Below are 57,671 nucleotides of genomic sequence, written 5' to 3' on the forward strand. Positions count from 1 at the left end.
GGCCAACCCGCTGATGGTGTGGGTGGGCAAGATCAGCTATCCGCTGTATTTGTGGCACTGGGTCATCCTGGTGTACCTGCGCATATTGGCCAGTGAGACGCCTTCCGTGGCTGTGCGCACTGGCGGGCTGCTGGCAGCGGTTGTGCTGTCCTGGCTGACCTATCGCTTTATCGAAACACCCTTGCGCTTCGGCGCCCACGCCCGCCGCAAAACCGTGGGCCTGCTTCTGCTCATGCTCGCCATCGCAGGTTTTTCGTTTGCAAATTACAAGGCCAACGGCTTCCCGACACTTCGGTACTTGCAAACCCGTGAAACCAGCGCCAAAGAAATCGAAAAACTGGACGCCGCCAAACGACAGGCATTGACCGACACAGCGGTAAGTGGCGGTAAATGCTTTCAGCTACCCCCTGGCAAAGACTTCAATTTCTTTGTCAGTCACGATTGCCTCCCTACGGCGCAGACGCCTCAAACCAGCGCACCTGTGCTGATGCTCATTGGTGATTCGCACTCGGCCTCGCTTTCGCTGGGGCTACGCCCATGGGCCGCCAAAAAGGGATACACCTTTTATCAGGTGAGTTCCGGCTCCTGCTCCTTGTTCAGTGATGACGCCTCCGACCCCGACTGCCAGGCTTACAGCAAGAAATCGTTCGAAGCTGTTCCTGCCGTGAAGCCCGATGTGCTGCTCATTGACTCCCACTGGCTACATGCGTCAGAACCGGTCTTCTTCAAAAATCAGGGCAACTGGCCTTCATATTCAGAATACCTGGCAGACAAGTTCAGGTATATCGCCAGCCTGCAGGCCAAAAAAGTCGTCATCGTTGGGCAGGTGCCGACCTGGAAAGCCGACCTCCCCAATGTATTGATCCGCAGATTTATTTCGAGGGGATTTGAAGTCCCCGAAAGAACGACCCTGGAGCTCGATCCCCTGTCGCTGGAAATGGATAAAACCCTGCAGAAGATTCAGCTGCCTACCGGTTTCACCTATGCCTCATTGGTCAAAATACTTTGTGACAGCAACGGATGCCTTACGCGAGTAGGCCCAGACCTCCAGACAGACCTCGTCGTGTGGGACTACGGTCACCTCACCGCGGCAGGAGCGGCCTTTGTTGTCGACCGGGCGCTGGCACCCGTGGTCGAAAGCCTGGTCAGGCATTGACATGTTGCGCCTGTTATTAATTATTGAAAGTTGAATATGCCGTCAACCCCAAATAGCGTCGTAGTCATAGGCGGTAGTTCCGGCCTTGGCAAGGTCATTGCCAACCGTTATCGGGACGATGGATTCCAGGTCGCCATTGTTTCAAGAAACAAGCCCCTCTTTGTGGACGAGAAAGAGGGCTTCAAGCATTACAGTGCGGATCTTTCGACCATCACCGCTGAAAGTGCCGGCGCATTGGTTAACGACATCGTTCGCCAAACCGGCCGCCCGTCTTATCTGGTTTTTTGTCAACGCTACCGCGGCGCAGAAAGAAATCTGGCCAATGAGTTGTTTGTGGCGGTGTCTGCAACCGAAATACTGGTCGAGGCATTCGTTCCGCAATTCGCAGAAACCGGCGACAAAGCCATCGTGACGGTCAGTTCGGTGTATGCCGACTATGTCGGTTCGTCACAGCCCTCGTCGTACCACGTGGTGAAGGCTGGTTTGAATGCGCTTATCAGATACTATGCCGTCACGCTGGGAACCAGGGGCATACGGTCCAACGCCATTTCGCCCCTCACCTACCTGAAAGACGAATCCAAACACGTGTACCTGGGTGACGAAAAAACGCTCGCCAAGTACCGTAAATTGGTCCCGCTGGGAAGAATGCCCCTGGCCGATGAATGCGCCAATGTGCTCAGATTCCTGGGAAGCGAGCAGGCGTCTTTTGTGAATGGACAGATTATTTATGTCGACGGTGGTGTGTCCACCGTTTGGCCGGAAGAGATTGCGTAAGATTAACGTTTAAGGGATACATAAAATGGCTAACTATCACCGCAGGACAAACTGCCGGCTTTGCGATTCGACCGCACTCAAACTGGCAATCCCCATGAAACCTTCGCCGATCGGCGACGCTTTCGTCAAAGACAAGAATTCGGAGCAGGAGCTCTTCCCGCTCGACGTCTATATCTGCGAAACGTGCGCGCATCTGCAGAACCTGGATGTCGTCGACCCCAAGATCCTCTTCGGTAACTACACCTACCAGACCTCCCATTCTCTCGGCCTGGTCGAGCACTTTAAAAAATACGCGGCACATGTCGTGTCGAAGCTCGGCATCGACAAGCCTGTCTTCGTCATGGAAATCGGCAGCAACGACGGCTCACTGCTCGGCGAGTTTCAGGCCCTCGGCCACACGGTGCAGGGTATCGACGCATCTACCGCCGTTGCCGGCCACGCCAACAAACGCGGCGTACCCACGATTGGTGACTTCTTCACTTTCGACCTGTCACAAAAAATCAAGGCTGACAAAGGCCAGGCCGGGCTGGTGTGCGCCAATAACGTTTATGCCCACGCAGACAACCTGCGGGACATCACCAAAGGCATCCGCAATGTATTGAGCGACGACGGCGTCTTCGTCTTTGAAGTGTCGTACCTGCCCGACATGGTCGAAAACATGGTCTTCGACACTATCTACCACGAGCATGTTTCGTACCACACGCTCAACCCGCTCGAAAAATTCTTCAACTCCCTCGACCTGAGTCTGTTCGACGTCGAGCGCGTCCCGACCAAGGGCGGTTCGATTCGCGCTTTTGCACAGCCCAAGAGCACGGGCAAACGCCCGCGCACGGCGGCTCTTGACAAGCTGATGGCCGACGAAATTGCACAGCACTACGACCAGATCGAAACATATCACCGCTACGCACAAAAAATCGTCGATTGCAAAAACAGCACACTGGCGCTCATTCGAAAGTTGTCTGCCGACATGAGCCAGGTTGCGGGTTACGGCGCATCGACGACGACCACCACCCTGCTCTACAACTATGAGCTCGAAGGCGTCCTGGACCGCATTTACGACGATAACGCCATCAAGTACGGCACCTTCAGCCCGGGCGCGCATATTGAGGTTTCGCCTTCTGAAGAAATCCTGTCGCGAAAGCCCAAGGCTATCGTCATCCTGGCTTGGGTCTATGCAAAGCCCATCATCAAGCGCAATCGCAACTATGTCGAAGCCGGCGGTACGTTTGTGATTCCCCTGCCTGTGCCCATGACGGTCGATGCGAGCAATCTGGACCATTTCCTGAACGCCTGACGGAACCAGCGTTGCAATACTTCGATGGCCTCCATTCATTGCACCGTCTGCGGCCATGCGGACCTTGAGCGAAGCCTGAGTTTCGGCCCGCAGCCGCTCTCCACCCGGTTTGCTGCAGCGCCTGATGCCCGGTCGCCAGCAGCACGCCACGCACTGAGCCTGGGCTATTGCAAGCAGTGCCTTGCCATCCAGCTTGTCGACCGGTTTCCGGTCTCCGTGCTGCAGGGCAAGGCGCCGGCGCTGCGCTTTCGCGAGCCCAGCGCGCATTTGCCAGACGTGGTCGAAACCCTCAGGTCGCTAGGCGTGGTCAACCCGCACAGCAGGCTCGCCGGACTGTCATACATCGACCTGGATCTTCTGGACTTGCTCCAGGCCCAGGGCTGTTCAGCGCCAATACGCCTTGAACATCCCCCACCACCATCTGGCGCCGTGGAGCCCGGCCTGGAAACGCTGCAAGGCTTTTTTTCAGACATTACCCATATAGATCGCTGGACTCAACAGCATGGCCTGGCGGATCTGGTCTGCGCGCGATTCATTCTGGAGCACGCCGAATCTGCCCTGGCATTTTTGCAGGCCGTGAAGCGTGCCGTCAAACCCGGCGGCTACATCCTGGTCGAAGTGCCGGACGTCACCAAAATGCTGGCGTTTGAAAACCACGCCCTGGTCTGGGAAGACCATTTCACCTACTTCACTTCAGGCACCCTGTTCAAACTGGCGTCGCTTGCAGGTTGCAGCGTCGTCAGTTTGAACAGCTATCCCTACGCTTACGAAGACGCCATGGTCGCCATCCTGCAGGTAGGCCAGCTACCAAAGCCTGCCGCGGTCTCGACGCCGGTCAAGCAGGTAGATTCAGTCAATCCGGCCCCGGAGCTGGAAGACTTTAACCGCAGCTTCATGGCTGCCAAGGTGGCACTGCGGCACAGCTTGCTGGCCGTTCGGCAGGGGGGCCGAAAGATTGCTGTTTTTGGCGCAGGCCACCACGCGGTCAAGTACATCAATTTTTACGGTCTGGACGATTTGATCGAGTTTGTCGCCGACGACAACCCAGTCAAGGGCGGTATGTACCTTGCGGGCACCCAGCTACAGGTCAAGCCGTCATCTGAGCTTGCCGCCTCTGGCGTCACGCTATGCTTGTCAAGCCTGAACCCAGCCAGTGAAGCGGGCGTCAGGCGAGCCATGCCGGAGTATTTCGAACAAGGCGGAGAAATCCGGCCTATTTTTAAAACAAGCAGGGGATCAACATGACTACTAATGGCTTATTTGAAAAGTCTGCCGAGGTGCTGGTGTGCACCGATGAAATCATAGGTCTGGAACAGGCGGCGCTGAATGCGGTGAACCGCCTGGCAGACACCAGCCCCAAGAAGCGCGCAAGAATATGCGCGCACAAAGACAGTTCGGCCGCCATTCAGGAGATGATTATTGTCATCCGTGAAGGCTCGTACATTGCGCCACACCGCCACAAGAACAAGTGCGAATCTTTTCACCTGATTGACGGTGGTGCTGACATCGTTGTCTTCGAAGACAACGGCGATATTCGTAAAGTCATCCGGTTTGCCCGGGAACACGCCTTCTACTACCGACTGGAAGCGGAGTTATTCCACACCATCGTCGTCCGCTCAGACCGGATCACCTTCCATGAAGTGACCAACGGCCCCTTTGTAGCCAACGGAACAGAGTACGCGGCTTTTGCGCCCAAAGAAGGCGGCGACGGTATTGCCACTTACCAAGCTCGACTGGATCAGCAGATCAGCGAATGGATAGCAAGGAATGATTAAGCGGAAAATTGCCAATGCGGTATTGAAGTCCACATGGTTTCGTGATCTTGTCAGCAATCTGGTACCGCAAATACTCAAATATTATCGGCACGAGCTCCCGGTAGTAACGCTGAAACTGCGAGGCCTAGCTTTACTTTACAGCTTGGGGCTGTCAATTGCCGCGGTCTTGCTCTTACCAAGGAAAAGATTTCGCTTGTTGGTACTAGGCGTGAAACGATTCCATATAGATGGGGATCTTGCTGCAGCAATTGATTGCTTCACTAACGCATCGCGCATACGCGCGCCCTTCGTCAATGCACTTGCAATCAGCTTGTCGCGGGTTGAGTTCATCACAAACACCAGTGATTCAACACGCAATCGCCTGGTTCTTTTGAAGTTTGCGAACGACTTGTTCCTGGACGGCGACACCCGTTACCAACTGGCCTTGGCCCATCTGATGACCAACGAAGCTGACAGTGCCGGCCAAAGAATCATTGAGGCAATCCAGCTTTACCCAGCTTGCGCCATGGCGCATCAGAACATGGCGGCCAAGTACGACAGGCTGTCCTGGAAACCCGAGCCCTTGGACCTCGCTGGCGATCCGGAAATCCATTTGTATGACGCCTACCATTTGCTGGGGCAACAGCTGGTCAACATCGGCGATGCTGTGCATGGACTGAAAATGTTCGGCGCAGCAATGAGGCTCCAGGAGAAACTCTACGAGCGGTATCCATTGCCCGATGCGCTGGTTGCCTCAATTGCTGCCTATGTGGGTTACCGGCCTGGAAAACCCATACGCATCGTGCCCTATGAGTGGGTCACGCAGATCGGTCACCTGGGCATGCTGGATGCACTGATCAAGATGTCCAGATTGGGTATGCGGCCCGATGTGAACTGGGTGTTGCTGGCGCCGGACAACAAGGTTGTGAACCAGGAGTACCTTAGCTGCTGGGAACCGCATTTCCTGATTGTTCGTGATGAAGCCCTGATCAACCGTCTTTTTCCGTATCAGCGAACATGCGGTGAGCAATTCAATTGCTATGTTCAGCATGACGGCAAGGTGATTGATTGGTCGGACGCCGCAGCGCAGGCCTTCATTGAATGGGACAACCGAAAACTGGGGCCGCTGGTAGCAGCATCAGAGGAAGTGCTGCAATACGGTCGCGCCAAGTTCGATGCCATGGGTGTACCCAAAGACGCATGGTTTGTCGTGTTTCACGCCAGGTCTAGCGGCTTCTATGGCGAGGGCATTGGGTTTATCCAGAAACACCGAAATGCTCCCTTGAGCAGCTACATCCCGGCAGTCCATGCCATCGTAGAGAGTGGTGGTTGGGTTGTGCGAATGGGCGACCCCTCCATGCCAAAGCTCAAACCCATGACGCGGGTTATAGATATGGCACATAGTGACTACAGAAGCAGGAAACTGGACGTGTTCCTGTGGTCCAGCTGCCGGTTTTTTCTGGGCACGACCTCAGGCCCTACCAACGCTGTCATCTCATTTCACACGCCGACATTGCTTGTGAACTGCGTATCCAACTACGCGCAGTCGTGGAACAAGCGTGTCATGTTTGTGCTCAAGCCGTTTTGGTCCATACAACACCGGCGGTTCATGAACTACCGCGAGACCTTCGCACCGCTGGTCCGTGCCAGCATGTTCAACGCACGCAGCATGGCAGCAGAAGGCATCTATCCGCGTGCAAATGCATCTGAAGATATTCTGGTTGCGACGGAAGAAATGCTTGCGCGCGTGCAAGGTGAAACCATGACGCCAGACTCAAGCTCCAACCCCATGCATGATCTGGGCGTACCTTCCTGGCTGTGGGGAAGCGCCACGCCAAGCAGGCGCTACCTGGACCGGCATCCTGAGCTATTGCGGTCAAACTGAAGTCACAAAGTACACCCTCAAATCTGGTTGAAAACAATGAACTACAAAACCTTTGAAGCGCTTAAAACAGAAGGCAAGTCGCTGGTCTTCGTCTGGGGAGATTTCAATATCCTTCACCCTGGCCACTTGCGCCTGCTGAATTTTGCCGCCGATTGCGGCGACGTTTTGATCGTCGGTATCCGGTCTGATGCCGAGAGCAGCGTGGTCATCCCCGCAGATATCAGGCTGCAAAGCCTGCAGTCCATCTCTGTGGTCAAACATGCCTTTGTGCTCCACGAGACACCCGAGGCATTTATCGAGAAAGTCAAGCCTGCATTCGTCGTCAAGGGCCAGGAGCACAAGGGCGCCGACAACCCTGAAAAGGCCATCCTCGACCAGTACGGCGGTGAGCTGATTTTCTCGTCGGGCGAGATGCGCTTTTCGTCCATTGACCTGTTGCGCCGCGAAGGCAATGAACTGGCCTTTAAATCGATTCTGAAGCCGCGCGACTACCTCAAGCGGCATGAAATAGATTCCGCCCGATTGAGCGATACCGTCCGCGCATTCAACAAACTCAATGTGGTGGTGATCGGCGACCTGATTGTTGATGAATACATCAATTGCGACCCGCTGGGCATGTCGCAAGAAGACCCGACCATTGTGGTCACCCCCATCAGCCGTGACAAGTTCATAGGCGGCGCAGGCATTGTTGCAGCGCACGCCAAAGGCCTGGGCGCCAATGTTCGATACATCACGGTCTGCGGCAATGATGCGTCTGCGGAGTTCGCCAAAGATCGCCTCCAGCATTACGGCGTCACTGCCGAACTGATGACAGACCACAGCCGGCCGACAACCCTCAAGCAGCGCTACCGCGCCAAGGGCAAGACGCTTTTGCGGGTCAGCGAATTGAAGCAGCATGAGATTTCAGACGAGATCGGAGACGAGATGCTCGACAAGATCCGGGGCATTATCAAAAACACCAGTCTGGTCATTTTTTCTGACTTCAACTATGGCTGCCTGCCGCAGTCGCTGGTCGACCAGATTGCCGAGCTGTGCAACCAGCACGAGGTGCCCATGTTTGCCGACAGCCAGTCATCGTCGCAAGTGGGCGACATCACACGGTTCAAGGGCATGACGCTGGTCACCCCCACTGAGCATGAAGTACGCCTGGCATTGGGTGACTCAACGTCAGGCCTGGTAGTTTTGGCCGAAAAGCTTGCACAAAAAGCACGCTGCCAGTACTCATTCATCACGCTCGGTTCGGAGGGCGCTTTTGTACACAGCCCCAACGCGCCCAGCCACAAAATCATTACCGACGCACTGCCAGCCATGAACCAGAGCCCCAAAGACGTTGCCGGCGCCGGAGACTCGATGCTCACCTGCACAGCTATGGCGCTGGTCGCCGGGGCCAACATCTGGCAAGCGGCGTTCCTCGGGTCGATCGCGGCTGCCTGCCAGGTTGGTCGCGTCGGTAACCGCCCGCTGTCTGCCGCAGAAATCGTCGAAGAGCTCGAAGCGTGAAAGCGATACTTCTTTCCGCAGGCTTTGGCACGCGCCTGCGCCCGCTGACCAACACGATTCCAAAGTGTCTTGTGCCTATCCTGGGCAAACCGCTGCTGGCCATCTGGCTCGACAGGCTCTTCGCAAACGGCGATATCGAACGCGTGCTGGTCAATACACATTACCTGTCAGAGCGGGTCGTCGAGCATGTTGCCCAGTCGCCGTGGAAGGACAAGATCGACCTGGTCTATGAGCCCACCTTGCTCGGCACCGCCGGCACACTGTGGCAAAACCGCGCATGGATGGATGATGGCCCTACGCTGGTTGCGCACGCAGACAACCTGACGTTGTTCGACGTGCGGGCATTCATTGCGGCGCACCAAAATCGCCCCGCAACTTGTCCCATCACCATGATGACTTTTGACACCGATGCACCCCAGACTTGTGGCATTGTGGAAGAGAAAGACGGCGTTGTCGTCGGGTTTCACGAGAAAGTTGCCAATCCGCCAGGCAACCGCGCAAACGCTGCTGTCTATATTCTGGAGCGTAAGGTGGTGGATGACATGGCGGCCGACGACGGGGCCTTCATCGATATGAGCACAGAGATTCTTCCGAAGTACATAGGCAGAACCTGGACCTATCACAACGCGGTTTACCACCGAGACATTGGTAACTTGGAGAGCCTTAGGCTGGCAGAGTTGGAACTTCCCGCACTCGGGTACAAGTGAATTGAGTTTTCGCGACGGAACTGAAGTCACCTATTGAGGTTCCCTAGATCAATACCGTTAAGTTAAATTTGCCGGCCCGGGCCGTCGGGACCAATAAGGAGTAACGTAGTGAAAACAGGATGGCCCGCGCGTTTTGTGCTTGCAAAGAATCGCACAAAAGGCTTTGTACGGCGTATGGCAATTGAATTGCTATTTAGAGCTACCGTTATCTGCTGTGCTTTTTTGCCGTTGCGCTGTATTTTATTTTTCGCGATTCTTGTCAGAAAAAAATTTACTGCCGGTCTCGCCGATAAGCATGTCAAGTTTTTCCTGGGTGACAGGCTCCATGACAATCTTGAGAAGTGGCTTCGTGATCCTTTTATTGCCGCCCACTTCAATGAAGTTGTCTATTTCCTGTTGGTGGTAGAAAAGTCAGCGAGCCTTTTACGCCATTTTGAAAAAATCAACTGGCTTGATTCACGGCCTTTTTTCACCGCGCGCGTTGCTGGCTATTTTGATCGCATGCTGGCCGGATACCTGATGGATGCGGTTGCCCGCTTGCACAAATTCAGGTGGTCGGACGGACCAGTGGATCGACAATTCACCAAAGTCCTGATGCTCATGCTCGAGCACAGGATTTACTCGGACTATGAAGCGCGTTCTTACAGAGGGCGTCTCGAACAGGCCAACCTTGAAAAGCCGGACGATATCAATCAGTACGTTGCCTACTTTTTCCGCGACAAGGATTTGGTGAGGTCTCTGGCCCGCGAGCTGGACCTGAACGGTGTCGAAGAAATAATCGCCGAGCTTGACGCGAAGGGCCAGTATTGGGAAGGGTTTGCCGAAAACATTCCTGACCGGGCAATCTTTCAGGAGATCAGCCTCTTTTATGCGCTACGGCACCTGACATTGCATACCTACCACGGCGGTGAAGGCTACCTTGTACCGAAGCTGTGCAAGGCCACACTCGCCACGCAGGCGCGGTTAAGGCGCACACTGCCCAAGCCGTCACCCGAACTCGCCAGGGAACTCGCCAAAGCCGGCATAGAAGACCTTTCCGAAGTCAAACTTCTTTCGCCAGACTGGAGCGCACTCATAGGCCACAACGGCCACCTGAACGTGCACCTCATGATGCGCGAAATGAACTGGTGGAGAGGCAAGCCCCTCTTGCTTGCATACAAGGACCGGATAGCCAACCGACCCTTTCTTGACCTCTTTTCTGAAATTTCACCCACCCTTATCCTCGGCGATAACGTGGACGCAAATGTCTGGCGTGAACTGGCCAGCCTGACCCCCTATCTGGGGGTATCGCATCAGATTTTCGAATTCGATGATGGGCGAGCCATGTACTGGAACGACGCTGGCGGGCTGGCCGTAGAAACTTGGGACGCGCAGGACAAAGGCTTTCCGTTGCGCGATATTTATGACCAGCGCGCACTGGGCAAGCCGGCACTCGAGGAAGCATTTCAGTCACTGAGGCGCCGGTGGGGACTGGGCCCAACAGATTGGTTTGTTTGCCTGCACATGAGGGACGCCGCCACAAGGGGCGACACGCACGGCGCAGGAGAGTCCATCCGAAACACGTCCTTCGACAACTATGAATCGGCAATCCGCTACATCACCAGCCAGGGCGGCTGGGTCTTGCGAATGGGCAGCCCTAAGGTGGCTCCCCTGCCAAAAATGGAACGCGTGATCGACTATGCGCGCGACCCGGGTCAAAGCCCCGAAATGGATATCCACCTGGTACGGCACGCCAGGATGTTCATCGGTACCACTTCCGGGTTTGCCTACGTCGCCTCGAGCTTCGGCATCCCGACCGCCATGGTCAACGCCATCAGTTCGGTCGGCTTGCTGTGGTCCAAAGACACCCGATTTGCACTCAAGCCGGTGCATACACGCGAAGGTCGCCTGCTGACCCAGCGGGAAGTGACATCAGAGAAATGGCGATGGACATTCCCTACGTTTGAAACATTGGCACACGCAGGGCTTCAGGTCAGCGAAAGCAGCTCGGATGAAATTCTTGAGACCGTTAAAGAAGTACTGGGCTTGACGGCTCCGACGGGTGGCACACCACCGTTGCTCAGCGCTTCCGAGATTCAAAGCTGGAAGGCGCAGGTCGAGGTCCCGGGCTTCTATGGCAGCTCCTTGCCAAGCGCGTATTTCCTTGAAAAGTATGGAAATAGTTTTTTAGAGCACTCCTGATCATCCGCAAGCAGCTATCGTCAACCGACCACAGAGCTGACTGGATGAAGTATTCACTCACTACACTTTTAGCAGGTTGGCCTGCCCCGGCCGAGCGCGCTTTCTCACGCTCGGCATAACGCTCACTAATCAAGCTCGTGCTCTTCAACTCTTACATATTCTTATTCTTGTTTTTGCCAGTTGCAATAGCTGGCTTCGCTTTGGCTGGGCGAATTGGCCGCACTGCGCAGATCATATGGCTAGGCTTTGCAAGCTTGGCGTTCTACGCGTGGTGGAGCTTCGCGTTCACGGGTTTACTGCTCGCGTCGTTATTGTTCAACTTCGCGATGGGCCGCATTATTCAGCGGCCCCAAAGATCTGGTTTTTGGATTCTTTGCTTTGCCGTAGCGAGCAATATCGCGCTGCTAGGCTATTTCAAATACTGGGACTTCTTTGCCAGCAACCTGGTCACCTCATCAGCGCACGCGATGGATTCCGCAATCCCGCTCGGGCTCTCGTTTTATACCTTCACGCAAATTGCCTATCTAGTAGATTGTTATAGACGACAGGTTCAGCCGACGCATTTGGCCAATCATCTCCTGTTTGTGAGCTATTTCCCACACCTTATTGCGGGGCCTCTATTTCACAATCGCCAAATGATGCCGCAGTTTGAGAATCGCCAATTGATGCGACTTAATGCGGAGAACATGTCAATTGGCATAACACTCTTTACTATCGGTCTTTTCAAGAAGGTAGTAATTGCCGACGGTGTTGCACCGATGGCCGACAGGACATTCAACGCCCAACATCTAACGCTTCTTGACTCATGGGTCGGCGTTATCGCTTACGCCTTACAGATCTATTTCGATTTTTCTGGTTATTCCGATATGGCTATCGGCCTTTCAAAAATCTTCAATATAGATTTACCAATCAACTTTAACTCGCCTTATAAAGCGACCAGCATTATCGATTTTTGGCGGCGTTGGCATATGACGCTCTCGCAATTTTTGCGCGACTACCTCTACATCCCATTAGGAGGAAATCGCAAAGGATCCTCAAGACGCTATATAAATTTGCTGCTGACGATGTTGTTAGGAGGTCTTTGGCACGGCGCGAATTGGACATTCATTGCTTGGGGCGGCTTGCATGGCCTGTTCCTGATAGTCAACTCCGCATGGCAAGTATTAAGTCCCATACGGCTTCGCCCGATCATAGGTCTATGCCTCACAATGACATGTGTCGTGGTTGCTTGGGTTTTCTTCCGCGCAGATAGTGTCCATGTGGCCGTGAGCATCTTACGCGCCATGACTGGACTCAATGGCATAGAGCTACCGTCTTATTGGTTTTCGAACAATGGAGGTATTTGGTCGCTCCTTACGAAGATGCATATCGTCCCCGCCAATATGAGTGCAACCTTCAGTGGTTTCAGAGACATTCTGACTATCTTCGTATTGACGGCAGTAGTGTGGCTCGCGCCCAATAGTCAGCAGATCGTGAGACTTGCTGAAGGCAACTTTATGAAACGCATGTGGCACCCTTCTCTATTTTGGGCACTGATCATCGGCGGCGTAGCCTTTGCATGCGTTCTTCGCCTGGGTGAACCCAGCCGATTCCTCTACTATCAATTCTGATATGAATCAGCGCAGAACAATAGGCTGGCGAGCCTACCTTGTGATCGTGGTATGTTTTATCGTAGCCGGTGGAATCCCGGCTCTTCTGAAGAATGTTTCTTTTGGCCCCGACGCCATGTTTCGATGCGACCCTTTTGGTCTCGACGACAACAACTACATCTCATACTGCGACGCCCGGGCGTTCACTGAATACGATCTTGGCGCCCTATATTTCGGCCTCGAACCGCGCGCCATTGAAGCACTGAAAAAAGCTGACGTACTCTTCTTGGGTAACAGTAGAACCGGCCATACCTTTTCTTCGCAAGCCACTCAACAGGCAATGCAGACTTTGGGAGTTCAAAACTATTACGTTGCCGGATTCGGATACGAAGGTAGCTCGCACATTGCGCTACTGCTGATGAAAAAATATAACATTCGGCCAAAGGCAATCGTCATCAATGCCGATCCTTTCTTCACCAATGACTACGCGCCCATTCTTGCCACTTTAACCAGCGGCAGGCAATCAGTTTATATGGACTACCTCACAAAAAAATACTTTCAAAGAGGTCAGCGATATATCTGTTCTATCTACAATTTTGGCTGCGGTACTCGACCCACGGTTTACAGAACTCTTGATCACGGGTTGTGGCAGATTGATCGCTTTGAAAAGAAAGTTCTTGAATTTCTACCAATCCGCGCTGTCGTCGAGCCCCATGACGTACCCGCAAAACGCGAAAGCGATGCAGAGCCGCTCCTCAAAGACTTCTTGCGCGAAGTGTCGACCTCAAAAAATTGCATCATCATCACATCCGTTCCAAGTCCGCATTCAATGCGGCCTATGGCCGAATCGCTTGCCCGAAAAAACGGCTTACCCTTTTTCGCACCTGTCATGACCGACCTTAGGTCATATGATGATAGCCACCTTATGTCGGAAGATAGCGAACGATGGTCAAAGTCGATGTTGGCAGAGGCAAAATCGACTATTGAAAACTGCGTGAAATAGCGACGTTGCGCTCCACGAGAAAACATAACCGTCCCAAAGTATTGAGTGGAATAACTGCGTAGGGGAAATCTTTCAACGAAGCAGGTCGGCGTTGGCTTTAATGAAATCGCGGCCAAGCTTGGGCCGTCCTCGATCGAGCCCCGTCGCAAGCTTGAATTGACCTTGCAGAAAATCATCTTCTGAGTCGACCGGCGCAATGCCATCCAACTTGTCAAGCATCTCTCTTACAGCATCGAAAATTTCGAGTTCAGTATTTTCCTCAAGAACAATGTTGGAGCGATCCAGGAGCGCTTGGCTATCGGAACAGATAGACATCATTTCCTTGTAGGAGATCGACTCCCCCGTCTCGCGATTCAAATGCCTTTTATGTATCAAGATACCCAACGGGTTGAAAGGATAGTCACCCATGGGCATCCAGTTGGTATAGACGCAGGGAATCGAAAACAAGGGGGGGACCTGTGCCGGACCGGAGGCTACGCCGATGAGAAAACGGCAGCAAGACAGCAGAAAAACATCCATCCAGTCACTCTTGATATCGGACCGGGCGTAATCAAATAAATTCGGTCTCGCCGGCAACTCCTGCATGGTTGAATCGCCAATACGTATCACGTACCCGCCCCGAGCGATCACTTCATCTATCGCACGCTGGTATTTCGCTATTGATGCATTCCGCGGCGAGCCATTTTTGTCGCGCGTGAACGCTGACTCCCGCGCGTGAACGGTGACAAACCATGCATCCGCAGGTATGCCAACCCCGGACAAGGCAGCCCTCCCCCTTTCCGCCAGGGAATCTACCGGAGAAAAAATCGGTGGCAGGCATCTTTCTTCCCATCGGCGATAGGCTATGGCGGCAGCCTCTTTGTGATAGTAGGGCTGACTACGGTCCGCTGCATCAAAGCAATGTATATCCACCCCCAATATCTGGGCCTCCAAAGCCAGATCTCTGCTTTTCTCTTCATCAATAAAAACGTCAAGATGAGAGTTCCAGCAATTCAGGAGTGTGGGATTTGCAACCTCTGCGTAAGACGCACACAGCACAGTTAGTTTCCGTGAAGGGACTACCCCAACCTGCATGGCCTTAAAAAGAAATTCTATTTGGCCGATATGTCCAATCTTTCGAACCCAGTAGTTTGTGAGGTATCGACGTGGCGCATCAGTCAATCCCAGGCACTTCAACAAATCCTGTTGGATGTGCCATCGCTGAGTAAGAATCCTGAAAAAAGCCGCTTCATTTCCTGTCAATCCAATCACGAGTTCTGCTTTTAAACGCGCTCTGGCCATTGCGGCAAGGCTTTTTTGGATCGGCCCCAGGAATACGCCATTCAAGCGGTGAAGATTGCTAACGGCGCCATCGCTATCCAAACGCGAAGGAAATATGCGCCCCAAGGCATGCCAAAAGAAGCCAACTTTAAAAACCGGCCCCGTAATCGCGTCTTCAATGAGGTCATCCCGACCCATTTGGTGAAGTGCCTGAGCAAGATCAACGATGGCCTGATGCTCATAGGGTTGTAACCGGCACAGTTCAACTAGGTGTGGAACAGCTTCGGCAAGCTCATCTTTCTCCCAAAACCCGATGCTTAGTTTTTTATGCTTTTGGATCCGTGCAGTCAACGTCCACCCCTTAAGCCGGGCGGCACGCCTTGATATTGCGGGCGGCACCCTTCTCAAGAATCCGAGAAGCCGATTTCGTCTAGACATTGAACCCTTAATCACGTTTGTCAAATTTGATACTCATGCCACCCACAGTCGGGCACGAATCTGGAGGATTTATAAAGATGAGCATTTGCGACGCATTTTGATCGGAAGTTATCGGCCGGGATAGCATAATGGCGCGGGCTGATGTCGTCTACGACAACTCAGGCCCCCAAGAAGATGCCAACCATTGGAGCGGAAGATTTGAACATCCAGGATAAAGCGCTTTCGGATCCACGGAGCACCGAAAAATATCGGGCTGACATTGACGGACTGCGCGCCATTGCAGTTCTGCTGGTTATCGCCTATCACGCGTTCCCGGCCGCTATCAAGGGGGGGTTTATCGGTGTCGATATCTTCTTTGTAATTTCCGGGTATTTGATAACGGAGATTATTTTCGGACAGATACAGGGCGCAAGTTTTTCGCTATCTGCGTTTTACGCAAAGCGCGTACGGCGGATCTTTCCTGCCCTCATTCTGGTCATCCTGGCAACACTTGCCGCCGGGTGGTTCCTGTTTTCGGTCAAAGAGTTCAAGTCGCTGGGCCTCAATATCGCGGGCTCCGCAGCATTTGCCCAGAATCTCGTACTACTTAATGAGATAGGGTACTTTGACATCGCTGCGGTTAAAAAACCGCTGCTGCATATCTGGTCTCTTGGTATAGAGGAGCAGTACTACATTGCGTGGCCGCTAATTCTGCTGGTCGTTCATCGATTCAGATTGAATGTACTTACCGCATGTGCTTTTCTTTCAGCATTGTCTTTTGCAGTTTGTCTTTACTACATGCGTCACAACGTTGACCGTGGATTCTATTTTCCAACCTCACGCGCCTGGGAATTGCTTGCCGGATCATGGTTGGCAATCCTTACCGTTGCCTATCACAAAAGCACGCAGATGCAACAGTGGAAAGACCGCCTGGCGCGCATCCTGCATGCAGTGATTTATACCGCCGGCGAAATGCCACGCAAAGAGACACTGCAGAATCTGGGTTCTGGAGCAGCGTTTCTGTTGATCGCATTCGCTGCTTTGAAGTTCTCGCCATCGCTGCGCTATCCCGGGTACTACGCATTGTTTCCGGTGGTCGCGGCTGTCATTTTGATTAGCTGTAGCAAAGCCACCTTGAATCAGAAGGTGCTGGCTTCCAGGCCCATGGTGTTTGTCGGCCTGATCAGCTATCCGCTTTATCTCTGGCATTTTCCCATCCTGGCCTATGCCCACGTCCTGCTTCCCGAAGGTGTGTCCAGTCTGAATATGACATTGGCTATTCTTCTCAGCTTCGGTCTGGCCTGCCTTACCTATATCTGCATTGAAAGGCCGTTGCGCTTTGGGGCGGCTCGAAAATATGCAGTCCTGCCTTCTCTGCTTCTGATGGTGGTTATTTTTATCGCTGGCGTAACGATTTACAGGAACGAAGGAATGCCGAGCCGCTTGCCGAAAGCCCTGCAAGGCTTCGTACTTACCGGCGAAGAAACCAGCCAGTTCTGGCGCCACGGCAGGTGCTTGCTGGGACCAAATCAGGGAGCCGATACGTTTACCAGGGATTGCGCTGGATCTGGGCGCAGGCCGCTTTTCCTTTTGTGGGGAGACTCCCACGCTGCCGCTCAATATCCTGGACTTAAACAGCTAGGCAGCGAAGAAAACTTTGATGTGGCCCAGTTCACGTCGTCCTCGTGCCCGCCAGCCATAGGGTTCGCACATCCCGAGCGAGAATTTTGCAAAGGAAACAATGACTTTGTCTTGCGGCAGATTCGCGAGCTTCGTCCCGACGTGGTCATCCTTCACTCCAATTGGGCCTACAGCCCAGAGACGATAGAAAAAGGCTTGGCCGAAACACTAAAAGAACTTAGAGCGATTCCTATCAAGAAGGTGGTGCTTCTGGGGCCGGTGCCTCAATGGAGCGGATCCGGTCTCTCGGCAAACGTGGTCGATTACTACTACGAACACAGATTGACCCTCATTCCTGAACGATCAACGTATCGAATAAGCAATATGGGACAGGATGCTCAAATACATGCGCTAGCCACAAAACTCGGCGTTCAGTATGTGTCTCCCTGGCAAGTGATGTGTAACGAAGAAGGTTGCCTTACGAGAATTGGTGAAGGCGGAACGAAATTGACCGCATTTGATGTAGGTCATATGACCGTGGAAGGTTCGACCTATCTCGCACGGAAGTTGGTGCCCGAGCTACTGCAGGGTGTCAGATAGAACTCCCGCGCATCCCTGAAGAACCATGAGGAAAATGTGCGCCCAAGCGAAATATTTCCATTAACCTACATTGGCAAGACCGTTGAATTTCCGCGATCCTGTCGCAGCAAGTGACATAAAAGAAGGCCAATTTACGTGACCTACTTTCGCACAGGCAAATTCAAATGAACACATCAGTGGCAGTCGTCATTCCGAACTACAACGACGCGAAGTACCTTTCGCGGGCGGTCCGCTCGGTAATGAACCAGAGTGTTGCGGCCGATGAAGTCATTGTGGTGGACGACTGCTCTACCGATGACAGTATGGAAACAATCCGGGCATTGGCTGCGGAGTTTCCGGCGCTTCGTGTGATCCGGCATGAGGTCAACCAGGGAGTGTATGGCGCCATCGCCACGGGCAGGGCTGCCACGGTTTCTGACTATGTCATGTTCGTGGCGGCCAATGACTTCCTGTTGCAAGGGCTGATGGCCCGCGCCAAAGATTGCCTGGGGCAGCATCCAGGTGTGGGCTTGTGGTCGTCAATGGGATGGCTGGTGGATGAAGAGGACCAGCTGCTGGGGCCGATTGCCATCACCGTGCCGTCCATGCATGACCAGTATTTCTCGCCGGTGCAGTGCCGTGAGCTTGCGCACCGTTTCGGCAACTGGTTTGCGGGCCCTTCTGTCGTTTACAACAAGAAGCTGATGGAAAGCGTTGGCGCCTTCAATCCTGACTACCGCGGCCTGGCAGATCTGGTGTGCGCACTCATGGTCGCCGCCAAGGCCGGGGCTGTGTTTTCACCGGAGCCGCTGGCCGTCGTCAGGATGCACGCGGGCAGCTATCTCTCGTCTACCTTTGCACAGGCCAAATCCCTGATGGAGATTCTTGACAAGCTGTCGCGCAACGCGCCCGCGGTGGCGCCCGAACTGTTTGATGCGCCCTTCATTGAAAGAAGCATCCGGCGCTTTGTGTTTGCGGCCATCAACAAATCGCGCGCGCAGATGCTCACTGATTTCGCACCCATACTGCCTGCCGGACCGGCCAGCCGGCTACGTTGGATTCAAACCCTGGTCCCTGAAAAACTGGCCCGTGCCCGCATGGCACTGGCTTTCGTGGCGCTGCGCAGTTTTGACATTGGGGTCAGCCTCTGGAACCGGACGATCCTGTGCCGCATGATTTCGAGGCGGCATTCGGGCCAGTACGCCGAAGCCAGCAGCCTTATCCGCAAATAGGGCCAGGATCGCGATGCAGGTCACGCTTGCAACCCCTTTGCAGGCATCCCTCAAGCAGGCAGCTCTGCGTTCGCCAGAGAAGAACCCAGCTGGTCTTTGGCAGACAGCACTGGGCTGATGCCGGCTGGCCACGTAATGCCCAGAGCCGGGTCATTCCAGGCAATGCAGCGCTCCTGAGCCGGGGCGTAATAGTCTGTTGTCTTGTACAAAAAATCGGCGCTCTCGCTGAGCACCATGAAGCCATGGGCCAGGCCGGGAGGCACCCAAAGCTGCCGGTTCGCTTCTTCATTGAGCTCAAGGCCAAACCACTTGCCAAAGGTGGGCGACGACCGACGGATATCCACCACCACATCAAAAACCGAGCCACGTACAACGCGCACCAGCTTGCCCTGTGGCTGGCCCAGCTGATAGTGCAGGCCGCGCAAGACACCTTTGGTGGAGCGGCTGTGGTTGTCCTGCACAAAGCTGAAACTGGTGCCGGTTGCGTCATTGAAGTCGCGCTGGTTGAAGCTTTCCAGGAAGAAGCCGCGCGAATCCCCAAATACGCGGGGCTCAATCACCATGACGCCCGGGATGCCGGTCTCGGTAGCCTTCATCACGATTTGCCTTCTTCAGGCAAACGCAAAAGATACTTCCCGTAAGCATTCTTTGCCATCGGCTCGGCGAGAGCGGCAAGCTGGCTATCGCTGATGAACCCGTTGCGCCAGGCAATTTCTTCCGGGCAGGCAATCTTCAACCCCTGCCGGCGCTCCAGCGTGGCAATGAATTGCCCCGCCTCCAGCAGGCTGTCATGGGTGCCGGTGTCCAGCCAGGCATAGCCGCGCTGCATGATCTGCACGCTGAGCTGGCCGCGCTCAAGATAATGCTGGTTGACGGCGGTGATTTCGAGTTCACCGCGGGCGCTGGGCTGGATGGATTTGGCAATCTCCACCACCTGTGCATCGTAAAAATAAAGGCCTGTCACGGCATAGCTGCTTTTGGGTGCGGCCGGCTTTTCTTCAATGCTGATGGCTTTGCCTTCTGCGTTGAAAGCCACAACGCCATAGCGCGCGGGGTCCTGCACGTGATAGGCAAAGACGGTCGCGCCGGTATCGCCGGCATCGGCGCGGGTCAGCAGGCTTTGCAGGTCATGGCCATAAAAGATGTTGTCGCCGAGCACCAGCGCACTGGGCGAGCCATTGAGGAATTTCTCGCCGATGATGAAGGCCTGCGCCAGCCCGTCCGGCGTGGGCTGCACGGCGTACTCCAGTTTCATGCCCCACTGGGATCCATCACCCAGCAGTTGCTGAAAGCGCGGGGTGTCCTGTGGCGTACTGATGATCAACACCTCACGTATGCCCGCCACCATCAGCGTGCTCAGTGGGTAATACACCATGGGTTTGTCGTACACCGGGAGCAACTGCTTGCTGATGGCCAGCGTTGCCGGATGTAGCCGGCTGCCGGACCCGCCGGCCAGGACAATGCCTTTGCGTTGTGTCATGGGAGTTTTCAGGTTATTTCGGTCAACATGCGGGCCACGCCCGGCTGCCAGTCAGGAAGGGCCAATCCGAACCTTGCGCGGAGTTTAGCGGTGTTCAGCCGCGAGTTTTGCGGACGGGCAGCCAGCGTAGGGAATGCGCTGGCAGGTACCGGTTCCACCGCCATCGCCGATGCTTTCAGCGTGTGCCCGGCCTGAAGGACGGTTTCGACCACAAATTGCGCATAACCGTGCCAGGACGTTTCGCCGCCTGCAGCAACATGGTAGATGCCAGCCGCGTTTTCGACTGTGCCCGCTACAGCACTACGCACCATGTGGGCAGTCACGTCGGCAAGCAGGTCTGCGCCTGTTGGCGCCCCGAACTGGTCATTGACCACCGATAGCCTGTCGCGCTCGCCGGCCAGCCGAAGCATGGTTTTTGCAAAGTTGGCACCCCGCGCGGCGTAGACCCAACTGGTGCGCAAAACGAGGTGTTTGGCACAGCGCGATGCGATGCGTTGCTCGCCTTCGAGCTTGGTATGGCCATAGACGCTGAGTGGGCCGGTGGGGTCTGTTTCGTCCCAGGGCTTGCTGCCGCTGCCGTCAAACACGTAATCGGTTGAATAGTGCACCAGCCAGGCCCCCACACTGTTGGCAGCTTCCGCCAGCACACCCGGGGCAACCGCATTCACGGCATGCGCAGTTTCCCGGTCACTTTCGGCTTTGTCGACAGCGGTGTAGGCTGCCGCGTTGACGATGACATCGGGTTGAAACTTTTGCACGGTGCCCGCCAACCCCGTCACATCGGCCAGGTCACCGCAATACGCAGTGCTGTGGCGGTCCAGCGCAAGAAGCTCGCCCAGCGGCATCAGGCTGCGCTGCAGTTCCCAGCCGACCTGGCCATTCGCGCCAAACAGCAGAATCTTCAAGCCGATGCCTCCTGGGGCTGCCCGTAGTGCCGCGCCGTCCATTCCCGGTAGGCTCCGCTTTGCACATGGGCCACCCAGTCGGCATTGGCCAGATACCACTCCACTGTTTTGCGAATGCCGCTTTCAAAGGTTTCTGCGGGTGCCCAACCCAGCTCGGTATGGATTTTCCCGGCGTCAATGGCGTAGCGCCTGTCATGACCAGGGCGGTCCTTCACGTAGGTGACCTGCTCGGCATACGCAGCACCGCCGGCGCGCGGACGCAGTTCATCCAACAGCGCGCAGACCGTATGGACGATGTCGATGTTGCGCTTTTCGTTCCAGCCACCGACGTTGTAGGTCTCTCCGGGCTTGCCGGCCTCCAGTACACGGCGGACTGCGCTGCAGTGGTCCTTGACATACAGCCAGTCGCGCACCTGCTGGCCGTCACCATAGACCGGCAGCGGCTTGCCGGCAAGCGCATTGACGATCATCAGCGGGATCAGCTTTTCCGGGAAATGATAGGGGCCGTAATTGTTGCTGCAGTTGGTCGTGACGACCGGCAAGCCATAGGTGTGGTGGTAGGCGCGCACAAGGTGGTCGCTCGCGGCCTTGGACGCTGAATACGGGCTGTTCGGCTCGTAGCGATGGGTCTCGGTGAACGCGGCATCGGCGGGCGCGAGCGAGCCATAGACCTCGTCGGTTGAAACATGCAGCAGGCGAAACCCGGCTTTTGCAGCGCCGTCGAGCGTGTTCCAGTAAGCCCTGACGGCTTCGAGCAGGCGAAAGGTGCCGACGACATTGGTCTGGATAAATTCCTCAGGGCCGAGGATCGAACGATCGACATGAGACTCGGCCGCGAAATGGACCACCGCGCGCGGCCGGTGGGTGGCCAGCAACTGCCCGAGAAGCGCCGCATCGCCAATGTCACCCTGCACAAAATGATGGCGGCTGTCACCGTCGAGCGAAGCCAGGTTTTCCCGGTTGCCCGCGTAAGTCAGCTTGTCGAGATTGACGACAGGCTCTGCCGCGGATTGCGCCAACCAGTCCAGGACAAAGTTGGAACCGATGAAACCGGCGCCGCCAGTTACCAAAATCATGGGATTGCCTTTTTTGACGTTGCAGGCGGCCGTGCAGGCCGCTCGCCAGGACCGGAATTATCCCATGGCAATCCACGCACCGGGCCAGGCCGGCCCGGCCTGGCCAGCGTCAGAAATGAATCCCGCGCATCATCTGCTGCATCGCCACCGCTTCGGCCGACAGCGTCGGTTTGGCGCTCTTGTCGCCCTTGGCGGCCGATGAGTCGGGGAACATGCGAAAGCTGGTGTTCATGGCGATCTGGGCAATGCGCGGCACCAGCGCATGCATGAGCTGGCCGGTGATGCCCAGGCGCGTGGCCACGCGAACCGGCTTGAAGATGCAGGCCTGCGCAATCATGTCGGCGGCCTCTTCAGGCGACAGCGTGGGCACGTTGTTGTACAGGTTGGTCGGCGCGATCATGGGCGTGCGCACCAGCGGCATGTTGATGGTGGTAAAGCTGATGCCGACGTCGGCAAATTCACTGGATGCGCAGCGCGTCCAGGCGTCCAGCGCGGCTTTGGAAGCCACATAGGCCGAAAAGCGCGGTGCGTTGGTCAGCACGCCGATGGAGCTGATGTTGACCACATGGCCCTTGCGCTTGGCCGCCATGCCGGGCAACAGCCCCATGGTCACGCGCAGGCAGCCGAAGTAGTTGAGCTGCATGGTGCGCTCGTAATCGTGAAAACGGTCGTAGCTGGCCTCAATGGCGCGGCGGATGGAGCGGCCCGCGTTGTTGATGAGGAAGTCGACGCCGCCATGGTTGGCGATCAGCTCCTTGATGAAACGGTCGCAATCCACCATGTCGGCGATGTCGGCCGGGTAAGCCACGAAGTTATAGCCCTTGGCTTTGGCTTCCTTGCAGGCTTCGTCGAGCTTGTCCTGGTCGCGCCCGCAGATGATGGTGATCGCGCCGGCATCAGCAAACTTGTGCGCCGCGGCCAGGCCGATGCCTGACGAACCACCGGTGACCAGCACCACCTTGCCGTTGACGGTGCCGCGCAGCGACCGGTCGATGTGCAGGTCGGGGTCCAGGTGGCGTTCCCAGTAATCCCAGAGGCGCCAGGCGTAGTCTTTCAGGTTGGGACATTCGATGTTCGAACCCTTGAGCGCGGCCAGGGTGTCGCGGCAGTCAAAGCGGGTTGGGTAGTTGACAAACGTCAGCATGTCTTCCGGCAGGCCCAGGTCGGCCAGCACCGCATTGCGCACGCGGCGCACCGGCGCCAGCGCCATCAGGCTCTTTTTGACGCCGCGCGGAATGAAGCCCAGCAGGGCGGCATTCACGAACAGGTTCATCTTGGGCGCATGGGCCGCGCGGCTGAAGATGTCCAGCACATCACCGACGCGGTAACCCACCGGGTCCACCAGGTGAAAGCATTTTTTGGCAATGCCGGTTTTGTGGCTGAGGTGGTCCAGCGCATCGACGACAAAGTCGACCGGAACGATGTTGACCCGCCCGCCCTCCAGCCCCACCGCCGGCATCCAGGGCGGCAGCAGCTGCCGCATGCGCTGGATCAGCTTGAAGAAGTAATAAGGCCCGTCGATCTTGTCCATTTCGCCGGTGGTGCTGTCGCCGACCACCATGGCGGGGCGAAACACTGTCCAGGGCACCTTGCATTCCTTGCGCACGATTTTTTCGCTCTCGTGCTTGGTCATGAAGTACGGGTGCTCGTAGTTTTCGGCTTCCTCGAACATGTCCTCGCGGAACACGCCTTCATAGAGGCCGGCAGCGGCGATGGAGCTCACATGGTGAAAGTGGCCGGCGTCAATCGCCTTGGCAAATTCCACCGTGTTGCGGGTGCCGTCAATGTTGACCGCCACCTGGCTTTCCTCGTCGGCGCTCAGGTCATACACGGCGGCGAGGTGGTAAAAATGCCCGACCTGGCCCTTGAGTTTTTTGATGTCTTCGCTGCTGACACCGAGCTTTTTGCTGGTCAGGTCGCCGTGCACGGCCACCGCACGGGCAGCAGGCACACCCCAATACTCGCGCAGCGCCGCCACTTTGCCGGCGCTTTCCTTGCGGATCAGGAAATGAACGGTCGTTCCTTTTCGTTCCAGAAGTTTTTTTACCAGGCGCTTGCCAATGAAGCCTGTGGCCCCTGTAACGAAATAATGCATTTTGTGTTTCCTCCGCTGAACGGCCAAGTCAAAAAGTGATTCTTGCTTAAACGGCATGACTCTCTATTCAGCAGAAACCCGCGCTCAGCCCGCCCGCGCGTGCTTTTCCATAGAGCCGCATGCCTAGAACCTGTTCACGGTCTAGAACGCAACACCTAAACGCCGCCGCGTGGAGGGCTTATATTTTCCCCGTGCGTGCGGCATACTGCCCGCGAAGTTCCATAACCACAAACTGTCTGGAGTAAACCATGGTCAAGAAACTGCAAAAAATGAGCGCCGACAAGAAGTCCGGTCCACAGCTGTCCGGTGCCGTCAAGGAATCCGCCCAGCAAATCTGGCTGGCGGGCCTGGGCGCCTTCTCCAAGGCGCAGGAAGAAGGCGGCAAAGTGTTTGAGACCCTGGTCAAGGAAGGCCTGTCCATCCAGCGCAAGACCCAGGCCGTGGCCGAAGGCAAAATTTCTGAAGCCACCAACAAGATGGCCAGCATGGCCACCGACATCCAGTCCAAGGCCGGCCACCAGTGGGACAAGCTGGAAAACATCTTTGAAGACCGCGTGGCCAAGGCCCTGAACAAACTCGGTGTGCCTTCCGCCAAAGACGTGGACGCCCTGATCGCACGCATTGACGAGCTCAACCGCAATGTGCAAAAAATGGGCGGCAAGCCAGCAGCCAAAACCGCAGCGGCAAAACCCGCCGCCAAAAAGGCGGCACGCCCCGCGGCTAAACGCCCAGCTGCACGCAAGTCGGCTTAAGCACGGCGACCTCACAAAAAAAGGGACATGCCGTCCCTTTTTTTACGCCCGTGCATACCTGCCCGCTGCGCCGTTTTGCTGCAAAGCAGCAAATATTTCTTGAGCCGCCGTCTACACTTTCTTTTCATGACTTCAGCCAAGCGTTCAAAAAGCAAACCTTCATTCGATAAGCCGCGCATTGCCCTGGCACTCTCCGGCGGAGGACCGTTGGGCGCCATCTACGAAATCGGTGCGCTGTGCGCGCTTGATGAGTCCCTGCAGGGGCTTTCATTCACCGAACTGGACCACTATGTCGGCGTGTCAGCCGGCGGCTTTATTGCCGCGGGCCTTGCCAACGGCATGACACCGCGCGAACTGTGCGCCGCCTTCATTGAAAACGGCGACCAGGCGTCGGAGGTGTTTGACCCGGCCTGGCTCATGGTGCCGGCCTATGGCGAATTTTTGCGGCGCGGCATCATGCTGCCCGGCCTGCTGGCGTCGGCGGCCTGGCGCGCCACCTTCGGGCGCAAGTCGCTGGTCAATGCGCTGGAGGCGCTGGGCCCGGCCTTGCCGACCGGCGTTTTCTCCAATGACGAAATCGACAAGCGCCTGGCCGCGCTGTTTTCCAAGCCCGGCCGCACCAATGATTTCCGCCAGCTTCGCACACGGCTGACGCTGGTCGCGACGAATCTGGACAGCGGGGACGCCGCGCCCTTCGGCCGCCCCGGCTGGGACCACGTGCCCATTTCCAAAGCCGTGCAGGCCAGCTCGGCCCTGCCGGGCCTGTTTCCACCGGTGGAGATCGACAGCCACTACTACGTGGACGGCGCACTGAAGAAAACCATGCACGCCGGCGTGGCGCTGGACGACGGCGTTGACCTGATGTTTTGCCTGAACCCGCTGGTGCCTTTCAACGCAACCCGTGCTCCCGCGCTGGCCATGAACCAGCGCGTCATGCGCCGCGGCCTGCCGCTTGAGAAGCAGGCCATTCCGCGCATCGTGAACGGCGGCCTGCCCGCAGTGATGAGCCAGACCTTTCGCTCGATGATCCACTCGCGGCTGGAGCTCGGCATGAAGCACTACGCGCACGCCTATCCCGGCACCGACATCGTGCTGCTGGAGCCAGACGCCCGCGACACCGAGATGTTCCTGGCCAATACCTTCAGTTACCGGCAGCGCCGCGAACTGGCCGAGCACGCCTACCAGAACACCCGGCAGATGCTGCGCTCGCGCAAGACCACGCTGTCGGCCACGCTGGCGCGGCACGGTGTGTCGCTGAACCTGGACCTGCTGGAAGACCCCAGGCGCCACCTGGTGGCTGAAAGGCCTGCCGCCACCCGCGTGGGCCGCGCCATTGCCTCGCTCGAAGATGTGATGGAAGATCTGAGCCACGCGCTGCGGCCCGCTGCGCACAAGCTGCCCGCGTCAGCCGGGGCTTAATCCAAAGGTTTGCCAGGTGCATGCGATGCCGTTCACCTTGTTGCAAACCGCCGTGCGGATTGATGGACTTCCCTAGTGTCGCCCGGGGAGACGCTGGGTTAGAGTAAAGAACAACACAAGGTAGACAACTTATGGCGAAAAAAGCGCCGCGCCGTACAGCAGAGCGGATCCTGGAGGTCACCCTGGACCTGTTCAACCGCTTTGGCGAGCCCAATGTGTCGACCACGCTGATCTCCGCCGAGCTCAGCATCAGCCCCGGCAACCTGTACTACCACTACCCGGCCAAAGACGAGCTCATCAACTCGCTGTTTGACCGCTACGAAAAATCCCTGAGCGAGCTGCTCAATGCCAGCGACGGCGTTCGCGACGTGGAAGACGCCTGGTTTTTCATGCACACGCTGTTCGAGCTGATCTGGCAGTACCGCTTTTTGTACCGCGACCTCAATGACCTGCTGAGCAAGAACCGCCGCCTCGAAACCCACTTCCAGTGGGTGCTCAAAAACAAGACCCGGGCCGTGAAAGCGATGCTGGACGGCATGAGCCGCACCGGCGCCGTGACGATTGATTCGCGCGAGGTCGAGGCCACGGCCACCAGTATGGTGGTGGTGCTCACTTACTGGCTGAGCTTTGAATACGTGCGCGACCCGCGCAACGCGCTGGAGCCGGCCAACGCACAGGCCGCCCTGCTGCGCGGCGCGCACCACGTGCTCAACCTGCTGATTCCCTACCTGGAGCAAGGCCAGCGCGCGCACTTGCAGGCGCTGGTCGGGGCTTACAGCAACCCGGCTTGAATTCCGTCAAACTGCCGTCATTCATAACACCAACAATTTTTACCAAGGAGACAACACACATGGCCAAATGGACTGCCTTTCCCCACGCCGGCGACTACACATTTGATGCTGCCAGCCTGAAAAAGAGCTGGGCCCGACTGCACCAGGGCGACTGTGAGCCCCTGCCCAAGGATGCCGATGTGCTGCAGGCCTGGGTGCTGTTTCATAACGGCGACTTTCAGAAAGCGGCGGAAGCCGGCACCAAGGCCGGCGGCGACGGCATCACCGTGGCCAACAAGGCCACCAGCATGTACGCCACCTACCTCGAAACCAAGGAAAAAGCCAAGCTGGACATGTTCATGGAAGTGGCCGCACGCGCCGAAGCCCAGCAAAAATCCGACCCGAAAAACGCCAACGCCTGGTACTGGCAGGCCTATGCGCTGGGCCGCTACAGCCAGGGCATCAGCGTGGCCAAGGCGCTGGCCCAGGGCCTGGGAACCAAGGTGAAGAATTCGCTGGAGCAGGCGATCAAGCTGTCACCCAAACACGCAGACGCGCACATTGCGCTGGCGGCCTTCCATGCCGAAGTGATCGACAAGGTGGGTTCGCTGATCGGCGGTATGACCTACGGCGCCAAAAAAGACATCGGCCTGGCGCTCTACAAGGACGCGCTCAAGCTGCATCCGGGGTCGGCCATCGGCATGATCGAATACGCCAACGGCCTCGTCATGCTGGAAGGCGACAAAAAAATGAAGGAAGCCACCAAGCTGTACGAGCAGGCCGCAGCCAGCAAACCGCTGGACGCCACCGAACGGCTGGACGTGGAGATGGCCAAGGCCGAACTCGAAGACTGAGCCGGCGCCGCAACCTCACCTCCGCACTCCCGGCAGGGCTCGCACGTCGCAAGGTGTGCGGGCCCTGCCTGTTTTTTGCTATTGTTTTAGTAGCAATAGAGGCAAGTAAACATTGGGCCACAGGCCAAATTGATGCTCAAAAACAGCCAAAATGGCCTCTCATCGGCGTTTTGGAACCGTTTTTTGGCGATTTCTGCCTGCAGGACGGGTTTTGAGCCGTTTTTAGGTATCAAACAAGGCTGCGGCGCATGCGGAGCATGCCCGGGCAGCTATCAAAACAATAGCAACAGGAACGGCAACAGCCCTGGCCCGCATCATGCGCCGGGCCAATCCGGCTATCCGGCTTATCCCCGCCGCGCCGCATCCGCCCACGGCTTGCCCCGGTACCACGCATGCTGGGCCAGCCGCAGCATGGGCTTGTCGCCGGAGGTATCGCCATAGGCATACAGGGTGACGCCGGCCAGCGCCGTTTCCCCATAGCGCGCCAGTGCCCAGGCCTGCAGGCGCAGCACCTTCTGCTCGCCATGGCAGTTGGGGGTGCTCATGCGACCAGTGAGGCGGCCGGTGAGGTGCCCGCCCTCACCCTCGCCCACCACTTCCATTTCCGTGCAGAGCAGCGCGTCAAACCCCAGCTGACGTGCCACCACCTGCAGGTAGATGTCGGGCGACGCGCTGACCATGACGCAGCAATGCCCGGCTTCGCGGTGCCAGGCCAGGCGTGCCATGGCGTCCTCGCGCAGCTGGCCTGGAAAATCCTGGGCCAGCCAGCGGGCCGTCCAGTCCTGCATCTCGGCCAGACTGCGGCCGGCCAGCGTGGCCTGCATCAGCTTGCCTTTGGCGACATGGTTGGGCACCAGGCGCAGCGCATAACCGGCCAGCCAGGGAAGGCAGCGCAGCAAGGCCCCCAGGAACCGCGGCCAGCCCAGGCCACGCGCCAGGAACACCGTGAAGGTGTCGCGCCGGGTCAGCGTGCCGTCGAAGTCAAAGGCGGCAACGACGGGACCGGCCCCGGCAGCGATCACCTCGGGCATCGCACCTGCCCGCAGTAGCGCACACAGAACGGGCAGCCCGTCATGGGAAGCCACGAAGGAATGTTGAAGTAGCGTTTGAAAATCGTGCCCAGCACGCCTTCGCGGTAGGCCTGGTATTTGAAGCCCGTGCCTTCGACCGCGTAAAAGGGCACACCGTCCTGCTCGAAGCTCAGCACACGCACCGACTCGAAGTAAGGCGCAAACTCTTCCAGCTTCGGCTTGTCGGCAACGATGACACGCACCGTCTTGCCCTGGTAGAGCGAAAAGTCGACCAGCATGTCGTCCTGCCGCGCGTGGAACTTGCCGACGCCGAACACCGGCATGTATTCGCGGCGTTCGAAACCGAAAATCGACGCGGGCGTGTAGGCCTCACCCATCAGCACCACGCCCGGCGCAGCGACCTGCTGCAGCATTTCGGCCGTCTTGTAGCTGCGGATGATTTGCGGATACAGCTTGGTCGTTTTCCAGGTATCCAGCGACGTCATGTACAGCCCGGCCACCACCAGCACATGCAGGCCGGCAAACACGGCCAGCCCCTTGGCGCAGGCCTTGAGCCTGTCGGCCGGCAAGGCAAACGCCAAAAATGCGAAACCGAAGGGATAAAACGACAGCACCCAGTGCAGGCCGATCACCTTCTTGCCTGACAGCAGTGCAAAAAACAACAGCGGCACCACCACCAGGCAGGCCAGCAGGCGCTGGTTCCGGGCAGCGGCCATCAGCGCATCACGGTAGCGCACAGCCATCCATACCGCCACGGGCGTGATCAGGTAGACCATCATGCCGATGTAGGTCAGCGGCTTGCGCCATTCGAACACCGCGTCTTCGTTGCGGTTGTAGACATTGAACATGATGTTCGACCAGCCGTGCGACATGTTGTAGGCGATGTTGATGGACGGGCCGGGCAAGGCGCACAACACCAGCAGCGCAAAACCTGCGAGCCGTTCACGCCGGTACAACACGAAGTAGACGAGATAACTGAAGCCGAGCACCACCGAGAAGTACTTCGAAAGAAAGGCACAGCCCAGGAAGATGCCCGACAGGGCGTAGAGCCCGTAGGCGGCACGGTCCAGCGCCGCCCGTCGCTCGGCGCGCATCAAGGCGGCAACGGACAGAGCCGACCAGAAAATCAGCGGTGTGTCGGTGGTGATCAGGACGTTGAGCCAGTTCAGCGGCGCCAGCCAGAAAAACAGCACAGCCCAGGCGGCGCGCACCTTGTCGACTGGCTTGAGGGCCCACCACAGCGCCGCACCCAGCGCCAGCGGCAGCAGCACGATGGGCAGGCGTATCGACCAGAGGCTGTCGCCCAGCGTGGCGCGCATCAGCGCAATCAGCCAGCCCACCATGGGCGGGTGGTCTGAATAACCCCACGCGGGGTACACCCCCCACCAGTAAAAAAAGGCTTCATCGCCGGTGACCGGGAAGGTGACGGCGATCCAGAACCGCAGCAGCAGTGACAGGAGGCCCGCACCCAGCAGCCAGCGGCTCAGCGAAACGGGAAAAGCGGCGGTGTCTTGGTTCTGGGGCATGGAAACTGGGAGAACAGGTAATCTGGCGGCCCTGCAAGAGGGGCAAAGGCAAGAGCGAAGGCCGACAGGGCCTAACGAAAGCTGATTTCCTTGCGGATGGCCGCACTATAAAGCAAGGCCACTACGCCAATCGCAACGGCCAGCCACAGCGTGAGCAGCCGCACCAGCACGGTAATGGCCAGCGCTACGGCCCCCGTTGCGCCCTGTGCCACCAGCAAGCCGGTCAGCACGGCTTCGGTGCCGCCCAGGCCCGCCGGCAGGGCAGACAACGCCCCGGCCACCATGGCGACCGCGTAAAACCCGGTGGCCGTCAGCAGCTCAAGATGTACATTCATGGCACGGCAGACCAGCCAGACCGCCAGGCCTTGCGCGGCCCAGGCCACCAGCGTGAGGCCGAACCACAGCCAGGGACGCACAGAAAGGCAATGCCAGGCCTCACGCAGCCAGGCAAAGCGCGCAAGCAGTTGCGCCCGGTAAATAAAGAGCGACGCGACGGCCAGGATCACCAATAGCGCACCGGCCGCAAGCAAAACCACCAGCAAGGCAGGCGCCGACTGCACCGCGCCATGCCGCAGCACCCAGCTCAGGGCCGGCAGGCACAGCAGCACCAGACACAGCAAATCGGCCAGGCGTTCGGCGCCAAAGATCGCCAGGCTTTGCGCCGCGCCCAGCGGCTGGCGCGCCAGCATCAGACCGCGCACAGCTTCCCCGACATTGCCCGGCGTGGGCGTGAAGGCATAACCGGCCAGGTACAGCCGAAGCCCCTGCAGCCAGCCGAACTGGCGCCCGAAGTGGGCCATCCAGAGGCGCCAGCGCAAACCGCGCAGCAGGTAGTTGAGCAGGCACAAGCCTGCTGCCTGGGCACCCGTCCACGACCACAGCAGCGCGAGCGATGCCTTGGGGCTGTCACCCCAGACCAGCAGCACGGCCGCATAAGCCGTGGCCACCACACCGAGTACCAGCAACAGCTGCTTGAACGGCAAGGTGCCGCGCGCGGGCGGCGGAGCGCCCCCGGGGATCACAGGCGGCGGCTCAGGAAAATGGCCAGCCAGAGCGCGCCGGCCGCCAGAATCCACGGGTCCCGCAGCATGTCGCGCGCCACGTCTTCGCCGCGGCCACGGTGCACCTGGTAGGTGTAGCGCAGCATGCCGAAAATGACCACCGGCACGGTGTAAAGCAGGCGTTCGCCGTGCTGCAGCTGCGCCTCGGGGCTGGTGGCAAACAGGCTGTAGGTGGTGAGGGTGGCCGTCATGGTCACGGCCATGAAGGTGTCGAGCAGGGCCGCGGGGTAGTGCGCCAGCACGGCGCGCTGGCTGGCTTCTTCATGAAAAGTTTCGGCCTTGCGTTTGGAAAAACCGAGGAACAGGGCCACAAAAATGCCGGTGAGCAACAGCCAGCGCGAAGGCGGAATGCCGACGGCCACGGTGCCGGCCAGCAGGCGCAGCATGAAGCCCGAGGCAATGATGGACACGTCGACCACCGGCACCTGCTTGAGCCGCCACGAATACGCCAGGTTGAGCACCGTGTACAGGCCCAGCAGCACCAGCAGCGTGCGGTTGCCCGCGGCCAGCAACAGCCCCGCCACCAGCAACAGGCCCGCCAGCACCAGCGCCACCGGGGCAGCTACCGCACCGCTGGCCAGCGGCCGGTGGCGCTTGGTGGGGTGCAGGGCGTCGCTCGCGCGGTCATGCCAGTCGTTGATGATGTAGACCATGCTTGAGAGGCAGCAGAACGCGGCAAAGGCGTAGAAGACGCGCAGGTCCAGCGCGGTGTCCTGCCAGTTCTGGCTGAACACCAGGCCGGCAAACACAAAGGCGTTTTTGAGCCACTGGTGCGGCCGCATGAGCCGTATCAATGCAGCCGGTGCCTCCCATACCATTCTTGTCATTCGTAGCCCCTCAGTTTCCCAAGACTCGCGCCCTTAAACAAAAAGGCTCGCAGTTCACAGGAACAGGCGATTATCCATAGCAGCATGAGCGTCACACGGCTTCCTTTTTTTCGCGTCCAGTCGCCTTGTGGCGTAGCGCCATCCAAGTGAATACCAGTGGAACTTCTTTCAAGGACTCGCGAAATGCGATTGCAACGCCCAGGCAGTCGACGTCTGGAGGAATCGTCACCAAAGCGAGCCGGTGATCGTTCAACAGGCTACTGCCGGCACCCATCTGATCAGTCGCACGACACGCTTCGTACAACAGCTTTTCAGCCCCGGGATGCTTGCTATACGCCCTGAAGGACGAAAAGCCGCCCGCTTCGACCAGCTTGACGAAGACAAGACCTGACTCGGCGCTAACGCTTGCACTAACCCGGTCACCGTAGGCCAGATTCCGCACCAGAAACGAACTGTTCCTGACGCTGAAAGTTCCGTCCGGCAAGTCGACCGCATTGACGGTTTCCGAGTGAAATCGGATGTACGCGGGAACCTTGTCATTGACGATCAATATCTTCATGAGAATTGGCAATACCCAGGCAGGATTCGTATTGAAGGACCGCCTGTTTCAAACGGTGAGGAGGACGAAGATGTCATCGGGAAGGGGAAATACCCCACGGGACCCCGCAGGGAAGCGGGCTTCAAGCATAACTGACGGACAGGCAACGGACATTGCCGAATACGGCCAAAATGAAGCCATGTCTTTCGCACCCACCCCCACCCTTTCATCCACCCTCGCTGCCACTCCTTCCACCCTGCCCGCCGTCTCACCCCACGCCCTGCAACTGGTCCAGACCCTGGTCCGCATGAACACGGTCAGCCACAACTCGAACCTGACCTTGATTCACTTCGTGCGCGACGAGCTGCAAAAACTCGGCGTCGCCAGCCGCATCACCACCAATGCCGACAAGACCAAGGCCAACCTCTTTGCTACGCTGGGCCAAGGAAAACCGGCCGGCATCATCCTGTCAGGCCACACCGACACGGTGCCCTGGGACGGCCAGGACTGGACGCTGGACCCGCTGTCGGCCACGGTTAGCGATGGCAGGCTGTATGGCCGCGGCAGCTGCGACATGAAAGGTTTTATCGGCCTGGCGCTGGCCCACGCCGGGGATTTTTTGAACAGCCAGGCGCCGTTTGCGGTGCACCTGGCGCTGAGCTACGACGAGGAAGTCGGCTGCATGGGCGTGAAGGAATTGATTGCCGACATGAAGGACGCGGGCATCAAGCCGCTCGCCTGCATCGTGGGCGAACCGACCAGCATGGTGCCGGCCACCGCGCACAAGGGCGTGTACCGCTACAAATGCTGCGTGCGCGGCAAGGAGGCGCACTCCTCGCTCACGCCGCAATCCGTCAACGCCATCGAGATGGCGGCGCGTGTCGTCGGCAAGCTGCGCGACATGGCCGAAGGCTTTGAGGCCAACGAGCCGCGTTATGAAGGCTTCGACGTACCCTTCAGTACCGCCAGCGTTGGACAGTTCCACGGCGGCATTGCCGACAACGTGGTGCCGCGCGACGCGGAGTTCCGCTACGAGTTCCGCAACCTGCCCACGGCGGATGCGGTTTTAATGCAAAAAGAGCTTGTAGCCTATGCGGAGCGTGCGCAACCAGCTATGAAAAAGATAGCGCCCGATGCTGGCTTCAGCTTTGAGACGATTTGTGAAGTACCGGCCTTCCTCGGCTCCGCCGGCGACGCAGTGACCCAGCTGGCCCAGCGCCTGGCCGGCACGAAAGAGACCACGCTGGTCGCTTTCGGCACTGAAGCAGGCCTTTTCAAGAACGCCGGCATTCCCACCGTGGTGTGCGGGCCCGGCAGCATCAACCAGGCGCACCAGCCCGACGAGTTCGTGAGCCTGGAGCAGCTCGCGCGCTGCGAGGATTTCATGCGCGGGCTGATCGCCACGCGGCAAATTGCCTGATTGAGCTAGCTTCGCTAAGAGGCGGGCTCTTCACGCAGGCCACCGCGGAACCGGCTTTGCCGGGCCGCCAGTGGCGCCCCCCTTGGGGGGAGGCGGCCGCAGGCCGCTTCGGGGGGTTACGTCCTGATCCGGCCGTCACCCGTCAGCATCGACAGTTCCACGAAGTGGGACGCCACATGGTCGGTCGGCGAGAACGTCACGGAAAACCCACCCACCGACTGGGTGCCGATGGCTTCCATGCCCGAAATCAGCGACTCACGGGTCATCTTGGCGCCACCGCGCTTGAGGCCGTCCACCAGAATCCTGGCGGCCACATAGCCTTCCATGCTCGAGAAATTGACCTTCGCGTCCTTGCCGGCCGCCTTCACCGCTTCAGTAAACTCGCGCACAATCGGCCGCGCTCCGTTGTAGGGCGAAGGCATGACCTGCGACACCACAACGCCTGCGCCATCCTTGCCCAGCTCGTCGGCCAGCGCCTGCGTGCCGACAAACGACACGTTGTAGAACGTGCCGCCGTACCCGGCCTTGCGGGCTTCGCGAATGAAAGCGGCGCAGGCCTTGTAAGCACCAATCTGCACTACTGCATCGGGGCCCGCGGCCACCAGCGTGGTGACGGCCTTGGCCACGTCCACCGTATTGCGCTCAACCGTCGCCTGCGCCACGGGCTTGAGGTTCTGCGCGGCCAGGGCCAGCGTGACGCCGTCCAGCCCGGCCTTGCCGTAGGCGTCGTTCTGATAGAACACGGCGATTTTCTTCAGCCCCAGGGCGGTCAACTGTTTGACGATGAGGCCGGTTTCGTCGTTGTAGGAGGCGCGCACATGAAAGACATTTTTGTTGAAAGGGTCACGCAAGGCCATGGCACCGGTGAACGGCGCGATGAACGGGACTTTGTCCTTGATGGCCAGCGGCAGGGCAGCGATGCTGGTGGGGGTGCCGATGTAGCCGAACAGCGCAAACACCTCGTCGTCGATCAGCTTGCGGGTGTTTTCGGCGCAGCGGGCGGGTTCATAGCCGTCGTCGAGGTTGCGGATTTCAATCAGGCGCTTGTTGACGCCGCCCTGTTCGTTGACCTGGTCGAAGTACACCTTCGCGCCCTGGTAGAACTGGATGCCCAGCTGCGCAGCCGGGCCGGTGAAAGGCGCCGACTGGCCGAGGATGATCTTGTCGGTCTGGGCATGCGCGATGTTGAAACCCGCCAGCACGGAAGCGCCGGCAGCGGTGGAAAAGGTTCTGCGAGTAATGTTCATGACGCAATCTTCGCAACAAAAGTTTACAAACAGCTTAATTTGTAAAAACTAAGTTACAAATACGTGAGATAGGTCACTACTTTAGCGGAAGCCAGCAACGCAACAGTCGGTAATTTGTCACCTTTTGCATCATCCAACCCACAACACTCGCCAATTTCCGCTATCTCACTCTTCCTATTCCCGCACCCGTCCGGTCGCATCAATCAGGCTGAGCTCCACCAGTTTGGAGCCCACGCGGTCCCCGTCAAAGTGCACCCGAAAACCACCCAGGCTCAGCTCCTGCAGGGTGTCCAGCGCCTTGCGCAACTTGACGCGGGTCGGGTCCTTGCCAGCCTTGCGCAGCGCTTCGACATAGGTCCAGGCGGCAATGTAGCCTTCGAGCATGTACACATTGGGTTTTCCCAGTTTGGCCGCTGCGGCGTCGGCCTGCAGTTCACGGACCAGCACGCTCTTGGCGTTGTCTGATTTGGGTGTGACGCGCACCACCACCACACCGGCACCGGCCGCACCCAGCTGCTCGGCCAGCAGGCTTTCGCCAGTGCTGGAAAAGCCGTAGATGGGCCCGCGAAAGCCTTTGGCGCGCAAATCGCGTATGGCGTTAGCGGCACCGGCAGCGTCGCTGATGACCAGTACGGATTCAGGCTTCTTGCCCAGAATCTGTTCAACGCTCGTGACTACACTGCCGCCCGAGAGGGCCGACTTGGCCACCAGGTTGGCGCCCAGCCCGCCCATGGTGCGCTCGGCCGAATCCAGCGCCGCCAGCGATTCGGCATCCTTGCCGTGCAGGATGGCCAGCTTGCGCATGCCCAGGGTTTCGGCGTGCCGCGTGATCATGGCAGCTTCTTCCGAATAACCGGGCCGGACCGAATACACGTTGGGATAGAGCGAGCCGCGCAGCTCGTCGGCGCCGGCCATGGGGGCGAACAGCAAAATGTCGGTGTCCTTCAGCAACGGGTTGACGGCCGTGACCTGCGGGGAGCCGTAGTAGCCGAACAGCGAAAACACCTTCTGGTCCAGCAGCTTTCGGGTGTTGGCCGCGGCGGTCTCGGGGTTGCCCGCATCGTCCAGCGTCGTCAGCTCGATCTTGCGGCCGTTGACACCGCCGCCGGCATTGACGTGGTCGAAGTAAAGGCGCGCGCCCTGGGCAAACGGCACAGCCAGCGTGCTGCCGGGCCCGGTCATGGCCAGTGACTGCCCCAGCGTGACAGCGGTTTTGCTGATGCCGTCCTCGGCATACACCCCCGGCGCCATCAGGGCGGCCAGTGCCGCTACCATGGTGATCCTGGCCAGCGCGCGGAATGACTGCATTCCTGTTTTTGTTGTCATGTTGTCTCCTCATCCCCGGGGGCCGGTGTGACTGCCAATATAAAGTTGAACCATGAGCAATACCATCAGCATCTCCCCTATAGCCAAGGCCAAACCTGACACCGGGCTGAAGCCTGGCGCCGTGCAGGTGCTGGGCGCCTGCCCGCACGACTGCCCCGACACCTGCTCATTGCTGACTGCTGTGGAAGACGGCGTAGCCACCCGCGTGCAGGGCAACCCGGACCACCCGCATACCGGCGGCGTGCTGTGCAACAAGGTGTCTCGTTACACCGAACGCACCTACCACCCTGAGCGCCTTTTGCATCCGCTCAAACGCAGCGGGCCCAAAGGCAGCGGACTGTTCGAGCCGGTGAGCTGGGAAGCGGCTCTTGCCGATATCACGGCGCGCCTCAAGCCCATCGCCGCACGCAACCCGGAAGCCATCGTGCCTTACAGCTACGCCGGCACCATGGGCCAGGTGCAGGGCGAAAGCATGGCGGGCCGGTTTTTCAACCAGCTCGGCGCGTCATTCCTGGACCGTACCATTTGCTCGTCGGCCGGCGGCGAGGCCCTGACGCAAACACTGGGCGGCAAGGTTGGCATGCGGGTCGAGTTTTTTGCAGAATCGAAACTCGTCATCATCTGGGGCAGCAACTCCATCGGTAGCAACCTGCACTTCTGGCGTTACGCGCAGCAAGCCAAAAGAGGCGGCGCAAAACTTGTCTGCATCGACCCGCGCAAAAGCGAAACGGCCGAAAAATGCCATGAGCACATCGCGCTGCTGCCGGGCACCGACGCCGCGCTGGCGCTGGCCCTGATGCACGAACTGATCACCCACGACTGGCTCGACCATGACTACATCGCGCAGCACACACTGGGCTGGCAAAGCCCCGAAGGCGGGCTGCGCGAGCGTGCGCTGCAGTGGCCGCCTGAACGGGCGGCCGAGGTCTGCGGTGTGCCGGCGGAACAGATCCGCTCGCTGGCGCGCGATTATGGCGAATGCTTTGTCGAAAAACAGCCCGCAGCGATCCGCCTGAACTACGGCATGCAGCGCGTACGCGGCGGCGGCAATGCGGCGCGTGCTATTGCCTGCCTGCCTGCGCTAACGGGCGCATGGCGGCATCGGGCCGGTGGCGTGCTGCTCAGCAGCTCGGGCCTGTTCCCGGTCGACAAAGCCGCGCTGCAACGCCCCGACCTGCTGCAGGCCCGCCAGCCGCGCACCATCAACATGAGTACCATCGGCAACGCCTTGCTCGAAGCTGCATCGCCGCAGTTCGGTCCGAAGATCGAGGCGCTGATCGTCTACAACAGCAACCCGGTGGCAGTGGCGCCGGAATCCGGAAAAGTGGTTCAGGGCTTTGCGCGTGAAGACCTCTTCACTGTGGTGCTTGAACACTTCCAGACCGACACGGCCGATTACGCAGACTACATCCTGCCGGCCACCACCCAGCTGGAGCACTGGGATGTGCATGCCTCCTACGGCCATACCGACGTGTTGCTGAATCGCCCCGCTATCGCGCCCATGGGCCAGGCCAAACCCAACACGCAGATCTTTCGCGAACTGGCTGCCCACATGGGTTTTACCGACCCCTGCTTTGCCGACAGCGACGAGCAGCTGTGCCGCGCGACGTTTGGCGACAAGGTGGACTTTGAGCGGCTGCTGGACACGGGCTTTGCCACGCTGGCACTACCCGATGCGCCGTTTGCCTCCGGCAACTTCCCCACCGCCTCGGGGCGCTGCGAGTTCTTCAGCGCGCGCCTCGCGGCCACAGGCGCCGACGGCCTGCCCGGCCACGTGCCCAATTACGAAGCAGCCGACACATCCGACCAGTTCCCGCTGGCCATGATCTCGCCGCCCGCACGCAACTTCCTCAACTCCACCTTCGTCAATGTCAAAAGCCTGCGCGACATCGAAACCGAACCGGTGCTGGAAATGCATGCCGATGATGCACTGCCGCGCGGCATCACCACGGGCGCGGTCGTCAAGGTGTTCAACGAGCGCGGTGAATACCGGGTCAAGGCCGAGGTCTCCGCGCGGGCGCGCCCCGGTGTGGTCAACGGCCTGGGCATTTGGTGGCGCAAGCTGGGCCTGGACGGCACCAACGTGAACCAGCTCACCAGCCAGCACCTGACCGACATGGGCCGCGGCCCTGTCTTCTACGACTGCCTGGTGCAGGTACAGCGCGACGCTGAAACAGCCTGAGGCACGGTGAGCCGAACGCGCGCCAAGACAATGACCGGCCTGGCTGCCGCGCTGGCCGCAGCCGCGCTGTGCCTCACGGGGTGTGCCGACCTGGGTTATTACTGGCAGTCCGTCAGCGGCCACATGCAGATGCTCAACGCGGCCCGGCCCGTGGACGACTGGCTCGGGGATGCGCAAACATCGGCCTCATTAAAAAGCCGGCTGGAACTGTCGCAGCGCATCCGCAGCTTTGCGGTGGCCGAGCTGAAACTGCCCGACAACGCCAGCTACCGCCGCTATGCCGACCTGCGCCGCAGCGCCGTGGTCTGGAACGTGGTGGCGGCGCCGGCGTTTTCGCTCACGCTCAAAACCTGGTGCTTCCCGGTCACGGGCTGTGTAGGCTACCGCGGCTACTTCAACGAGGCCGACGCCCGCGCCGAAGCGGCGCGGCTCAAGGCCGAAGGCCTGGAAGCCAGCGTTTACGGCGTGCCCGCGTATTCCACTCTGGGCTGGATGAACTGGGCCGGCGGCGACCCTTTGCTGAACACGTTCATCGGCTACCCCGAAGGCGAACTGGCCCGGCTGATCTTTCACGAACTGTCGCACCAGGTGGTGTATGCGCCGGGTGACACGATGTTCAATGAATCGTTTGCCACCGCGGTCGAGCGCCTGGGCATCGAGCGCTGGCTGGCCACGCAGGCCGGCGATGACGCACGCAAGGCCTACGCGGTATTCGATGGCCGGCGCCGGCAGTTCCGCGCGCTGGCATTGGCCACGCGCCGCGAACTGACCGCAATTTATGATCAAAATGATGCCACAGCCCAATCAGAACCTGCGCAAGCAGCTAGCAAAATGATAGCGTACCAGCGCTTTCGCGACGCCTATGCCGAACTCAAGGCATCATGGGGCGGCTTTGCCGGTTACGACCTGTGGGTGGCGAACGCCAACAATGCCTCGTTTGGCGCACAGGCCGCCTATGACGAACTGGTGCCGGGCTTTGAAGCCTTGTTCGAACGCGAGGGCCGTAACTGGCAACGGTTTTACGACGCAGTCAAAAAGCTGGCCCGGCTACCCAAGGACGAACGGCGCAAGGCACTTGAACACAACATGGTGAACCTTGCGCAGGCACACAGTCACCCACGCAAGGCCGGACAGACCAAAGAGTAGTTCAACCTGGGCAGCATCCCGGCACATCCGGCGAGGGCGTATCTACAGGCTTACACGCACATGATCGTGAGGCGGTGTCCCTGATGTTCCGTATGTTCGACGACTTTCCAGCCGAGCCGGGCATACAGGGCTTCGCTGTTCGGCGTAAACAGGTAGATCTTGTTTTTGCCCATGCCGGCGGCCTCCCGAACCACATGCCGGACCAGCGCCGACCCAATCCCCCTGTTCCTGTGCTCGGGAGCGACATAAACACTGGACAGCCAGGGAGACAAGTGGGAATGGGTAATCGTTTGTGGCAGCAAGCTCGCCGACCCCAGGAGCTGGTCTTCGCAGACCGCCACAAAGGTCATCGGCAATGTGCCCTTCTGCGCGGATGCCCTCAGCCTTTGCATCCGCTGTTCAAGGGTGACCGCGGTATTGAGATAGCCGAATTGCGCCTGGTGCCACGCGGCCAGCGCCGCGAGATGCTGCGGGTAGTCGGCAAGATAGCCAATGCACACAGGAGATGCTGCGTGCCTCATGCCAGCTGAACCCAGGCAGCAACAGACATGGGCGGCACGGTCACAGTGTGCTCGCCCCGGCCCGCCAATTCCCGGGCCAGCAACGCGTCGACATCGTGATGATCCGCGTCCGCACGCCCGAGCTTTCGAGCCATGGGCGTGACCGACCTGACCGCCTCCAGGGGCAGTTCGATTGAACGTGCACCATACTGAGGTGCTGATGTCTGCACCTGCACACTGCCGTAACGCATCAAAATACTCGGCAGCCTCGCCGCCATGTACGGATTGATGCCTGCGTCCAGCATGACGTCGCCTATGAACACAATGGCCTGATGTGTTTGCGGCGAAGCCGGCGGCCAAATGCTGCTGTGCACACCGCGGAAAAAATCCATTTCCAGAAACGCCAGCGTCCCTCCCGGTCGAACCCATTTCGCCACCCGTGCAACGGCGGCCTCGGGACTTGCGACATACAGCAGGAAGTACCGGCCAACAATGGCGTCAAACGTCCGGACCGGCTCAAAGTTGTCAAGCTCAGCCAAAACAAACTTCACGTTCCGAAAACCCGCGTTAGCGACGCGCAACGCGGCAGCGTCAAGCTGGGCCTGGTCCCGGTCCATTGCCACCACTTCGCCGCCGGGCCCCACACGGCTCGCCAACAACAAGGTCACGTCGCCGCTTCCGCAGCCCAACTCCAGAACCTGCGACTCGGGTTTAACACCGGCCCCTGCCAACATGTTCTCGGTAAGCGGCAATATCGCCAATGCCTGCATTTTCAATCGTTCGCGCTCTTTTTCACTGCTGTGCAGCGGATAGTTTTTCATTCTTCAGGGAACCTGTATTGCTTGGCGAGAGGGCAGTATCCAACCCATACCAGGCGCAGAACAGTGTGTGAACTACGGTATCCGAAGATACAACCACGGTAAGCCATACCGTAGGTAAGCTGGACCATGACCCAGCTAAAAGAGCCCGTATTGCGCGGCCCGGTGCGCTGCTTCAGCCCGCGTCTTGCTGCCCAGGGCCTTCAGGGCAGCGCCCACATGCATTTCAACCGTACGAGGACTCAAGGACAGCGTGCGTCCGATCTGCTTGTCGGTCTGCCCTTGCGCTACCTGCCTCAGCACATCGGTTTGACGCACCGTCAGCCGGAAAGGCTGGGCAGGTGCCGCGGCGCCTTCACCGCCCGCGAGGAAATCAAGCACGGTGGTGCGCACCCCGGGCCACGCAGGCTCCTCAGCCAAAGGAATGTTGTTGTGCGACTCAACGGGAACAAAGCGTGAGGCAGGAATGAGTGCTGCCAGCCTCTGGCCCTCGTCCATCGGGTACAAGATGTCGTGGCGGGCATGCATCACCAGGCAAGGAGCGTCGATCCGCTTTGCGCTTTCGCTGAGGTCAAGATCATAAAAGGCCCGGACACTCTGGGCAGCGATGGCGCCGTTCATGCGCTGGCTGACGATCCGGTCATGGGCTTCAAGCTGCCCGGCCGAAGCCTCCGGAAGAAATTGCGCGGTGAATATGCGCCGGAAAGACACCGAAAACTCGCTTCGCCCATCCAGCCCGGATTCATACACCTGCAACGCCGCCATGGCATCGTCGCGTTGCGCAGCAGTCAATTCACGCCGCAAACGCCCACGAACCGCTCCGCCATAAATCATCATGCGTGTCAGCCGGTCGGTATGGCGCGCGGCATACTCGATTGCTGCATACGACCCGGTACACACCGCCACCATGGAAAAGCGCGTCAGCCCCGCTGCATTGACGACCGCCTCAATGTCTTCCACCCAGGCATCCAGGGACATGCGCTCAGGCTTGCGCTCCGAAAGCCCACACCCCCGCATATCGAGCCTGATCACGGTGTGGCGGGCGGCCAGCGCGTCCATCCAGTGCCTGCTCGCGGGTCCGGGCAACGCCAGGTCGTTGTCGGTGTACTGCAGGGTGACCCATACCACGGGCGGCCCACTGCCGGTTGCAGTGAAGGCAATGGTCGTTCCGTCGGCGCTTTTGCAAAATTGAATGGGATGCGGATTCTTCAAAGGAGGGAACCGTTACAAAAACGTGCCTGACAAAAACTGTCCGCCCCGTTTGACGAGGCTCTTTGCGCCAGATTTGGGGCATGGCAAAGAGGGTGGTGCACTACCAAGGCCAAGTATCACACCACAAGGCAGCATGATGAATGGGAGCGAAAGCGGTGGTCCAGCTTCGAAATACGGCCTGAACGTGAAGGCCGTACCTCGCAAGCGTTTTATGATGCAGTGAAGCGACTCGCCAGGCTGCCCAGGGAGGAGCGGCTGAAGGCCCTGAAACCCTGAACAGGGATGCGGCCCGGGTCAGGTCAGCCGCAGCAACTGTGCGCCCAGCGCAGAGACCGTTTCAACATCATCGTAGAGCGCGTCCCTTCTTTGGGTAATCTGGCTTCTCAACAGCTGCCTGAGCGATTCATCCGCACAAAGCTGTGCCACCTTGTCCACATAGCTTTCGCCCGAACGGGCAATCCACTCGCTCATGCCGGCTTCGCGCAGTATGCCGCTGGCAAAGCGGGAACGCAGGGTATCGCCTTCCCAGGCCACGATCGGCGTTGCCCTTTCCATGGCCTGCATGGTGGTGTTGAAACCGGAAAAACCGATGCTGTCCAGGTACACATCCGCCCGGTCGAGCAAGCCAAAAAAGTCTGCCTGGGACTGCCAGGGAATAAACCGCACATGCTCGTCAAAATTCATGCCCGCCGACACAAACGCCTTGCGCAGCCGGCCTTCCAGCATGTCCGACAAAAGCGTCGGCGCGGTGCGGAAAAAAACCAGCTTGCAAGGTGCGCACCGCCTGGCGACCTCCAGCAAAATGGCATCGCGATCCGGCGCGTATTTGAATGGCATGCCGGCACACAGGAGGATTTTCTGCCCGGGCAGGATGCCCAATCGGGCAAGGTCAACAGAACCGGGCCGCGTACCAAAAGGTCGGTAGCAGCAGCCCAGCCGGGGCAAGGCCAGAAGCGTCTCGGTGTAATGGCTGGCGGCATCTTCAGGCTCAAAAGCAGCAGCGCTGACATAGGCGTCCATGGTGGGAAGGCCCGTGGTGATCGGGTGGCCCCACCCCGCCATCTGCACCCTGGCCAGCTTCATGGAAGCCAGGCGTAGCGAGGTGGTATCCATGCCGATTTCGGGGTAAATCACGGCATCCAGCCGGGCGCCTGATATCGCCTTGGCCCAAGCCCCCCAGTCGCCCACCGCATGATGCAGCTGGTTGACGCGCGCCGCCGCCCATTGCGTTTCGGCATCACGTTGATCTCCAGTGTGGAACAGATGGATTTCGAATTTCTCCGGGTCGAGGTGCTCCACCCAGCCCCGGACAATGGCATGCCAGACTGAGTGACTGCAGATGTGCGCAGAAACGATGCCGATGCGGCACCTGGCACCGCCAGACCTTGCCGGCGGCGGCAATCCCGCTTTGCCCGTCCATCGCTGCATGAGTTTTACGCAAAGGGCGCCATACTCACCCACCACCTCGCGGTGGTTTCCGGGCACATACGCCAGGTAATAAGGTTGCTGAGCACCAACAGCAAGGTACGCATTCGGAGGGCGGTGTGCGGTGATCCAGCTTTCAAGCTTGCGGATTTCCTGCCGGAAACTTTTAACACCCTCTGCCTGCTCGTCGGCCGCCTGCGGGACGGCGGGCAACTGCGCCATGGCCAGACCCCAACGCGCGCGCTCAAAGTTGCTGTTCAACGCGATGGCGGCCTTGTAAGACTCACGTGCCTGCGCAGCACTGCCCTGCCGCATCAGGGCATTGCCCAGCCAGTAATGGGCCTCGGCCTGCCGCCCGTCCCCGGCCAACGTTTGCTGGAGCAGCACCAGAGCCTCGTCCCACTGGTTCTGATCGATACGCAGCATGGCAAGATTGAACGACGCCGGCGTGAGTTCAGGTTTCAGTTGCAGGGCGCGTGCGAGATGAACAGCGGCCTCGTCCCTGCGGCCCAGGTCTTTCAGCAACCCTCCCAGATTGGCATGCGCCTCGGCGTATGCAGGCTGCACGGCAACAGCCTGGCGGTAGTGCTCTTCAGCAGCCGGAAAACTTCCGCGACCCATCCAGAGGTTGGCCAGGTGCAGATGGGCTTCGGCGAATTTTGGCTCGAGTACCAAAGCTTCCTGGAGCCACCGGACGGCTTCGTCCTCGCGGCGGCCGGACAGCGCCATCAGCGCGAGCTGAAGTCTTGCATCCGCATTTTCCGGGTCCATGCCCATGGCTCGTTGAAGCGCGGAGCGGGCGGCACCGTGACGCCCGAGTGCAGACAAAGCCTTGCCCAGTGCATTTTGAAAGCGGGGATCTGAAGGGGAATTCACGGCGGCCCGCTCAAGAACGGGAAGCGCGGTGGCCGCAGAGCCCGCATCAACGGCGATCAGCCCCTGGACCAGCAGGCCCTCGCTGTGGGCCGGATCGGCGGCTAGAACCTGTGCAACGGCATCCGCAGCCTGGGCGGTTAGCCCCGCCCTGTACAACTGCCATGGACCGACCGGTTTTCTCGTGTATTTTGAACGCAGCCAATCAAGCATGGGTCGACGGAAAAACCGGGGAATAAAGGAAAAATAAAGTATAGCGCCGCAAGCACGCCAGCATGACACTGTTGTACGCTTCACTTTTGCTCCGCCGGACATGGCATGTCGCAGGCGATATTTCGACCTATAAAGACAGAAAGAGACACCCATGGCAGACATCCACATCATCCGCGAACACGGTATGGGCCTGCCCTCCGCGCGCAAGATCGCATTCACATGGGCCGAACAGGCCGAAGAGAAATTCGACATGGAATGTACCTACGAAGAGGGCCAGAACGAAGACCTGGTCAGCTTTACCCGTTCAGGTGTCAGCGGCACACTGACCGTTACGAAAGACCGCTTCGAGCTCCAGGCCAGACTGGGCTTCCTGCTCGGCGCCTTCAAGGACAGGATTGAAGAGGAAATCGTGAAAAACCTGGACACCCTGATCGCGAAAAAGCCCGCGGCCAAAAAAGCCACCGCCAAAAAGAAAGCGGCCTGAGTTTTCCGGCGCACCCTCGTGAGCTACAACCTCGCCCGGTTTGATCTGGTGTCGGTGCGCCTGGCGGTGGCCTGCGCCCAGACAGGCAGCCTGACGGCCGCGGCACGCGACTCGCACCTGGCGCTGGCAGCAGCCAGCCGGCGCATCCGCGAACTGGAAGATGCTTTGGGCGACGTGCTGTTCGAGCGCCATGCGCGCGGCCTGCTGCCCACAGCTGCAGGCCGTGTCTTCGTCAAGCACGGGCTCACGCTGCTGCAGACCATGGAACAGTTGGGCAGCGAACTGGCGGATCTGCGGCGCGGTATCGCGCGCCACTTACGCCTGTGCGCCAGCAGCGCCGCCATCAGCCAGTTTTTGCCTCCCCTGCTGGCGCGCTATGGCGAGTTGTACCCACAGGTGCATATCGACCTGGAAGAGCAGGTATCGGAAGCCGTGGCGGCCACCCTGCGTGAAGGCCGGGCCGATGTGGCGGTGTTCGTGGAAGGGCCCGACACCACCGGGCTGGACACCCGGTTGTTCCGCGAAGACGAACTTGTGCTGATCCTGCCCGCCGGCCACGCGCTGGCAGGCAGCAAGACACCGCTGGCCTTTGTCGATGCGCTCGATGAGGAATGGATCAGCCTGACCGCCGGCGCCGCCATGCTGCAAAAACAGCAACAGGCCGCGCTAGCCGCCAACCGGCTGCTGAAACTGCGCATGCAGGTGCGCAGCTTTGACGCGGTATGCCATATGGTGGCTTCTGGCCTGGGCGTCGCCATCCTGCCCAAGGCCGCCACGCTGCCCATGGTCAAAAGCATGAAGCTCGGCTGGCGGCCGCTGGCAGACGCATGGGCCCAGCGCCGCCTGCTGACAGCCACCATCGCGGGCCAGCCCGATGCGGGTATTGCCTCGCTGGTGAACTTCCTCAGCCCAAAAGAGGCCCTGCCTTCGCAAAACGCGAAACCCAAGGCCCCAAAGCGCAAATAGACGGGACCAGCTGGCGGCGGCACACTGCCCGCCATGCCCTCTCCTGAAAAATACCCTCCAGCTTCCGGTATCTCCACCGCGCAAGGTCCGCTCGCCGGGCTGAAAGTACTGGAACTCGGCCAGCTGATTGCCGGCCCTTTCGCCGCCAAGACACTGGCGGACTTCGGCGCCGACATCATCAAGATCGAGACACCGGGCGCAGGCGACCCGCTGCGCAAATGGCGCTTGTTGAAAAACGGCACCTCGGTGTGGTGGCAGGTGCAGTCGCGCAACAAACGCTCGGTGGCGCTGGACCTGAAGAGCCCCGAAGCGCAGGCCATCGTGCGCCAGTTGGCGCTTGACGCCGACGTGTTGATCGAGAACTTCCGCCCGGGCGCGATGGAGGGCTGGGGCCTGGGGCCCGATGAATTGCTGGCGCTGAACCCGCGCCTCATCATGCTGCGCATCAGCGGCTACGGCCAGACCGGCCCCTACCGCGACAAGCCGGGCTTCGGCGTGGTGGCCGAGGCCATGAGCGGCCTGCGCCACCTGACGGCCGAGCCAGGCCGTGTGCCGGTGCGCGTGGGCGTGAGCATCGGCGACACGCTGGCCGCGCTGCACGGCGTCATTGGCATCCTCCTGGCGATGCAGGAACGCCAGCGCTCCGGCAAGGGCCAGGTGATCGATGTGGCTCTGTATGAAGCGGTCTTCAACTGCATGGAAAGCCTGTTGCCCGAATACAGCGCATTTGGCGCGGTGCGCGGCGCGGCCGGCAGCGCCCTGCCCGGCATTGCGCCCAGCAATGCCTATCTGTGCAAGGACGGCGGCTATGCGCTGGTGGCCGGCAACGGCGACAGCATCTTTAAACGGCTGATGGCCACCATAGGCCGTAGCGATCTCGGCAACGACCCGGCGCTGGCTGACAACGCCGGTCGCGTGGCGCGCGTGGAAGAAATCGACGCCGCCATCGGCCAGTGGACCTTGGGCCTCACGGTCGATGAAGTGCTGGCGGCGCTCGACAAGGTCTCGGTGCCCGCAGGCCGCATTTACACCGTGGCCGATATCGCGGCCGACCCGCACTACCAGGCGCGCGGCATGCTCGACGAAGTTCAGATGGACGACGGAAGCACGCTGGCCGTGCCCGGCATCGTGCCCAAACTTTCGCGCACGCCGGGCGGGCATCGCCGCAATGCGCCGCAGGTAGGGCAGGACACCGATGCCGTGCTGCGCGAGATTGGTCTTTCCCTTGAACAGATCCAGGCTTTGAAAGACAAAGGCATCGTGGCCGGCAAGGATTCAGGAATACCATGAAACGCACAGTGCGCGGCGCCGGGCCGCCCCAAGCAGGCACAGCCCCCTCGGGGGGCAGCGTATTACACGAAGTGAAAAGCGCGGGGGCCAAGATCCATTTCAATGAGGTCGCCACACGCGACGGCTTCCAGATCGAACCCAACTTCATCCCGACAGACGACAAAGTCGCGCTGGTCGACGCCCTCAGCGAATGCGGCTACGCCAAGATCGAAGTGACGTCGTTCACCTCGCCAAAGGCCATCCCCATGCTGCGCGACGCCGAAGAGGTGATGGGCCGCATTCGCCGCGTGCCTGGCGTGGAGTACACAGTGCTGGTGCCCAACCTGCGCGGCGCCGAGCGCGCGCTGGAATCGCGCGCCGACGAGCTCAACCTGGTGATGTCGGTATCGGAGACGCACAACCTGGCCAACCTGCGCATGCCGCGCGAGAAAAGTTTCGCCGCACTGTCTGACGTGATTCACCATGTCGACTGTCGCACGCCCATCAATATTTCGCTCTCATGCTGCTTCGGCTGCCCGATGGAGGGCGAAGTGCCCGAAGAAGAAGTGCTGCGCTGGAGCGACCGCTTTGCCGCCTTCGGCGCAGACCGTGTGCGCGGCCTCACGATTTGCGACACCACCGGCATGGCCCACCCGGCGCAGGTCAGCCGCATGGTGAAAGCGCTGCAACAGCGCTTTGAAGGCCTGCAGCTGACCCTGCATTTTCATAACACGCGCGGCATGGGCCTGGCCAACGTGCTGGCGGCCGTGCAGGGCGGCATTACGCGGTTTGATGGCTCACTGGGCGGCCTGGGCGGCTGCCCCTACGCGCCCGGCGCCAGCGGCAATATCAGCAGCGAAGACGCGATACACATGCTCGATGCCATGGGCTACGACACCGGAATGGACCTTGAAAAGCTGCTGGCCGTGGCGCGGCAGATGCCCGGCATCGTCGGCCATGACGTACCCGGTCAGGTTGCCAAGGCCGGCCGCATCACTGACCTGCATGAGCCACCGCCTTATGTGGCCGAATTGAGGACGGCATCGGCATGATTCGGCAGCTGGACCATCTGGTGCTGACCACCGGAGACGAATCAGCTTGCGTGGACTTCTACACCCGCGTGCAGGGCATGACGCTGGAAACCTTCACCGGCGGCACACCACCTGTAGAGCGCAAGGCCTTCAAGTTCGGCGGGCAGAAGATCAACCTGCATGTCAAAGGGCGCGAGTTTGAACCCAGGGCCCACCTGCCGGTGCCGGGTGCGCTGGACCTGTGCTTTCTGGCGAACGTGCCTCTTTCCGATGTGATCACCCGTCTTGAACGTGAGCACTGGGCAATGATTGGGGGCCCGGTGCTGCGCACCGGCGCCACGCAAAAAATCCGCTCGGTCTACGTGCGCGACCCCGACCTGAATTTGATAGAGATTTCCGAACCCGCCTGAAACAGCATCCTAAAACCATGACCGGAGACAACGACATGAGAAAACGTAATTTCTTCCACCATCTCGCCATCCTGGCAGGGGCGATGACCGGCCTGGCAGCACTGCCTGCCGCGGCGCAGCAGGCCTATCCCGGCCGCCCGGTCACCGTCATCGTGCCGCAGGCGGCGGGCGGCGCCAACGATGCCATTGCGCGCATCGTGTCCCAAAAGCTCGGCGAAATCATGGGCCAGACCTTTCTGGTTGATAACCGGCCCGGCGCGGGCGGTAATGTCGGTACCGCCCAGGTGGCCAAAGCCAGGCCCGACGGCTACACCCTGCTGCTGACGACCAACAGCGCGCACGTCATCAATCCTGCCATCTACAAAAGCACCGGCTTCGACCCCGTGAAGGATTTCGAGCCGGTCGGCCTGGTGGCCAACGCCGGCTATGTGCTGGTTGCCAACTCGGCCTTTCCGGCCAATTCGGTGGCCGAGCTGATTGCCCGGGCGAAAGCCAGCCCCGGCCAGATCAGCTATGCCTCGGCCGGCAACGGCACGCTGAACCACCTGATCGGCGAAATGTTCAAGCGGGCGGCCGGCGTGGACATGCTGCACGTTCCCTATAAGGCTTCGGCCGCCGCGGCCACCGATGTTGCCGGCGGACAGATTCCGGTGTCGGTGCAGAGCCTGCCGTCGGCGCTGCCCTTCCTGCAGTCCGGAAAAATCAAGGTGCTTGGCGTGGTGAACGAAAAGCGTCTGGCCTCCTTGCCGAATGCGCCGACGATTGGCGAAACCCTGCCAGGCTTCGGCTCGACGCCGTGGTATGGGCTGTTGGCGCCCGCCGGTACGCCCAGGGAGGTCATCGTCAAGCTGCAGGCAGCCCTTGAAAAAATCCTGGCCAGCAAGGACGTGGCAGACAAGCTCGCGGCTCAAGGCTGCGACGTAATGACCGCCAGCCCGGCGCAGTTTGCTGCGTTGATCCAGGGCGACCTGCCGCGCTGGAACAAGATCGTCAAGGACTCCGGCGCCCGCATCGACTGATCCACCGGCTTTCAGCCAAAACCTGGTCGGGCATTGCCCGGCCTGAGCCGCCCTTCCCCGAAAAAATACTATCCGGAGACAACCATGACCCTTATTTCCCGCAGAACCCTCATGACCGTCGCCAGCCTGAGCACGGCCGCCTGGCTCAACCCGGTGCGTGCACAGCTCGCCGGCAAACCCATCACGCTGGTGGTGCCCACGGCGGCCGGCGGCACCACCGACATCGCGGCACGCATGTTGGCCGAGCCCCTGGGCAAGATTTTGCAAACCTCGGTGGTCGTGGACAATCGCGGCGGCGGCAACGGCAACATCGCCGGGCAAATGGTGGCGCGTGCGCCGACCGACGGAAGCAGCCTGCTGGTGCAGTACTCGGGCTACCAGTGCATCACGCCGCTGATCCAGCCGGTGCCCGGCTTTGACCCGGCGACCAACCTGAAGCCACTGGGCCATTTGATCGATGCGCCGCAACTACTGGTAGTGCGCGGCAACTTCCCGGCAGACAACTTCGGGGACTTCATCAAGTACGTCAAAGCGAACCCTGGCAAAGTCAACTATGCTTCCAGCGGCAATGGCTCACTGCAACATGTGACGACCGAGCTGATGAAAGACCTCACCAAAACCTTCATGGTTCACATCCCTTACCGCGGAACGGGCCCTGCACTCACGGACTTGCTGGCCGGCACGGTTGACTTCACCATCACCACACCGCCGCCGCTGCTGCCGCACATCCGTGCGGGCAAGCTGAAGGCACTGATGGTGACCGGCCGTACGCGCCTGGCCGCACAACCCAATGTGCCGACTGCCATCGAGACGGGCGTGCCGCTGGTGGCGTCGTCGTGGTTCGCGGTCTATGGGCCGACAGGACTGTCCGCCGACCTGCAGGGCCGACTCTCGCTGGCGATCAAGCAGGTGGTGGAGTCGGAAGGCTTCAAGAAGCGCGCCGAGGAGCAAGGCGCGAAGGCGGTTGTGATGAGCGGCGCCGAACTGGCGACCCTGGGAGATAACGAGCGGAAGATGTGGGCGCGGATTGTGAAGCTCGCGAACATCAAGGCAGATTGATCCCGTCCCCGGGGCGCGCCCTGGTTTCTTGTTATCTCTGCGGAGGGTTGCCGGGCATAACGGCAGGTCATTTTTGACGCCGCCAGGACTTCAAGGCAAATCCTTGTAAGGCTCCGGCTGCGCCGCATCCCTCGGCCCCACGATGCCAAGCCGTGCTTTCAGCGACTGCGGCTGTCCCGTCAGGATGGCCGCGTAATTGGTGGTGTTCGACAGCACTTTTTTCACATAGTCGCGCGTTTCGCTAAACGGCACGCTTTCGGCCCAGATCGCAGCGTCCAGCACCGGCCCGTTGCGCCAGGTACGTGGTCGGCCCGGGCCGGCGTTGTAGGCGGCGGCGGCCATGGGCATGGAGCCGTTCAGGTCGTCCAGCGCAAACTTGAGGTAGGCCGTACCGATGGCGATATTGGTGTCGCGGTCATTGAGCTGGTCTTGCGTGAAGCCTTCGAGGCCGATTTTTTTGGCCGTCCAGCGCGCGGTTGCTGGCATGACCTGCATCAGGCCCGAAGCGCCCACGCCCGAGCGGGCATCCATGATGAAGCGGCTTTCCTGGCGGATCAGGCCATACACGTAGGCTGGGTCCAGGTTGATGGACTGGCTGCGTTTGGTCACTGTTTCGCGAAACGGCATCGGGAAGCGTTGCTCGAAATCGATCTCGCCTTTGGTACGTTCGCTGGTGTTGATGCAGCGGTCCCAGATCTGCCGGTCGCAGGCGAACTGGGCGGCTGCCAGCAGGTCGCGGTCACCCATGCCGCCGCGCTTGTGCAGGTTGGTGCTGTAGTTCCATTCGCGCGTGCCTTCGGGGCGCAGGCCGATGGCGATGGCATAAGCGGCGCGGTTCAAGCCCGGGTTCAGCCGTGCAGTTTCTTTTTCCTCGACCGTCAGCGGTGCGGGCCTGGCCGGCACGGTGATTTTCTGGCCCAGTTCTTCCAGCGCGAGCTGCTCGTAAAAGCCGCGGGTCGACGCAAAGGACTGCAGCAAGGCCAGGGCCTCGGCCCGCTGCGGCGCAATGGTGATGCCGGTGCTGATGGTCTGCGTCACGCCGGGTGTGGTCGCGACGACAATCGGGCCTTTGGGCGCCACGTCAGGCGGCGCGGTGGCCAGCAGCGCACGCGCTTTCCAGTAGCTCCAGGCGGGGTCCTTGCGCGCGTCGTCGCTCATGGCGTTGACGGCTGCCAGCACCAGCGTCCAGTTGGGCTGTGTGCCCGCGCGCAATGCCGCCCGGACTTTCCAGCCCAGCATGTCGTCGGTGAGGTCGGTGTCCTTGGTGACCTTGGCAAAGTATTGCAGTGCGTCACCGGCCGGTGTGGCACCCAGGCGCGTGGCGGCCTGCCTGCCGATCACACCCCAGACCCAGTTGCGCTCTTCGGTATTCAGCTGCATGCCCCATTTGTTTTCCATCTGGGATGCCGCTCCGTCCGTGTCGCTGATCGCCATCTTGATCAGCGCCAGCGTGACGATTTCGCGCCGCGCCTTGCTGAACGCGAGGTGTTTGCCTGCCAGGAACCTGATGGGGCTGGCGTTCAGTTCATTGACCAAGCCAACGGCGTCGGGGGCAACGATCTGCACGGCGCCTGTCGCCGCACGGGGCCGGTTGGCTTCAGTGGCCAGACGGGCCTTGATCCAGGCGTCCTGCGGTGTGAGGTTTTTGGTGCCGACCAGCCGCTCAGCGGCCGAGTTGCAGCCGTCGTCAGCTTCGCGCTGCGCAAACCAGTTCTTCTTCACTTCGTCGGCCAGGCGCGCATCAGCCACTGGATTTTTGAGGTGTTCGACCAGCAGTGCGTAACAACGCACTTCCTTGTCGTCGTTCATCCGGTAGTTGGGGTATTCAGCGGCAAAGCCGGCCCAGTCGCGGCGCTGTCCCAGCAGCAGCAGCCAGTCGTTGCGCAGGCGGTCTTCCTGGTAGGTGCCGGCGTAGCGGCCGAAAAAATCCTGCACTTCCTGCGCACTGGCTTCGCCCAGGCGGGCTTTGAGCTCCCAGTAGGCGGCCCAGGGTTCGAGCGCGTGGCCCCGGGCCTGGGGCAGCAGTTGCGCCAGCCGGCCCTTGTCGCCGCGTTTGAACGCCTTGTTCATCTCCACAATCACGTTGTCAGCTGCGCTGGCGCTTGCGGGAAGGGTGGTTTGGGCGGCTGCAGGGACGAGCAGCGTCAGGGAGGCAATCGCGGAAAAAATGGCAGGCAGGGCGGCCGCACGTACCGGGCCGTTAAGAAATTTGTATAGCATCGGGACATTATGGACAAATTAAGCACACGCAAGGCGCTGGTGGAAGCGCGACTGAACATGCCTGACCGCCTGGTGCGGGCTGACCTGCTGCAGCGTGTGATGCGCATCTGGCTGGTAGGTTCCCCCCATGAGGTGATTGGCGCGTATTGGCCCATCAAGGGCGAGTTCGATCCGCTGCCTGCGCTGTACCGCTGGCAGGAAGATGCCATTTTGAGCCAGGATTCATCATCAAATCCGGCGCTGGACCAAGTGGAACGTGCGCAACTAGCTACTGAAAGCATAGCAGCGCGGTCGCCGCGCAAGATCGGTCTGCCGGTGGTCAACAAGCAGCACAAGACATTGACTTTCCATGCCTGGTACCCGGGCTGCCCCATGGAAGAAGACGCCTACGGCATTCCGAAACCAAAAGATACAGAGGTGATTATTCCCACTTTGCTGTTTGTGCCCTGTGTAGGTTACGGGCCCGGAGGCTATCGGCTGGGCTATGGCGGGGGCTTTTACGACCGCACGCTGGCCACGCTGCAACCACGGCCTTTCACAGTGGGCCTGGGCTATACCCAGGGCTGGCTGCCCGACATGGAGCCCGAGCCGCACGACATTCCGCTCGATGCCATCCTGAACGACAAGGGCGTGGTCTGGCCGGTGTGACCGCTCAGCGCTCGCTTCGCCCGCCTTAGAAAGCAGGCGGGGGCCCGGTATATTAGCCACTCGAGCAAAGCGGTTAATGACTAAAAACAGGGAGCGGAGCATGGCAGGCAGTGGAGAAGACGGCAATACGGTGAGCAGCAGGATCAGGAAGGACCTGCTGAAAGTTCTGGCCCTTGCGCTGGTGACGCTGTTTCTGGTTCCGGGTTCAACCTTGCTGTTCGCCATGCATGCACAGCAGCAACTCGACCGCACCATCATCCAGTCGATAGAGCGGCAGGTTGACCAGGACTCGAGCATGTCCGCCGAAAGCAAGGCGCACACCAAGAAGTTTTACCGTGACAACCCGGTCTCCCGCATATGTGCCGACGCCAACGCCGACCTCGTGCAAGACCGTGACATGTTCTGCGAGCCGTTCTCCGAAGTCTGGCAGTTTTACGCAGCGCATATGATCGCCAAATGGACGATTGCCGGCGGTGTGGCCATCTTGCTGCTCGAACTGTTGCTGGGCGCCGTGGCTTTCTGGAACCGCAAGGCCCAGTACCTGAGTTTTGTGACCGGCTGGCGCCTGCTGAGCCTTGCCAGCGCGGCGCAAATGCTCGTGCAGGGCACCATGCTTGTCTGGTTGTCCTTTTGGGTGACGGCATTCTTCTTTCACGTGTATTACATCAAGCTGATCGCGCTGATCGGCTTTGTGGTGGCTGTCGCGGTGTTCTTTGCCATTGCCGGGCTGCTGCGGCGCCCCGCCATGGGAAACACCATTGACGGGGAACTGGTCAGCGACAGCGACGCGCCGGGCCTGTGGGCCAATACCCGCGCCCTGGCCGCGCGCCTGAAGACCGCACCGCCCAAACAGATCGTGGCGGGCATCGACACCAATTTTTTTGTCACCGAAGCGCCGCTTACCGTGGCTGGCCAGGCACTCACCGGCCGCACGTTGTTTGTCAGCCTTCCGCTGCTGCGGCTGCTGGACCGTGCGCAGGCCGATGCCGTGCTGGGCCATGAGCTCGCACATTTTCGCGGTGGCGACGCCGCCAGCAGCGCACGGCTTGGGCCCAAGCTTGTGCAGTACGACCATTACCTTGGCCTGATGCGTGGCGGCGGCCTGACGGTGGCGGTCTATCACCTGATGTACCTGTACCGGGTGATCTTTGAGTTCGCGCTGATGCGTGACAGCCGCGAGCGCGAATTCAAGGCCGACCGCGCCGCCGCGAAGCTGGTTTCGCCGCAGGCCATTGTGGAATCGCTGATCAAGATTACCGCCTACGCGAGCTACCGCTCGGAAATCGAGCGTGAACTATTCGAGCACGACCGGCAGCACGGCCAGCAACTCGGCATTGCCCAGTTTGTGGCCTCGGGGCTGGCGCCCTACGCCGCCTCCGTGAAGTTCACGCAGGCCATGGGCACGGCCAGTGTGCCTCATCCGTTTGACTCGCACCCGGCCATGCTGGACCGCATGAAAAACGTGCGTCACCTGGTCAAGCCCGGCGCCTTCGGCGCCATCGTGACTGATCCACCATTGCGCAACTGGGCTGACGACATACAGACCGCGCCGCAAATTGAGCAACGACTGTGGTCGGCATACGAGCAGGGTTTTGCCGCTGACCATGAACGTACCCTCGCTTACCGCTACGGGCCGGACAATGACATGGAGCAGGCGCTGGTGCTGCGCTACTTTCCCCCTGTGCTGTTTCAGCTAAAGGGCACCCTCTCTGTCGGTGTGACATACAGCGGCCTGCAGTTGCCTGGCAAGCCCGATGAACTCTCGTGGGACGACATCCAGAACCTTGGCTATGAAAACGGTTTTGGCGGCGATGTCCTCACGGTTACCTTGACTGAAAAAGGCCTGTTGGGGGCCAAGACGACCAAGGTAAAACTGCCCGGTATCAGTGCGCAGCGTGAGCAATTCAAAGAGGTGCTGGGAACTTACCGGCACCGGCATGAGGTGATGCGAAAGCAGCTGGCGGGGTAGGCTTTTATCGGGCCGGGTCTCGCTCCGGCGATGCGCTCTCGTCTGAATGCTGCTGGCCGGGGGTTGCCCGGCGGCAAATAACTCTGTCCAGCCTAAGCCGGGTAGATCGCCCCCAGCACCCGCAACCCCTTTGCCCCCGTCACGCTTGGCAAATTACCGGGCCTGCGCAATACTGCCCGCTGTGCCAGCCATGCAAAGGCCGCCGCCTCCACCTGCAGAGGCGGCAAGCCATGCTGGCCGGAAGTCTCAACCTTGAGCTGCGGCAACCGGGCCTGCAGGCGCTCGAGCAGATAGGTGTTGAATGCGCCGCCGCCGCAGACGATCAGCAGGCTGCTGGCTTTTCCATGGCTGTTGACATCCGCCGCACAGGCGCTGGCAGTGAATTCAGCGAGGGTGTTCTGGACGTCTTGTGGCCGCGCCGCAGAAAAGGGCGCGAGCTTGCCGGCCAGCCAGGTCATGCTGAAAAGATCGCGGCCGGTGCTTTTGGGAATCGGTTGCGCAAAGTATGGCTCGTCCAGCAGGCTGGCCAGCAGGTCCGGCAACAACTTGCCCGTGGCCGCCCAGGCGCCGCCGGCGTCATAACGCTGACCGGTGTGTTGCAGGCACCATGCATCCATCAGGGCGTTGCCCGGTCCGCAGTCAAAACCCAGCACGGGTGACGACGCGCCAGGCGCCAGCACGCTGAGGTTGGAAATGCCGCCCAGGTTCAGCACCGACACCGTGGCGTCAGCATGACCGAAAACGCCCTGATGAAATGCCGGCACCAGAGGTGCGCCCTGGCCACCGGCCGCCACATCGCGGCTGCGAAGATCAGCCACCACATCGATGCCCGTGAGCTCTGCCAGCAAAGCCGGGTTGTTGAGCTGGAGCGTGTAGCCTGCGCCCGCCGGGTCGGGGGATGTTCTTTGCGGCTGGTGCCGCACGGTCTGGCCGTGCGCGCCGATGGCAC

The 57,671-nt window shown here is 59.7% G+C and carries 48 protein-coding genes (1 of these 48 running past the window's edge); 29 read left to right on the top strand and 19 right to left on the bottom strand.

Annotated elements, in window-relative coordinates; all coding sequences use genetic code 11:
* The 11 genes from AC1DYR_RS18970 to AC1DYR_RS19020 all read left to right on the top strand — a co-directional run.
* Nucleotides 1-1,156 (top strand): acyltransferase family protein (locus AC1DYR_RS18970; RefSeq protein ID WP_477706463.1); only part of this gene is annotated, 1,156 nt, incomplete at its 5' end.
* 36 nt (nucleotides 1,157-1,192) lie between these two features.
* A complete protein-coding gene (locus AC1DYR_RS18975; RefSeq protein WP_477706464.1) occupies nucleotides 1,193-1,930 on the top strand; it encodes an SDR family NAD(P)-dependent oxidoreductase in 738 nt (245 codons plus the stop codon).
* Between the two features lie 25 nt (nucleotides 1,931-1,955).
* Nucleotides 1,956-3,224: a methyltransferase domain-containing protein gene (locus AC1DYR_RS18980; RefSeq protein ID WP_477706465.1), complete on the top strand. Its 1,269-nt coding sequence runs from the start codon at nucleotides 1,956-1,958 to the stop codon at nucleotides 3,222-3,224.
* Nucleotides 3,225-3,248: 24 nt separating this feature from the next.
* Nucleotides 3,249-4,469 carry a methyltransferase domain-containing protein gene (locus tag AC1DYR_RS18985; protein WP_477706466.1) on the top strand — a complete coding sequence of 407 codons (1,221 nt, stop codon included), beginning with the start codon at nucleotides 3,249-3,251 and terminating at the stop codon, nucleotides 4,467-4,469.
* Entirely contained in the window at nucleotides 4,466-4,999 is a 534-nt protein-coding gene (locus AC1DYR_RS18990) for a WbuC family cupin fold metalloprotein (RefSeq protein WP_477706467.1), read from the top strand. The genes AC1DYR_RS18985 and AC1DYR_RS18990 overlap by 4 nt, the downstream gene beginning before the upstream one ends.
* Nucleotides 4,992-6,863: a TIGR04372 family glycosyltransferase gene (locus AC1DYR_RS18995; protein WP_477706468.1), complete on the top strand. Its 1,872-nt coding sequence runs from the start codon at nucleotides 4,992-4,994 to the stop codon at nucleotides 6,861-6,863. Before AC1DYR_RS18990 ends, AC1DYR_RS18995 begins: the two co-directional genes overlap by 8 nt.
* A 36-nt stretch (nucleotides 6,864-6,899) precedes the next feature.
* A complete protein-coding gene (locus AC1DYR_RS19000; protein ID WP_477706469.1) occupies nucleotides 6,900-8,363 on the top strand; it encodes a PfkB family carbohydrate kinase in 1,464 nt (487 codons plus the stop codon).
* A complete protein-coding gene (locus AC1DYR_RS19005) occupies nucleotides 8,360-9,070 on the top strand; it encodes a nucleotidyltransferase family protein (protein WP_477706470.1) in 711 nt (236 codons plus the stop codon). The genes AC1DYR_RS19000 and AC1DYR_RS19005 overlap by 4 nt, the downstream gene beginning before the upstream one ends.
* Before the next feature lie 108 nt (nucleotides 9,071-9,178).
* Complete coding sequence (locus AC1DYR_RS19010) at nucleotides 9,179-11,251, top strand: TIGR04372 family glycosyltransferase (RefSeq protein ID WP_477706471.1); 2,073 nt, start codon at nucleotides 9,179-9,181, stop codon at nucleotides 11,249-11,251.
* Nucleotides 11,252-11,388: 137 nt separating this feature from the next.
* On the top strand, nucleotides 11,389-12,861 hold the full coding sequence (locus AC1DYR_RS19015; RefSeq protein ID WP_477706472.1) for an MBOAT family O-acyltransferase: 1,473 nt from the start codon (nucleotides 11,389-11,391) through the stop codon (nucleotides 12,859-12,861).
* Between the two features lies 1 nt (nucleotide 12,862).
* Nucleotides 12,863-13,843: a hypothetical protein gene (locus AC1DYR_RS19020; RefSeq protein WP_477706473.1), complete on the top strand. Its 981-nt coding sequence runs from the start codon at nucleotides 12,863-12,865 to the stop codon at nucleotides 13,841-13,843.
* 72 nt (nucleotides 13,844-13,915) lie between these two features.
* Here the strand turns inward: AC1DYR_RS19020 and AC1DYR_RS19025 are convergent, their stop codons facing one another.
* A complete protein-coding gene (locus AC1DYR_RS19025; RefSeq protein WP_477706474.1) occupies nucleotides 13,916-15,454 on the bottom strand; it encodes a TIGR04372 family glycosyltransferase in 1,539 nt (512 codons plus the stop codon).
* A 261-nt stretch (nucleotides 15,455-15,715) separates the two neighbouring features.
* Between AC1DYR_RS19025 and AC1DYR_RS19030 the strand changes: the two genes are divergently transcribed.
* Both AC1DYR_RS19030 and AC1DYR_RS19035 read left to right on the top strand, forming a co-directional pair.
* Complete coding sequence (locus AC1DYR_RS19030) at nucleotides 15,716-17,740, top strand: acyltransferase family protein (protein ID WP_477706475.1); 2,025 nt, start codon at nucleotides 15,716-15,718, stop codon at nucleotides 17,738-17,740.
* A 164-nt stretch (nucleotides 17,741-17,904) separates the two neighbouring features.
* A complete protein-coding gene (locus AC1DYR_RS19035) occupies nucleotides 17,905-18,951 on the top strand; it encodes a glycosyltransferase family 2 protein (protein WP_477706476.1) in 1,047 nt (348 codons plus the stop codon).
* A gap of 50 nt (nucleotides 18,952-19,001) precedes the next feature.
* Here AC1DYR_RS19035 and rfbC read toward each other — a convergent pair whose 3' ends face one another.
* From rfbC to AC1DYR_RS19060, 5 genes are all read right to left on the bottom strand, one after another.
* On the bottom strand, nucleotides 19,002-19,547 hold the full coding sequence (gene rfbC / locus AC1DYR_RS19040) for a dTDP-4-dehydrorhamnose 3,5-epimerase (protein WP_477706618.1): 546 nt from the start codon (nucleotides 19,545-19,547) through the stop codon (nucleotides 19,002-19,004).
* Nucleotides 19,547-20,431: a glucose-1-phosphate thymidylyltransferase RfbA gene (gene rfbA / locus AC1DYR_RS19045; RefSeq protein ID WP_477706477.1), complete on the bottom strand. Its 885-nt coding sequence runs from the start codon at nucleotides 20,429-20,431 to the stop codon at nucleotides 19,547-19,549. The genes rfbC and rfbA overlap by 1 nt, the downstream gene beginning before the upstream one ends.
* An 8-nt stretch (nucleotides 20,432-20,439) precedes the next feature.
* A complete protein-coding gene (rfbD, locus tag AC1DYR_RS19050) occupies nucleotides 20,440-21,336 on the bottom strand; it encodes a dTDP-4-dehydrorhamnose reductase (RefSeq protein WP_477706478.1) in 897 nt (298 codons plus the stop codon).
* Nucleotides 21,333-22,412 (bottom strand): dTDP-glucose 4,6-dehydratase, encoded by a 1,080-nt coding sequence (gene rfbB / locus AC1DYR_RS19055; RefSeq protein WP_477706479.1) that lies wholly within the window; start codon nucleotides 22,410-22,412, stop codon nucleotides 21,333-21,335. The genes rfbD and rfbB overlap by 4 nt, the downstream gene beginning before the upstream one ends.
* Before the next feature lie 109 nt (nucleotides 22,413-22,521).
* The gene (locus tag AC1DYR_RS19060) at nucleotides 22,522-24,507 is read right to left on the bottom strand and encodes an SDR family oxidoreductase (protein ID WP_477699804.1); all 1,986 of its coding nucleotides are present in this window, start codon (nucleotides 24,505-24,507) and stop codon (nucleotides 22,522-22,524) included.
* 248 nt (nucleotides 24,508-24,755) lie between these two features.
* On the opposite strand from AC1DYR_RS19060, the gene AC1DYR_RS19065 reads away from it, so the two are divergent.
* From AC1DYR_RS19065 to AC1DYR_RS19080, 4 genes are all read left to right on the top strand, one after another.
* Nucleotides 24,756-25,259, top strand: coding sequence for a phasin family protein (locus tag AC1DYR_RS19065; RefSeq protein ID WP_431098472.1), 504 nt, complete (start codon nucleotides 24,756-24,758; stop codon nucleotides 25,257-25,259).
* 126 nt (nucleotides 25,260-25,385) lie between these two features.
* Entirely contained in the window at nucleotides 25,386-26,678 is a 1,293-nt protein-coding gene (locus tag AC1DYR_RS19070) for a patatin-like phospholipase family protein (protein WP_477706480.1), read from the top strand.
* Between the two features lie 131 nt (nucleotides 26,679-26,809).
* On the top strand, nucleotides 26,810-27,469 hold the full coding sequence (locus AC1DYR_RS19075; RefSeq protein WP_477706481.1) for a TetR/AcrR family transcriptional regulator: 660 nt from the start codon (nucleotides 26,810-26,812) through the stop codon (nucleotides 27,467-27,469).
* Nucleotides 27,470-27,528: 59 nt separating this feature from the next.
* Nucleotides 27,529-28,302, top strand: a complete 774-nt coding sequence (locus tag AC1DYR_RS19080; protein ID WP_477706482.1) for a tetratricopeptide repeat protein — start codon at nucleotides 27,529-27,531, stop codon at nucleotides 28,300-28,302.
* 344 nt (nucleotides 28,303-28,646) lie between these two features.
* Here the strand turns inward: AC1DYR_RS19080 and AC1DYR_RS19085 are convergent, their stop codons facing one another.
* From AC1DYR_RS19085 to AC1DYR_RS19105, 5 genes are all read right to left on the bottom strand, one after another.
* Nucleotides 28,647-29,333: an HAD-IB family hydrolase gene (locus AC1DYR_RS19085; RefSeq protein ID WP_477706483.1), complete on the bottom strand. Its 687-nt coding sequence runs from the start codon at nucleotides 29,331-29,333 to the stop codon at nucleotides 28,647-28,649.
* A complete protein-coding gene (locus AC1DYR_RS19090; protein WP_477706484.1) occupies nucleotides 29,321-30,859 on the bottom strand; it encodes an ArnT family glycosyltransferase in 1,539 nt (512 codons plus the stop codon). Before AC1DYR_RS19090 ends, AC1DYR_RS19085 begins: the two co-directional genes overlap by 13 nt.
* 71 nt (nucleotides 30,860-30,930) lie before the next feature.
* Entirely contained in the window at nucleotides 30,931-31,842 is a 912-nt protein-coding gene (locus AC1DYR_RS19095; protein ID WP_477706485.1) for a lysylphosphatidylglycerol synthase transmembrane domain-containing protein, read from the bottom strand.
* A gap of 35 nt (nucleotides 31,843-31,877) precedes the next feature.
* On the bottom strand, nucleotides 31,878-32,747 hold the full coding sequence (locus AC1DYR_RS19100; protein WP_477706486.1) for a decaprenyl-phosphate phosphoribosyltransferase: 870 nt from the start codon (nucleotides 32,745-32,747) through the stop codon (nucleotides 31,878-31,880).
* Nucleotides 32,748-32,838: 91 nt separating this feature from the next.
* Nucleotides 32,839-33,306: a DUF4265 domain-containing protein gene (locus AC1DYR_RS19105; protein ID WP_477706487.1), complete on the bottom strand. Its 468-nt coding sequence runs from the start codon at nucleotides 33,304-33,306 to the stop codon at nucleotides 32,839-32,841.
* Nucleotides 33,307-33,484: 178 nt separating this feature from the next.
* Here AC1DYR_RS19105 and argE point away from each other — a divergent pair, with 178 nt between their 5' ends.
* On the top strand, nucleotides 33,485-34,705 hold the full coding sequence (argE, locus tag AC1DYR_RS19110) for an acetylornithine deacetylase (RefSeq protein ID WP_477706488.1): 1,221 nt from the start codon (nucleotides 33,485-33,487) through the stop codon (nucleotides 34,703-34,705).
* 116 nt (nucleotides 34,706-34,821) lie between these two features.
* Here the strand turns inward: argE and AC1DYR_RS19115 are convergent, their stop codons facing one another.
* Both AC1DYR_RS19115 and AC1DYR_RS19120 read right to left on the bottom strand, forming a co-directional pair.
* Nucleotides 34,822-35,952 (bottom strand): ABC transporter substrate-binding protein, encoded by a 1,131-nt coding sequence (locus tag AC1DYR_RS19115; protein ID WP_477706489.1) that lies wholly within the window; start codon nucleotides 35,950-35,952, stop codon nucleotides 34,822-34,824.
* A gap of 174 nt (nucleotides 35,953-36,126) precedes the next feature.
* Nucleotides 36,127-37,278, bottom strand: a complete 1,152-nt coding sequence (locus AC1DYR_RS19120) for an ABC transporter substrate-binding protein (RefSeq protein ID WP_477706490.1) — start codon at nucleotides 37,276-37,278, stop codon at nucleotides 36,127-36,129.
* Nucleotides 37,279-37,330: 52 nt separating this feature from the next.
* On the opposite strand from AC1DYR_RS19120, the gene AC1DYR_RS19125 reads away from it, so the two are divergent.
* A complete protein-coding gene (locus tag AC1DYR_RS19125; protein WP_477706491.1) occupies nucleotides 37,331-39,460 on the top strand; it encodes a molybdopterin-containing oxidoreductase family protein in 2,130 nt (709 codons plus the stop codon).
* 30 nt (nucleotides 39,461-39,490) lie between these two features.
* A complete protein-coding gene (locus AC1DYR_RS19130; RefSeq protein WP_477706619.1) occupies nucleotides 39,491-40,606 on the top strand; it encodes an aminopeptidase in 1,116 nt (371 codons plus the stop codon).
* Nucleotides 40,607-40,656: 50 nt separating this feature from the next.
* Here the strand turns inward: AC1DYR_RS19130 and AC1DYR_RS19135 are convergent, their stop codons facing one another.
* From AC1DYR_RS19135 to AC1DYR_RS19150, 4 genes are all read right to left on the bottom strand, one after another.
* Entirely contained in the window at nucleotides 40,657-41,106 is a 450-nt protein-coding gene (locus tag AC1DYR_RS19135; RefSeq protein ID WP_477706492.1) for a GNAT family N-acetyltransferase, read from the bottom strand.
* A gap of 17 nt (nucleotides 41,107-41,123) precedes the next feature.
* Complete coding sequence (locus AC1DYR_RS19140; protein WP_477706493.1) at nucleotides 41,124-41,927, bottom strand: class I SAM-dependent methyltransferase; 804 nt, start codon at nucleotides 41,925-41,927, stop codon at nucleotides 41,124-41,126.
* Between the two features lie 135 nt (nucleotides 41,928-42,062).
* A complete protein-coding gene (locus AC1DYR_RS19145) occupies nucleotides 42,063-43,052 on the bottom strand; it encodes an alpha/beta fold hydrolase (protein ID WP_477706494.1) in 990 nt (329 codons plus the stop codon).
* Between the two features lie 378 nt (nucleotides 43,053-43,430).
* Nucleotides 43,431-45,899: a tetratricopeptide repeat protein gene (locus AC1DYR_RS19150; protein ID WP_477706495.1), complete on the bottom strand. Its 2,469-nt coding sequence runs from the start codon at nucleotides 45,897-45,899 to the stop codon at nucleotides 43,431-43,433.
* Here AC1DYR_RS19150 and AC1DYR_RS19155 point away from each other — a divergent pair.
* From AC1DYR_RS19155 to AC1DYR_RS19185, 7 genes are all read left to right on the top strand, one after another.
* Nucleotides 45,799-46,131 carry a polyhydroxyalkanoic acid system family protein gene (locus AC1DYR_RS19155; protein WP_477706496.1) on the top strand — a complete coding sequence of 111 codons (333 nt, stop codon included), beginning with the start codon at nucleotides 45,799-45,801 and terminating at the stop codon, nucleotides 46,129-46,131. The two genes, AC1DYR_RS19150 and AC1DYR_RS19155, sit on opposite strands and share 101 nt — an antisense overlap.
* Before the next feature lie 18 nt (nucleotides 46,132-46,149).
* On the top strand, nucleotides 46,150-47,097 hold the full coding sequence (locus AC1DYR_RS19160; protein ID WP_477706497.1) for a LysR family transcriptional regulator: 948 nt from the start codon (nucleotides 46,150-46,152) through the stop codon (nucleotides 47,095-47,097).
* 33 nt (nucleotides 47,098-47,130) lie between these two features.
* Nucleotides 47,131-48,387, top strand: a complete 1,257-nt coding sequence (locus tag AC1DYR_RS19165; RefSeq protein ID WP_477706498.1) for a CaiB/BaiF CoA transferase family protein — start codon at nucleotides 47,131-47,133, stop codon at nucleotides 48,385-48,387.
* Complete coding sequence (locus AC1DYR_RS19170; RefSeq protein ID WP_477706499.1) at nucleotides 48,384-49,418, top strand: hydroxymethylglutaryl-CoA lyase; 1,035 nt, start codon at nucleotides 48,384-48,386, stop codon at nucleotides 49,416-49,418. The genes AC1DYR_RS19165 and AC1DYR_RS19170 overlap by 4 nt, the downstream gene beginning before the upstream one ends.
* Nucleotides 49,415-49,807: a VOC family protein gene (locus tag AC1DYR_RS19175; protein ID WP_477706500.1), complete on the top strand. Its 393-nt coding sequence runs from the start codon at nucleotides 49,415-49,417 to the stop codon at nucleotides 49,805-49,807. Before AC1DYR_RS19170 ends, AC1DYR_RS19175 begins: the two co-directional genes overlap by 4 nt.
* 35 nt (nucleotides 49,808-49,842) lie before the next feature.
* Nucleotides 49,843-50,826, top strand: a complete 984-nt coding sequence (locus AC1DYR_RS19180; RefSeq protein ID WP_477706501.1) for a tripartite tricarboxylate transporter substrate binding protein — start codon at nucleotides 49,843-49,845, stop codon at nucleotides 50,824-50,826.
* An 84-nt stretch (nucleotides 50,827-50,910) separates the two neighbouring features.
* The gene (locus AC1DYR_RS19185; protein ID WP_477706502.1) at nucleotides 50,911-51,885 is read left to right on the top strand and encodes a Bug family tripartite tricarboxylate transporter substrate binding protein; all 975 of its coding nucleotides are present in this window, start codon (nucleotides 50,911-50,913) and stop codon (nucleotides 51,883-51,885) included.
* Nucleotides 51,886-51,975: 90 nt separating this feature from the next.
* Here AC1DYR_RS19185 and AC1DYR_RS19190 read toward each other — a convergent pair whose 3' ends face one another.
* A complete protein-coding gene (locus AC1DYR_RS19190) occupies nucleotides 51,976-54,105 on the bottom strand; it encodes a lytic transglycosylase domain-containing protein (protein ID WP_477706503.1) in 2,130 nt (709 codons plus the stop codon).
* A gap of 9 nt (nucleotides 54,106-54,114) precedes the next feature.
* On the opposite strand from AC1DYR_RS19190, the gene AC1DYR_RS19195 reads away from it, so the two are divergent.
* Both AC1DYR_RS19195 and AC1DYR_RS19200 read left to right on the top strand, forming a co-directional pair.
* Entirely contained in the window at nucleotides 54,115-54,753 is a 639-nt protein-coding gene (locus AC1DYR_RS19195; RefSeq protein ID WP_477706504.1) for a 5-formyltetrahydrofolate cyclo-ligase, read from the top strand.
* 100 nt (nucleotides 54,754-54,853) lie between these two features.
* Nucleotides 54,854-56,722, top strand: coding sequence for a M48 family metallopeptidase (locus tag AC1DYR_RS19200; protein WP_477706505.1), 1,869 nt, complete (start codon nucleotides 54,854-54,856; stop codon nucleotides 56,720-56,722).
* 92 nt (nucleotides 56,723-56,814) lie between these two features.
* On the opposite strand, the gene AC1DYR_RS19205 is transcribed toward AC1DYR_RS19200, so the two are convergent.
* Nucleotides 56,815-57,671: the 3' portion of an anhydro-N-acetylmuramic acid kinase gene (locus tag AC1DYR_RS19205; protein WP_477706506.1), read on the bottom strand. Its footprint extends 280 nt past the window's final position; only the last 857 of its 1,137 coding nucleotides appear in the window; its start codon lies beyond the right edge, outside the window; it ends in the stop codon at nucleotides 56,815-56,817.

This window comes from Polaromonas sp. P1_F9, assembly GCF_056405615.1.

Bases quoted from the DNA above. Each gene is read 5' to 3' on its own strand.
- AC1DYR_RS18975 (WP_477706464.1), top strand. From the start codon at position 1,193: ATGCCGTCAACCCCAAATAGCGTCGTAGTCATAGGCGGTAGTTCCGGC.
- AC1DYR_RS18980 (WP_477706465.1), top strand. From the start codon at position 1,956: ATGGCTAACTATCACCGCAGGACAAACTGCCGGCTTTGCGATTCGACC.
- AC1DYR_RS18985 (WP_477706466.1), top strand. From the start codon at position 3,249: ATGGCCTCCATTCATTGCACCGTCTGCGGCCATGCGGACCTTGAGCGA.
- AC1DYR_RS18990 (WP_477706467.1), top strand. From the start codon at position 4,466: ATGACTACTAATGGCTTATTTGAAAAGTCTGCCGAGGTGCTGGTGTGC.
- AC1DYR_RS18995 (WP_477706468.1), top strand. From the start codon at position 4,992: ATGATTAAGCGGAAAATTGCCAATGCGGTATTGAAGTCCACATGGTTT.
- AC1DYR_RS19000 (WP_477706469.1), top strand. From the start codon at position 6,900: ATGAACTACAAAACCTTTGAAGCGCTTAAAACAGAAGGCAAGTCGCTG.
- AC1DYR_RS19020 (WP_477706473.1), top strand. From the start codon at position 12,863: ATGAATCAGCGCAGAACAATAGGCTGGCGAGCCTACCTTGTGATCGTG.
- AC1DYR_RS19030 (WP_477706475.1), top strand. From the start codon at position 15,716: ATGCCAACCATTGGAGCGGAAGATTTGAACATCCAGGATAAAGCGCTT.
- AC1DYR_RS19035 (WP_477706476.1), top strand. From the start codon at position 17,905: ATGAACACATCAGTGGCAGTCGTCATTCCGAACTACAACGACGCGAAG.
- rfbC (WP_477706618.1), bottom strand. From the start codon at position 19,547: ATGAAGGCTACCGAGACCGGCATCCCGGGCGTCATGGTGATTGAGCCC.
- rfbA (WP_477706477.1), bottom strand. From the start codon at position 20,431: ATGACACAACGCAAAGGCATTGTCCTGGCCGGCGGGTCCGGCAGCCGG.
- rfbB (WP_477706479.1), bottom strand. From the start codon at position 22,412: ATGATTTTGGTAACTGGCGGCGCCGGTTTCATCGGTTCCAACTTTGTC.
- AC1DYR_RS19060 (WP_477699804.1), bottom strand. From the start codon at position 24,507: ATGCATTATTTCGTTACAGGGGCCACAGGCTTCATTGGCAAGCGCCTG.
- AC1DYR_RS19065 (WP_431098472.1), top strand. From the start codon at position 24,756: ATGGTCAAGAAACTGCAAAAAATGAGCGCCGACAAGAAGTCCGGTCCA.
- AC1DYR_RS19070 (WP_477706480.1), top strand. From the start codon at position 25,386: ATGACTTCAGCCAAGCGTTCAAAAAGCAAACCTTCATTCGATAAGCCG.
- AC1DYR_RS19075 (WP_477706481.1), top strand. From the start codon at position 26,810: ATGGCGAAAAAAGCGCCGCGCCGTACAGCAGAGCGGATCCTGGAGGTC.
- AC1DYR_RS19080 (WP_477706482.1), top strand. From the start codon at position 27,529: ATGGCCAAATGGACTGCCTTTCCCCACGCCGGCGACTACACATTTGAT.
- AC1DYR_RS19085 (WP_477706483.1), bottom strand. From the start codon at position 29,333: ATGCCCGAGGTGATCGCTGCCGGGGCCGGTCCCGTCGTTGCCGCCTTT.
- AC1DYR_RS19090 (WP_477706484.1), bottom strand. From the start codon at position 30,859: ATGCCCCAGAACCAAGACACCGCCGCTTTTCCCGTTTCGCTGAGCCGC.
- AC1DYR_RS19100 (WP_477706486.1), bottom strand. From the start codon at position 32,747: ATGACAAGAATGGTATGGGAGGCACCGGCTGCATTGATACGGCTCATG.
- AC1DYR_RS19105 (WP_477706487.1), bottom strand. From the start codon at position 33,306: ATGAAGATATTGATCGTCAATGACAAGGTTCCCGCGTACATCCGATTT.
- argE (WP_477706488.1), top strand. From the start codon at position 33,485: ATGTCTTTCGCACCCACCCCCACCCTTTCATCCACCCTCGCTGCCACT.
- AC1DYR_RS19115 (WP_477706489.1), bottom strand. From the start codon at position 35,952: ATGAACATTACTCGCAGAACCTTTTCCACCGCTGCCGGCGCTTCCGTG.
- AC1DYR_RS19120 (WP_477706490.1), bottom strand. From the start codon at position 37,278: ATGACAACAAAAACAGGAATGCAGTCATTCCGCGCGCTGGCCAGGATC.
- AC1DYR_RS19125 (WP_477706491.1), top strand. From the start codon at position 37,331: ATGAGCAATACCATCAGCATCTCCCCTATAGCCAAGGCCAAACCTGAC.
- AC1DYR_RS19130 (WP_477706619.1), top strand. From the start codon at position 39,491: ATGACCGGCCTGGCTGCCGCGCTGGCCGCAGCCGCGCTGTGCCTCACG.
- AC1DYR_RS19140 (WP_477706493.1), bottom strand. From the start codon at position 41,927: ATGAAAAACTATCCGCTGCACAGCAGTGAAAAAGAGCGCGAACGATTG.
- AC1DYR_RS19155 (WP_477706496.1), top strand. From the start codon at position 45,799: ATGGCAGACATCCACATCATCCGCGAACACGGTATGGGCCTGCCCTCC.
- AC1DYR_RS19150 (WP_477706495.1), bottom strand. From the start codon at position 45,899: ATGTCGAATTTCTCTTCGGCCTGTTCGGCCCATGTGAATGCGATCTTG.
- AC1DYR_RS19165 (WP_477706498.1), top strand. From the start codon at position 47,131: ATGCCCTCTCCTGAAAAATACCCTCCAGCTTCCGGTATCTCCACCGCG.
- AC1DYR_RS19170 (WP_477706499.1), top strand. From the start codon at position 48,384: ATGAAACGCACAGTGCGCGGCGCCGGGCCGCCCCAAGCAGGCACAGCC.
- AC1DYR_RS19175 (WP_477706500.1), top strand. From the start codon at position 49,415: ATGATTCGGCAGCTGGACCATCTGGTGCTGACCACCGGAGACGAATCA.
- AC1DYR_RS19180 (WP_477706501.1), top strand. From the start codon at position 49,843: ATGAGAAAACGTAATTTCTTCCACCATCTCGCCATCCTGGCAGGGGCG.
- AC1DYR_RS19185 (WP_477706502.1), top strand. From the start codon at position 50,911: ATGACCCTTATTTCCCGCAGAACCCTCATGACCGTCGCCAGCCTGAGC.
- AC1DYR_RS19190 (WP_477706503.1), bottom strand. From the start codon at position 54,105: ATGCTATACAAATTTCTTAACGGCCCGGTACGTGCGGCCGCCCTGCCT.
- AC1DYR_RS19195 (WP_477706504.1), top strand. From the start codon at position 54,115: ATGGACAAATTAAGCACACGCAAGGCGCTGGTGGAAGCGCGACTGAAC.
- AC1DYR_RS19200 (WP_477706505.1), top strand. From the start codon at position 54,854: ATGGCAGGCAGTGGAGAAGACGGCAATACGGTGAGCAGCAGGATCAGG.